This is a genomic window from Mesorhizobium sp. M0052, from assembly GCF_040323255.1.
Taxonomy (GTDB): domain Bacteria; phylum Pseudomonadota; class Alphaproteobacteria; order Rhizobiales; family Rhizobiaceae; genus Mesorhizobium.
On the sequence record NZ_JAMYUS010000025.1, the window covers coordinates 1 to 53,659 of the forward strand.

Here is a 53,659-nt window from a genome sequence, read left to right on the forward strand (position 1 = left end):
CGCGGGAATCAGGTGACGTGAACAATCACCAGCCTGCCATGACCGCCCCCTCTCAGCGAATTTGCAGAACTCTCAGCACACTACCCACTTCAGAGCCGTGTGCGGACTGATGTCCCTTGCCGATAGTAATCCAGCGGATCAGGTTCTCTGGATTGTTGGCCAACCCGCCGCCGATAAGACGCGGTCAGCAAAACTGGCATCTAGGCGAGGACCGACATTGCACTTGAAGTTCGCAGACCGAGGATGCCGGTCCGCTCTGGGACGTAGGGCGACACCCCACTTCACCCCCCAGCCAGCCGCGGCAGCAGAAAAATCTCCGCCCCCGGCGGCAGTTCCTTCGACCACGTATCGCGATAGATCGTCCCGTCGATGGCCACCGCGATGCCCTTCTCGATCCAGGGCTCGATGCCGGGATACTGTTCAGCCAGTTTCCTGAACAGCTCCCTTATGTCCTTGGCCTCGACCTCGACCTTGCTCTGGCCGCCGGCGAGCTGGCCCAGCGCGCCCCAGAGCGTCACTTCGACCATTAGGGCAAGAACCTCATTTTTGCCCTAGCCTCCCCGTTCCGCCTCGATCGCGGCGAGAACCCGTGGCGGCGACATCGGGATGTGGGTCATGCGCACGCCGGCTGCGTTCGAGACGGCATTGGCGATGGCCGCCAGCGGCGGGACGATCGAGGTTTCGCCGACGCCGCGCACGCCATAGGGGTGGTTGGGGTTGGGTATCTCGAGGATCTGCGTGTCGATCATCGGCAGGTCCGAGCAGACCGGGATGCGGTAGTCGAGGAAGCCGGCGTTCTGGAGACGCCCGTCCTTGCCGTAGATATACTCCTCGTTGAGCGCCCAGCCGATGCCTTGCGCGGCGCCGCCCTGGTACTGGCCCTCGACATAGGTCGGGTGCACCGCCTTGCCGGCATCCTGGATCACCGTGTAGCGGATCACCCTGGTCGAGCCGGTATCGGGGTCGACCTCGATGTCGCATATATGGGTGGCGAAGGAGACGCCGGCGCCGTCGGCGACGAGTTCGCTGTGGCCGGCGATCGGCCCGCCGGTCTTGCCGGAAGCGGCGGCGATCTCCTTCAGCGACAGGGCTGCAAGATTGCCGTACTTCTCGCCCTTGGCGATGGCGTGGCCGTTTTCCCAGACCACGTCGTCGACGGGGATGTCCCACGTCTGGGCGGCGCGCTCACGCAGGATCTTGATGGCGTTGCGGGCGGCCGAGATGGTCGCCATCGAGGACGAGAAGGTGCCGCGGCTGCCGTCGGTCATGTCGTTGTAGCCGAGCGAGGATGTGTCGGCGACCACCGCCTTGAGCTGGGCATAGTCGATGCCGAGCTCCTCCGCCGCCACCAGCGACAGCGAGGCGCGCGAACCGCCGACGTCCACCGTGCCGACGGCCAGCGACACCGAGCCGTCCATGCCGATGTTCAGGTCCACGCAGGTCTGACCGCCGAAGTTGAACCAGAAGCCGCAGGCCATGCCGCGGCCCTGGTTCTTGCCCAGCGGGGCCTTCATGTGCGGATGGTGCTTGGCCGCCTCCAGCGTCGGGCCGATGCCGATCGGGCCGTAGACGGGGCCATAGGAAGAGCGGGTGCCTTCCTGCGCGGCGTTCTTGATGCGGAACTCGACCGGGTCCATGCCGAGTTCCTTGGCCAGCTCATCCACAGCGCTTTCCACCGCGAACGCCGCCATCGGTGCGGAGGGTGCGCGATAGGCCGCGGTCTTCGGCCGGTTGACCAGCACTTCGAAGCCGACCGTCTTGACGTTATCGAGCTTGTAGCAGGCGAAGGCCGTCATGGCGCCGATCTCGGCCCATGTGCCGGCATAGGGGCCGCTGGTGTAGCGCAGCGTCGCTTCGGCGGCGGTGATGGTGCCGTCCTTGCGGGCGCCGATCTTGACGTCGATCGAGGTGGCGCTGGTCGGGCCCGAGGCGCGGAACACCTCGTCGCGAGTCATCACCAGCTTCACCGGCCGTCCTGCCTTGCGCGACAGAGCGAGTGCCACCGGCTCGGCCCAGACATGGGTCTTGCCGCCGAAGCCGCCGCCGATCTCCGAGGAGGTGACGCGCAGCTTCGAGGCTTCCAGCCCGAGCAGTTGCGCACAATGCTGGCGGTAGACGAAATGGCCCTGCGTGCAGACCCAGAGGTCGGCGGTGCCGTCGGACGAGACGCTCGCAACGCAGGCGTGCGGCTCGATATAGCCCTGATGCGTCTGTTCGGTCTTGAAGGAGCGCTCGACGATGACATCGGCGTGCCCAAAGCCCTGATGGACATCGCCATGGCCGAACTGGCTGCGCTTGGTGACGTTGGACGGCTTTACCGGCTTTTCCTCGAGACCCTCGGTGAAGATCGTGTCGTTGATCAACGGCGCGGTGTGCTTCATCGCCTCGTCGACATCGGTCACATGCGGCAACAGCTCGTACTCGACCTCGATGAGCTTCAGCGCCTGCCTGGCCGTGCGGGCATCGACGGCGGCGACCGCGGCCACGGCGTGGCCGTCATAGAGCGCCTTGCCGCGCGCCATGCAATTGTCGAGGACGTCGTACATGGCGGCATCGCCATCGGTGAGATCGGGCAGGTCGGCGGCGGTGATCACCGCTTTCACGCCGGCCAGCTTTTCCGCTTTCGAAGTGTCGATCTTGAGGATTCTGGCATGCGCATGCGGGCTGCGCAGGACACGCCCGACCAGCTGTCCCGCCATGTTGAAGTCGGCGCCGTAACGGGCGCGTCCGGTCACCTTGTCGACGCCGTCGGGACGGATAGGCCGCGTGCCGACGGAGGAGAATTTGCGGCCCGAAAAGCGTGGATCGAAGTTCATGCGTGCGCTCCCTTCATCACATTGGCCGCATCCTGGACCGCGCGCACGATCTTGTCGTAGCCGGTGCAGCGGCAGAGGTTGCCGGCGAGGCCGAAGCGGATTTCTTCCTCGGTAGGATCGGGGTTCTTGGCCAAAAGGTCCTTCGCCGCGATGAGGAAGCCCGGCGTGCAGATGCCGCATTGCAGCGCTGCATGCTCGAGGAACTTCTGCTGCAGCGGATGCAACTGATCGCCATGCGCCATGCCCTCGACGGTTTCGATATGCCGGCCTTCGGCTTCAGCGCCGAGCACAAGGCACGAGCAGACAAGCCGGTCGTCGAGGATGATCGAGCAGGCGCCGCAGTCGCCGGTGCCGCAGCCTTCCTTGGCGCCGGTCAGCCCGAGCCGGTCGCGCAGGACGTCGAGCAACGTCTCGTCGGGCTGGCAAAGGTATTCGACGTGATCGCCGTTGATTGTCGTTGAAACTGCTACACCGGCCATCATTTGCCTCCTGCGCGTGCGTAGGCGGTCGTCGCGGCCCGTCCGGCCAGCACGCCCGCAACTTTTCGTCTGAACTCGATGGTACCGCGCTTGTCGTCGATGGGGCGGCAGGCCCCAGCGCAGATCTTGGCGAGCCGCTCAAGTGCCGCCTCATCCAGCTTCCTGCCGATGAGAGCCTCGGCTGCTTCTTCCACCAGAAGCACGGTCGGGGCCGCGGCGCCCAGCGCGACGCGGGCGGCCGTGATGACGCCATGCTCGTCGAGCGACAGCTTCACGCCGGCGCTGACCACGGCGATGTCCATCTCGGTGCGCGGGATGAATCTGAGGTAGGCGTCGCCCGAACGCGGCGCGCGCTTGTCGAGCAGGATCGCCTCGACGATCTCACCCTTGGTGAGCGAGGTCTTGCCAGGCCCGATCGGCACAGCCTCGACCGGAATGGTGCGCTTGCCCGACGGACCGGCAACCACGGCCTTTGCGGCGGCGGCCACCAAGGCCGGGACGCTGTCGGCGGCCGGCGATGCGTTGCACAGATTGCCAACGATGGTGCAGCGGCCCTGGACCTGTTTCGAGCCGATCAGCTTCGACGCTTCGACGACACCGGGCCAGGCCTTCTTCAGAACCGAGCTCTCGCCCAGGACGGCGCAGGGGACGGTGGCGCCGATGCTGAAGCCGTCGGCCGTCTCCCTGATCTCGCTCAAGCCCTCGATCGCCTTGATGTCGACGATCAGGTCGGGATCGACAAACCCGCCCTTCATCCGAACGAGGAGGTCACTGCCTCCAGCGAGAATGGCTGATGTGCCGGAAGCGTCGGCCAGCAGGCCAACGGCGTCTTCGATTGAAAGCGGACGTATGTAACGCATCGTCTCCCCTTGGTGATGGTGATCTCGCCGACCGTTATAAACAGTCTCCTCATAATGACCATCCGGTTGCTGATTTCCAGCGATTGGGCCAGCACTGCGAGAGAGATTTTTGTCTAAAGTCTTTGTTTTGATGCATGTCGCTGTCCCAGAACCGCGCACACTTCTGGGCGACATGCATTCAAGCGGCGTCTTTTGCATTGTCGAGGCTGATGCCGATGTCCTTCAATGCCTCGGCCACGGCCTCGTCCAGCGGCGTGTGCGGGACTTCGCCGATGATGCCTTCCAGCCGGTCGGACACGAGCCGGTGCGGTTCGAAGCGCAGATAGGACATCGAGACGATCTCGCGCCACATCGCCACGAACGGGCTGCCGGCGCGCAGCACCCACCAAGGCATGAAGGTCAGTTTCAGCGGACGGCCCAGCGCCTTCTCGGCCGCGGCCTTGATGTCCATGTCGGTGACGGCGTGGCCGGGGAAGTTGAGCGCCTCAAAGAAGCCGAGCTTGCCCTGATTACGCGCCAGGCCGACGAAGCCGATGGCGAAGTCCGGCAAATAGGCCCATTCATGCACGAGGTTGGCAGGGCCGGGCGCGGTGTAGACACCGTTGCTCATCTTGGCGGTGACGACGAGGTCGAACCATGATCCGCTGCCGGTGCCGCCGAAGAAATCGCCGGCGCGCAGGATGATGGTGCGGACGCGGCCGGCATCGGCCTCGCGGCGAAACAGCGCTTCCATGGCGCAGCGGATGCGGCCCTTCTCGGTCGTCGGGCGGAACGGCGTGTCTTCGGTGACGAGTTGAGGCATCGGCGAGCCGTAATTGTAGACAGTGCCGGGGAAGAGATGCAGCGCGCCATTGGCATGGCAGGCGGCCATGACGTTCTCCGCCATCGGCAGGCATTTGCTCCAATCGGTGTAGATCGGGTTGAGACCGTTGAAGATGATGTCGACACCCTGCGTGGCGCGGATCAGCGCCTCGCGGTCGAGCGCATCGCCGGCGACGGCGGTGGCGCCCTTGAGTTCGGCTGGGACCTTGCCGCTGCGGGTGACGGCGCGGACGTCGAAACCGGCGTCGATGAAGGCCTTGCCAACCACGCGGCCGAGCCGGCCATTGGCGCCTAGAATAGCGATCTTGGTCATTTTTCTTCTCCGTGTCTGTGTTTGCACGGCGAATATGATGCGTTCATACGCGAATGAAAATTGACTATGAATGCAGATTTGTTATTCATAAATGAATGGAAGATATCGACTGGAACCTGATCAAGAGTTTCGTCACCGTGGCGGAGACCGGCAGCCTGTCGGCCGCGGCGCGCAAACTGTCGGCCAGCCAACCGACGCTCGGGCGTCACATCGGTGAGCTCGAACAGGCGCTCGGCGTCACGCTGTTCCGGCGCGGGCGGCGCGGCTATGCTCTGACGGAAGCAGGCGCCACGCTGTTCGAACGCGGCAGAGCGGTGAGCGAGCAGGCGAGCGCGTTTTCGCTATTGGCATTGGGCTCGGTCGAGGCGATCGAAGGCACGGTGCGTATTGCCGCCAGCGAGGTGGTGGCGGCCTATGTGCTGCCGAGGATGACGGCGCGGCTCGGCATCGAGGAACCCGGCATCGAGGTCGAGATCGTCGCCTCGAACCAGGTCGAGAACCTGCTGCGAAGGGATGCCGATATCGCCATCCGCATGGTCAAGCCGGCGCAGAACGAGCTGACGGCGCGCAAGGTCTGCGATATCAAGCTCTGCTGCTGCGCGGCGAAATCCTATCTCGGCAGGCACGGCCGCCCGCTCAAGCCCGCCGATCTTCTCGACCATCCGCTGATCGGCTTCGACCGCAGCGATGAGATGATCCGGGGCTTTACCCAGGCCGGCATCCCCGTCACCCGCAGCAGCTTCCGCTTCAGGACCGACAACCAGATCGTTTTGTGGGAAGCGCTGCGGGCGGGAAACGGCATCGGTCTCGGCCAGGAGCCGCTGGCCGACAGCGACCCGTCGCTGGAGAAACTGCTGCCCGGCCTGCCGCTGCCCAGCCTACCGGTGTGGCTGGCCATGCATCGCGACGTGCGCACCAGCGTGCGCATCCGCCGCGTCGCGGATTTTCTCTATGAGGAGCTGAAGCGCTATTCGGCGGGGGCGGCCGCGAATTCGGCGCGGTGAGCGAGCCCGGCCATCAAAAGCACGACGATCAACAGCCCCGACATGGCGACGAAGATCGGCCCGAAGCTGGAATGCTCGGCGACGAAGCCGATCGCCGACGGCGCTACCAATATGCCGGAATAGCCCATGGTGGTGACGACGCTCATGCCGGTGCCCGACGACATGCCTTCCTGGTTGCCGCCGGCCGAGAAGATGATCGGCACCATATTGGCGATGCCGAAGCCGCAGAGAGCAAAAGCCGCGATGGCGATCCAGGGCGAAGGCGACAGGCCGGCGACCAGCATGCCGGCGGCGGCGACCACCGCCGAGCCGCGCAGCGTCGCCACCGCGCCGAAGCGGTTGCGCACGCCGTCGCCGAAAAAGCGCATGACAGCCATGACGCCGGAGAAGGCGGCGTAGGCAAGGCCGGCGATGGCGAGGTCGGCGCCGAGCTCCTGCCGGAGATAAAGCGCTGCCCAGTCGAGCACGGCGCCCTCGGAAATCATCGTCAGCAGCGCCATCAGCCCGACAAGATAGACCAGCGGGTTGGCCGGCAGCGTTAATTTATGATGCTCGGCGGCCTGCGGCTTGTCCTCGGCGATGAGGTAGCCGACCGCCACGGCAATGACGGCAAAAGCAATGATCGTGACGACAGCCGCATGGGCGAGGTGGCCGTAGGTCTGGATGGCGTAACCGCCCAGACCGCCGCCGGCGAAACCGCCGAGGCTCCAGAAGCCGTGCGACGACGACATGATGGCGCGGGAGAGCCGGCGCTCGACCACCACCGCATTGGCGTTCATGGCGACATCCATGCCGCCGATCGAGCCGCCGAAGATGATCATGGCGATCGCCGCCAGCGGCACGTTGGGCGCCAGCGCCACGATCAGCAGGCCGAGGCTGCCGCAAAGGCCGAACCAGCGCAACACAGTGCGCGAGCCATGCCTGGAGATCAGATGGCCGCACCAGCTCATGGCCGCGACCGCGCCGACGCCGAACAGAAGGATCAGCAGACCGAGGGTGAATTTCGAGATGTCGAGCCGGGTCAGGAACACCGGAATCTGCGGCGCCCAGCTGCCGGTGAGGAATCCGTTGGCGAGGAAGATCGCGGCTACGGCCCATCGCCCGCGAATGGCGCTCTGCATGGTGTCTTGCGCGTCCATGGTTCGAATCCGGTCAAGGAATGGCTTTGCGCGGCAAATTAGATCGATTCAATTTCTCGTCAAGCGCTTGGCTGCGAAAAGCTTGTGGGCCACATCTAAGGGGAAACCGTTAGGCGCTGTCCCGCCGACGTCAATCTGAACCGCGCGCTACTTCAGCGATCCCTCGGCCGTCTTGCCTCGAACTCCGCTTTCTTGGCGTCCGAAGCCTCGGTCTGGTTCAGCGCCTGCCATTGCGCATAGGGCATGCCGTAGACGATTTCGCGCGACTGATCCTTGCCGAGATCGACGCCCTCAGCCTCGGCCGCTTCGCGATACCAGTTCGACAGGCAGTTGCGGCAGAAGCCGGCGAGGTTCATCAGGTCGATGTTTTGCACATCGCTGCGCTCGCGCAGATGATCGACCAGCCGGCGGAAGGCCGCGGCCTCGAAATCGCGTTTCTGGTCATCGCTGAGTTCGGTCATTGCCTTGGATCCTCACAGCGGCCCGGTGCGCGAGCCGAACATCTTCACCTGATGTATATCGGGACGGCGGTCGATGGCGTCAACGATCGGCGCCAGCCGTTGCGCCCAGGCCAGCGCCCCGTTGCTGTCTGATATCAGGTCCTGGCGGATCTCGATCAGCGCATGGGCAAAGCCGTTGACGATGGCGTGCTTGAACATGGTGTCGCCGCGCAACGCGCCGTCATAGGGTTCATTGTCGCCAACGACGAGGTTTTTATCCTGCGCCAGCATGTCGATCAGCGGCCGCGCCACGCGGTCGTCGAGGTCCCACAATATGCCGACATGCCAAGGGCGGATGAAGCCCTGCATGACAGGGGTGAAGGAGTGTACGGAGAAGATGAACGGCGCTTTGCCTGAGGCGTGCGCCACCGACGCGATCATGGCGCCGACCGCGTCCTGATAGGGCCGGTAGAAGCCGTCGAGCCGCCTTTCGCGTTCGGCCGGCGCCATAGGGTAGTTTCCCGGCACGACAGTGCCGTCATAGAGCTGGCGGATCAGCGTCGGGTCGTCCTCGCCGCGATTGGGATCGATCAGCAGCCGCGAAAAATTGGCAATCACCGCCGGCACGTCGAGCGCTGCCGCCAGTTCGCGCGTCACCGTCTCGACACCGATGTCGTAGGCGATATGGCGATCGAGTTCCGCCGCCGGCAGGCCTAGACTGCCATACTCCTCCGGCAGGTCGCGGCGGGCATGGTCAGCGACAAGCACGATGCCTCGCTTGCGGTCGCCTTCGACCATATCGAAAGGCGCAAAAACTGTGGATCGGGTCATTGGCTGGAAAGGTCTGTTCGCTGGCTTCCGGGGAGGGTGGTATCGTCATTCCCACGAAGAGGACTGTTGCGCAATGCCGTTGTTTGGCCACGGTTTCTGCGAAAATCCTGTGACGCGCGGCAGATCGCGTGTCGGGGGCCTTTCTAAATCGATTGGAATTGGACAGAACGGCGCGTTGACATGCGCCCGGACTTTTCCGAAAAGGGGCGTTGAGAGATGCAGATGACGTTATTGAGGGGTTTCGGGATGGGTTCCGCCGGCAGGCCGCGTGCGTGCACCGCCTTTGCCGTGCCGCTCCTGACCCTGACGCTAGGGCTCACCGCGCTGGTCGCGGCCTCGCCTGCCCGCGCCGATTTCCGCGTCTGCAACGCCACGCAGAACCTGGTCGGCGTCGGCATCGGCTACCGCGCCAAGGCAGGCTGGATCACCGAGGGGTGGTGGCACATCGAAGGATCGAGCTGCAAGACGCTGATCGAAGGTCCGCTGTCATCGAGGTTTTACTATCTTTATGCAGAAGACGCCGAGCGCGGCGGGCGCTGGGATGGCCCGATCAACATGTGCGTGGCCGAAAAAGAATTCAAGATTGCCGGCGTTACCGATTGCGTCGCCCGGGGCTTCCAGCGCGCCGGATTCCAGGAATATGACACGGGCGAGCAGGCAAGCTGGATGGTCCAGCTGACCGATGAGTCCACAACGGGAGGCGCTCCAGCCGCCCCGGGAACAAACAGTCAATGAGACGTAGCCGCAAGGTCAAGATCCTCGCCACCATCGGTCCTGCCTCCTCGTCCGAGGAGATGCTGCAGAAGCTGTTCGAAGCCGGCGCCGATGTCTTCCGCATCAATATGAGCCACACCGATCACGAGTTGATGCGCACGCTGGTCGGCCGCATCCGCGCGGTCGAGGAGAAAGTTGGCCGTCCGATCGGCATCCTGGCCGATTTGCAGGGACCGAAGCTGCGCGTCGGCAAGTTCGCCAACGGCAAGGAGGTTCTGACGCCGGGCCAGACCTTCACCCTCGACAACAATCCCGAGCCCGGCACGTCGACCCGGGTCTACCTGCCGCATCCCGAAATCCTGAGCTCGGTCGAGGCCGGCCACCGTCTGTTGATCGATGACGGCAAGCTGGAGCTCAGGGCGGTGAAGAGCGACGGCAAGTCTATCACCTGCACCGTCGTCGCCGGCACCACCATTTCCGACAAGAAGGGCGTCAGCCTGCCCGACACCGACCTGCCGGTCGGTGCGCTGACCGAAAAGGACCGCAAGGACCTCGATGCGGTGCTGGCGGAAAGCGTCGACTGGGTGGCGCTGTCCTTCGTGCAGCGGCCGGAGGATTTGGCGGAAGCCCGCAAGATCGCGCGCGGCCGGGCACTGATCATGGCCAAGATTGAAAAGCCGCAGGCCGTCGCCCGGCTGGCCGAAATCATCGAACTCTCCGACGCGCTGATGGTCGCCCGCGGCGATCTCGGTGTGGAAATGCCGCTGGAAGCGGTGCCCGGCATCCAGAAGCAGATCACGCGCGCCGCGCGCCGCGCCGGCAAGCCGGTGGTGGTCGCCACGCAGATGCTGGAATCGATGATCACCGCGCCGGTGCCGACCCGCGCCGAGGTGTCCGACGTGTCGATCGCCGTGTTCGAGGGCGCCGACGCCATCATGCTTTCAGCCGAATCCGCTGCCGGCGCCTATCCGGTCGAGGCGGTGGCGATGATGAACCGCATCGCCACCAAGGTCGAAACCGACCCGACCTATGCCGGCATCATCAACGCGCAGCGCTCGGAACCGGAAGCAACCGGCGCCGACGCCATTTCGCTCGCCGCCCGCGAGATTGCCGAGACTCTGAAACTGTCGGCGATCATAACCTATACGGCGTCGGGCACCACGGGCCTGCGCGCCGCGCGCGAGCGGCCGCAAGTGCCGATCATCGCGCTGTCGCCGATCCTCAACACGGCGCGGCGGCTGTCGCTCTTGTGGGGCACGCATTGCGTCGTCTCGCCCGACGCCAGCGACCTCGACGACATGGTCGACCGCGCCTGCCGCATCGCTTTCGAAGAGGGGTTCGGTCAGCCGGGCGACCGCGTCATCATCACGGCGGGCGTGCCGCTGAGGACGCCGGGTTCGACCAACATGCTGCGCATCGCCTATGTCGGGTCGGACGTGCAGGCCACCCGCAACATAGGTTGACAGAGGCTTCAACTCATCACAGTTCGCAGCGCTCTTGCCGCACCTTCGGCGTGATCGATACGCTGAAGGAAGCGGTGTGCGCGAGGGATTGGGTCATAGAGATACTGATCCGGGCCGCGCATCTTTCGCCGGTTGAGGTCGGCGGTGTCGAGCAGGTCGAAATCGACCCTTTCCAGCGTGCAGTGCCAGCCTGCGCTATGCGAAGCCCATCCCCTTCCGTGGTGCTGCAGAAGCCGCTCTCGGCTGGAATAGCCGTGATAGTCGAAGGCGATCACGCCGTTCGTCATGTAGATATGGTTGCCGTAGAAATCCTCGCCCGGAATGATCCGTTCGCCGTAGAATCCGTCCAGGGGAGGATGGCTGAGGAAGGTGCCCGCAAGGGATGTGGCAGGCGCCGTAGCCGAAGAAGATGCTATCCGGTAGCGCCCAGAACGCTTCGGGGTTTTTCTTGATTCCGTACTTCAGGACATACATGCGGCCGTCACGTCGGGGCGAGTTGCGCGTCGGGCACCGTAATGTCGGGGCACTGTGCATCGTTGTACGCATCGCCGGCGATGCGTGCTTCCACGGTTTTTGCCATTGCCTGCAGGTCGACGACCTTGCCGGCGACTTTCTCGATCGCGCCGACGACGAGGTCGGAGGCGATCCAATCCGGCTTGTGGCCGAGATTGTGGACCCAGATCAGTTCGGCGCCGGGGATGTCCCTGACCAGGCCGACCGAATGGATCGAGGCATAGACCACCTTGTCGCGGTCGCCCGAGATGACGATGGTCGGCGCTGTGATGTCGCGGTAATGCGGCGCGGCCTTCAGCGTATAGTCGTAGAGGCCGGCGACATCGATGGCGTTGGCGCGGAAAGCGCCGGGACGCAGCACCAGCGGAATCGAGGCATTGCCGACATAGCCTTCCGGCACCTTGTTGGGAGAAAACACGCAGGCCGTGGCGCCGTCCATCTGCAGCGTGCCTGCCGGATAGGTCAATGTCTCCGAGAACAGCCAGCCGATGATGGGGGTGGCGGTCAGCTTGTAGTACCAGGCGGTCGCGCCGCCCGGCCAGGGGTGGCTGACCGGCGACAGAAAGACCAGCCCGAGCGTCTTCTCCGGGTGTTCGCGGCCAAAGGCGGCGGTGATCACGCCGCCAAACGAATGGCCGACGATGATCGCCTTGTGGATGCCGAGACGGTCCATCAGCCTGGCGATGGTGTCGGCCTGCCCCGACGGGCTCTCATTGCCGGGGCCGCGCGCCGACCAGCCGAAGCCCGGCCGGTCGAGGAAGACCATCTCGGCGCGGCCTTCGAGCAAAGGCCTGATCGGCAGCATCTGATCCCTGAGGTTGGCGCTGGCGCCATGGATGAAGACGATCGCCGGCAGCTCGGCATTTTGAGGCGCCGGTACGTGGACATAGTGGATGCGGGTGGCGTCGATGTCGGCAAATTCGCCGGCCGGCGGGTTCCGCCACTCGATCAGCCACGTGCCGGCGCGGGTGACACCGGCCAGGGCAAAGACGAGCGCGAGGAGCAAAGCACAGGCGGCGTAAATGAGGTTCATGCGCGGAGATACGGGGGTGGAGGGGGATAAGTTCTAGGGAGTAGGGAGTAGGGAGTAGGGAGTAGGGAGTAGGGAGTAGGGAGTAGGGAGGTGGCGTCTCGACCAATCTTCTCTACTGACTACTCACTAATCCCTAATTCCTACTGCCTAATCAAATTCCTTCGCCGGCAAGCTCTTCCGAAATTGCCGCGACCTGGTCCTGGGCGCTGCGCATCATCGGATAGATGGTAAGCACCTTCTGCCAGGCTTCGAGCGCCGATTGCTTGTGGCCGGTGGCGGCCATGATCTGGGCCAGGCCGGAAAGCGCGCCGAAATGGCGTGGTTCAAGCTGCAGCGTCTGGTCGATGTCGGACATCGATTTCCCGAAATTCTTCATCATGTAATGGACGGTGGCGCGCCGGTTCCAGCCTTCGGCATATTTTGGCTGAAGGATGACGACCTGGTCGAGGAAGTCGAGGGCGACGTCGAACTTCTGGTCGTCAATCGCCTTTTGCGACCATTGCATCATCAGGTCGATCGAGGCGCTGCCGGACTGGAACCATTCGCCCCAGATGCGCCCGGCGATGCGCTCGGCCGCCTTTTCGTTGCGCTCGCGCTTCAGCTCGGCAAACAGTTGGTCGAGCCTGGCTTCCCTGGTCAGGGCAACCGGCGGCTTTGCCGGCGGATCGTCCGCCGACGCCGGAGTGACGCCGAAAAGAAAGAGGGTGGCCAAAAATGCAAAAAGAATCCGCATCGCCGGAATCTAACCCCGGACGGCGGATCGTCAAACTGAAATTAGCGTGAAAGTGCCTGGAACCAGGCAATTACCATCGTATGGACGGAGGCAACGAGCCTCCGGCCGAACACTCAGCCCTGGCGCGCCTTGTAGCGTGGAGCGGTCTTGTTGATGATGTAGACGCGGCCCTTGCGGCGAACCAGCTGGTTGTCGCGGTGACGCGCCTTCAGCGCCTTGAGCGAATTCTTGATCTTCATGGTCTTGCCCGTCGGTCTGGGCCCTGTCCGGGCCGAATTATTAAGGCGCGCCTGAAAAGCGCGCCTTTGAACTTGCGGTGGCTCATAAACGAGGAGCCTTGCCCGTGTCAACCGCAAGCGTGCTGGATAGAGGCCGAGAATGGCTTTGGCCATCAAATATCCGCCATCTCGGCTCCACGCCATTGCGCGGCCGAAGGCGGGCTGGAATGGTGCGGCACCCGCAAGCCGATTTGGAGACCTCCATGCGCCTGTTGTTTGTGTCCGCGAGCCTTGCCGTTCTGGCAGCCGCCTCCATCGCGCAGGCGCAGGAATGCGACCGCAACGACGACAGCCAGCAGATGATGAACATCTGCGCCGGCGAGGACTATCGGGCCGCCGATGCCAAGCTCAACCAGGCCTACAAGGATCTCGTCGGTCGCAACGACGACAAGGGCAGGAAGCTGCTGCAGGTCGCGCAACGCGCCTGGATCGCCTTCCGCGACGCCGAATGCGCCTATACGACGACAGACAGCGAGGGCGGCTCCATCCATCCGATGGAGGTTTCACAATGCCTGACCGAACTGACGGACCAGCGCATCAAACAGCTCACCGCGGGCGCCAATTGTAGGGAAGGCGATGCGAGTTGCGCCAGCCCCGACGAGGACGGAGATCTGAACGACGAGCTGCAATAGGGCTCGAGCCACGCCCTCGCGCAAAGTGCCGGAATGGCTTAGCTACGGCGGCTGATGCGCGTGAAATGGCCCATCTTGCGGCCTGGGCGCGCTTCCGCCTTGCCGTAGAGATGCAGCATCAGATCGGGCTCGGCGAGCAAAGCGGGTACGCGCAGCACATCGTCGCCGATCAGGTTTTCCATGACGCAGTTTGAATGCCGGCCAGGGTTGCCCAGCGGCAGGCCGGCAATGGCGCGGATATGCTGCTCGAATTGCGAAACGATGCAGGCGGCTTCCGTCCAGTGGCCGGAATTGTGCACGCGCGGCGCCATTTCGTTGGCCAGCAGCGTGCCATCGGCAAGAACGAAGAACTCGACGCCGATGACGCCGACATAGTCGAGGGCCGACAGGATTTTCGCTGCCGACCCCTGTGCCGTCGCCGCCGTCTCCAGCCTGATCTGGGCCGGCAGGGTCGAGGTATGCAGGATGCCGTCGCGGTGGACGTTCTCAGCCGGATCGTAGGCGGCGACCGCGCCGTCCAACCCGCGCGCGGCGATGACCGAGATTTCGCGCTCGAAAGCGACGAAGGATTCGAGGATCAGCGGCACATTGCCCATGGTCTCGCATGTGCCGGCAAAGCCGCCCGTCTCCATGTTGCGGAAGACGCGCTGGCCCTTGCCGTCATAGCCCATGCGGCGGGTTTTCAAGATGCCGCTGCCACCGAACTCTCTCAGCGCCGCCGTCAGCTCGTCGTCATTGTCGACGGAGCGGAAATCCGCTGTCCTGATGCCGATGCCGTTCAGGAATAGCTTCTCCGCCACCCGGTCCTGGGCGACTTCCAGCGCCCTGGGTGGCGGATAGACCGGGACCTTGGCGGCGAGCGCGCCGGCAGCCGCTACCGGCACATTCTCGAATTCGTAGGTGACGACGGCGCTGACTGCCGCCAGTTCGGCAAGGGCGTCCGCATCGTCATAGGCGGCGGTGATCTGGCGGTTGGCGACCTGAGCCGCCGGGCAATCGGCCTGCGGTTCGAGGATAATTGTGCGGTAGCCGAGGCGCGCTGCGGCAACAGCCAGCATGCGGCCGAGCTGGCCGCCGCCGATGATGCCGATGCTCGATCCCGCGGGCAGGCTCACGGCGCGTCCGTCGGTTCGGTGGCGACCCTGGCGGTTTGGGCGGTGCGCCAGGCATCCAGGCGGGCGGCAAGTTCTTCGTCGTTCAGCGCCAGCACGGCGGCCGCCAGAAGGGCGGCGTTGGCCGCACCCGCCTTGCCGATGGCAAGCGTGCCGACCGGAATGCCGGCCGGCATCTGGACGATGGAGAGCAGCGAATCCTGGCCTGACAGCGCCTTCGATTCGACCGGCACGCCGAACACCGGCAGCGGCGTCAGAGCCGCCGTCATGCCGGGCAGGTGGGCGGCGCCGCCGGCCCCGGCGATGATCACCTTGTAGCCGGCCGCCTTGGCGCCTTTGGCGAAATCATAGAGGCGGTCCGGGGTGCGGTGGGCGGAGACGATCAGCCGCTTGTGCGGAATGCTCAGCGCCTCCAGCGTTTCGGCGGCGTGGCGCATCGTCGCCCAGTCGGACTGGCTGCCCATGATGATGGCGACGTCGGCGCGGTGGTCGGTCAAGCGCATGCTCCCGGCGGTAAAGGCGCGCCTTAGCGGAATTCGGGCTGGCCCGCAAGGATGGCGGCCGCCGCAGCCTAGTCCGGCCAGCGCAGGGCGCCGGATGAATCCTTTCGCGGCTGTCTCATCGCATCCGTCGGCCTGTCGGCCGCGGTGAGCACGGCGCGCAGCTGCTCGGCGACGATCTCGGCCTCGCCGGGGTGCAGATTGCACGGGTCGAGGAAGAAATGGCCGCGCTCGGCCTCGTGGTTGCGCACGATGATGGGCGGCGATCCGGCCGCCAATGCCGAGGCGAGGCCGGCGGCGGTGAAGCGGCTTTTGGGCAAGACAAAGATTTGCAGCCGGTCGAGCGGATTGGCGGTCGGGTCGGGAATGATGTTTGCGACGATGCCGGGTATTCCCTGTAGCGAATCCCTCCACAGATTGAGCGCCGCTTCCTCGCGCCGGCGGATGCCGGCATGGTCGCGCTTTTCCCAGGCTTCGAGCGCCGCCATGGTGCCGGCGATGCTTTCCTTGCCGACCTTCATGGCGCGGGCGACGCCGCGGTTCTGCAGATAGGCGGCGCGGACAAGATCCTTGCGTCCCGTAACGATGCCGCTGGTTGGCCCCGAAAGGAATTTGTGGCCGCTGTAGACGACGATGTCGGCGCCGCGCGCCAGGAAGCTGCGCAGGTCATATTCGGAAGCCGCGTCGACGATCACCGGCACGCCCCTGGCGTGGCAGATTTCGCAGAATTCCTCGAGGGAAAGCATGCCGTACTGCACGGTGTGGTGCGCGACGACATAGAGTGCTGCCGCCGTGCGCTCATTGATCGCTTCGCGCAGGTGATAGTCCTGGGTGACGCTGACGGTACCGGCTGGAATGACCTTGGCGCCGGCGACGCGGATCGACTGGTCGATCGGCGCGCCGTAATTGACGATATGGCCAAGCTGGATGACGACTTCGGACTTCAGGCCTTCGGTGTCGTCGGGCAGCCGTTCGATCGCCAGCAAATTGGTGCCGGTCATCGCCCCGGCGATCGCCATTGTGATGCCTGAGGCGCAGCAGGCGGTGATGAAGCCGGCCTCGCCGCCGGTGAGGCGGGCGGTGATCACGCTTGCGGCGCGCTGCAGATCGTCCATCTCCACCCATTGCGAGGCGATCTCGGCCATGGCGCTGATCGCCTCGGGAACGATGATCGAGGCGCCGAGGGTCGTCATCGTGCCGGAGACGTTGATGATCGGCCTCAGTCCCAGCCGTTCACGGATCGTGGTGTTGGAGCCGGTGTCGGAATAGGTTTTCATGTTCAGCAATCCCTTGACGGTCAGGCGGCGATCTCGACGACCGCTTCGATTTCGACGGTGATGTTTCCAGGCAGCGAGCCGACCCCGATCGCCGAGCGTGCATGGCCGCCGATCTTGTCGAAGACGCTGGCGAACAGGTCCGAGCAGCCATTGACCACTTTCGGGTGGTCGCTGAAGGTCGGCGTCGCATTGACGAAGCCGAGCAATTTGACGACGCGCACGATGCGGCCGAGATCGCCGGCGGCGGCGTGCATGACGGCGAGCAGGTTGAGGCCGGTGAGGCGGGCATGCTCATAGGCCTGCTCGACGGTGACGTCCTCGCCGACCTTGCCGGTGCACAGCGTGCCGTCGGCGCGCAGCGGCCCTTGACCCGAAAGAAAGATCAGCCGGCCGCTTTCCGCATGGGTGACGAAATTGGCGATCGGCGTCGGCGGCTCGGGCAGCGTCAGGCCGAGCTCGGCGAGCCGGATGTAAGGCGTCATGGAAGAATTCTCCTTGGGCCGGCCTGTTGTTTTACGCAATTCCCAAGGGAAAGCGCTTCGCGCTTTTCCCGGGAAAACCGCTTACACTTTTCCTGGAATTGCTTCGGGCCGCCCATGTCAGAAATGCGAGGCGCGGAACCGCGCCAGGAAAGAGCGCAGGCGCTCATTGGTGGTCTCTTCGGCAAGGATCTCCTTCGGCGGGCCAACAGCGCTGACACCGCCATCGGCCATGAAGACAATGCGGCTCGAAGCGTCGCGGGCAAAGGCCATCTCGTGCGTGACCATCACCATTGTCATGCCGTCTTCGGCCAGGCTGCGCACAACGGCCAGCACCTCGCCGACCAATTCGGGATCGAGCGCGGAGGTGATCTCGTCGAGCAGCAGGATCTTTGGCTCCATGGCGACTGCCCGCGCTATGCCGACGCGCTGCTGCTGGCCCCCGGAGAGTTCCGCCGGCAGGCTGTCGGCCTTGTGGGCGAGGCCGACGCGGCTCAGCCAATGCTCGGCGATCTGGCGCGCCTCGGCCTTGCTCTTGCCGCGCACCTTGGTGAGGCCGAGCATGATGTTGCCGGCGGCGGTGAGGTGCGGAAACAGGTTGAAGCTCTGGAACACCATGCCGGTTTCGGCGCGCATATTGGCAAGGTCGCGCTCGCTGCGCCGCTGGCGCGCGCCGGCCTCACGAAAACCGACCTCCTTGCCGTCGATGCGGATCGAACCTGAGTCGTAGCTTTCGAGAAAGTTGACGCAGCGCAGCAGGGTGGTTTTGCCGCTGCCGGAAGGGCCGATGACGGTGACCACCTCGCCCCTGTCCACCTTGAGGCTGACCGAGCGAAGCACCTCGACCGAACCAAAGGCTTTCGAGACCCCGGCAATGTCGAGAAGGGCAGCATTGTCGTTCGAGCTTGTGGCCATCGTGCTAGTCCCGGATGAAGGCAAAGCGCCGTTCCAGCCGCCGGCTGGCGTAGGAAAGCGCATAGTTGACGGCGAAATAGATCAAGGCGCCGAGGATGTAGAGCGGCATCGCCTCATAGGTGCGGCCGATGACCTGGTTGATCGCCTGCATCAGGTCGGTGATGCCGAGCAGCGAGACCAGGGCGCTGCCCTTGACCGCATCGGTGACGCCGTTGATCCAGGGCGGCAGGAAGCGCCGGAAGGCCTGCGGAAAGATGACGTAGGTGAGCCGCTGGCGAAAAGTCAGCCCAATGGCCATCGCCGCTTCTGACTGGCCCTTGGGAATAGAGCCGACGGCGCCCCGGAGATACTCAATGACCTGCGCCGTCTTGAACAAGGTCAGCGCCAGCACCGCCGCCGAGAAGGATTGCAGATGCAGGCCGATGGCCGGCAGGCCGTAATAGACGAAGAACATCAGCACCAGGATCGGGATGCCGCGGATGGTGTCGGAGAAGATGCGCACGGCCCAGCGCAGCGGCGCCGGGCCGTAGACCAGGCCGACGCCGAGCGCGACGCCGGCAATCAGCGACAGCACCACGACCAGCAGCGACACCCACAAAGTGATGGCGAAGCCCTGGGCGAGGAACGGTACGGCGTAGAGGATCTGGCTCAGCATGTCAGCGCGCAGCCCTGAACCGGCGTTCGACCAGCCGCAGCCCGAAGAGCAGGGTGTAACCGGTCACCAGGTACATCGCCGTCGTCACCAGATAGACCTCGACGATGCGGAAGGTGTTGAAGTTGATCCACTGGGCGCCGAAGGTGAGCTCGGGCACCGAGATCACCGAGGCGATCGACGTGTCCTTGAACAGCGAGATGAAGGTGTTGGACAGCGCCGGCAGCGTGATGCGCAGCATGGTCGGCAGGCGCACATGAACCAGCCGCTGCCAAGGCGTGAGCCCGATCGCCTTGCCGGCATCGAGCTGGCCGCGCGGCACGGCTTCGAGGCCGGAGCGGAACACCTCGACCAGATAGGCGCCGCTATAGACCGACAGCGTCAGCACGAACGAGGTCGGCGCGTCGTAGGCGACGTCGATCACCGTCGGCAGGCCGTAGAAGACAAGATAGACGAGCAGGATCAGCGGCACGTTGCGGATGAATTCGACGTAAGCCGCAATGATGGCGCGCACCACGCGTCCGGCCGAGACATACCAGACCGCCAGCACCAGGCCGATGACGACGCCGATGGCAATCGAAATCACGGCAAGCTCGAGGCTGAGCAGAAGGCCGCCCCACAGCTTGTCGAAATGGCGCCAGATCAGGTTGAAGTTGAGCGTATAGCCCATGCGTCTCCCGCAATAACCAAGGGGATGCGAACTAGAAGGCGGAAGGGCTAACCCTTCCGCCAGCACTTGTCAGACAACCGGGAAACCGGGATGGCGGGCCGGCGGCTCCTGGCCGAAATAGTCCTTGAAGGCGGCGTCGTAGAGTGCGGTCTCATGGCCGAACATGGCGATGGTGAAGGTCTGGTTGACGAAGGTCAGCCAGTCCAGGTCGCCCTGCCTGACCGCCGCGCCGTAGAGCATCGAGTACCAGCTCTTGCCGGCATCGAAATATTTGTCGGGGTTGCGCGAGGCCAGCCAGCGCACGGTTGAAAGATCGACGGCGGCGGCATCGGCGCGTTTCGATTCCAGTGCCTGCAGCACATTGGCCTGGGTGTCGATCTGCAGCACCTGCGCCTCCGGCAGGGCGTAATGGACCGAGCTTTCGGCATCGACATTCTGCAGGATCGAGATGCGCGTCGCCGAGCCGCCGGCGAGCAGCTTGTCGAAGGTCTTGTTTTCCGCAGTCGGCAGCGTCAGCAGGGCGACGCCCTCGACATAGTATGGCCTGGAGAAGTGGATCAGCTGCGAGCGCTGCGCGGTCATGGTCATGAACTGGATGGTGATGTCGACCTTGTTGGTGGTGACATTGGGGATGCGCTGCGCCGGATCCTGCATGACGAACTCGACCTTGCTCGGATCGTCGAACAGACCCTTGGCCAGGATGCGGCCCATGGTGATGTCCATGCCGACCAGCTCGCCGGCATCGTTTTCGAAATGCCATGGCGCGTTGGTGCTGCCGGTGCCGACGATCAGCTTGCCGCGGTCAAGCGCGGTGCGCAGAACGCTGTCGGATGCGGCTTGTGCCGCCGCCTTTTCGGCGCTGACAACGGTCATCACGCCCGCCGTTGCGAGCCCGGCCATGCCCAGTTTCAGAAAATCTCGTTTGGATGTGTCGTTCACTGCGACCTCCTGTTGTTTGAGTTCCCCTTACAGACACACGTGTCGCCGACCTGATTGTCTCTTACAATAGACACATGTATCCTATACAAGACAGATACTAACATCAGGAATCAGTTATGCAAGACAGCAATGGACTCACGGATCGGGCGGAGCTTGGTCCAGCCGAGAGCCCGACGCCCGACAAGACCTCCGGCTCGCGCGAGAAGGGCCTCAACCGGGTGCTGGAGATCCTGGACTTCCTGCATGTTACGCAGCGCGCCATCGGCATTGGCGATCTCGCCAAGGGGGTGAATGCGCCGCGCTCCACCGCCTATACGCTGGTGCGCTCGCTGGTCGATGCGGGTCTCCTGGAGATGGAGGGCGACGGCAACCGGGTCTATTTCGGCAAGAAGCTCTACCTCTATGGAATGGACTATGTCAGGGGCAACGACCTGCTTAGGCGGGGCCGGCAGGAGGTCGACAATCTGTCGCGCGAGACCGGCGAGACCTCCGAATTGTGCATGCTGCAAAGCGGGCGCTATACCATCGTCCATTCCAGCCCCGGCACCAGGCCGTTCCGCATCAGCTCGGCCACCGGCCTGCAGATCCCGCTGCCATGGACGGCATCGGGGCGGCTGCTTCTGGCCGGATTGGAAAGGGCCGCCATCCAGGACATGGTCTCGGAAGACGACCTTTTGCTGCCCGACGGCCGCAGGCTGCAGTTCGACGACTTCATTGCCGATATCGCGACGGCCAGAACGACCGGCTATTGCATCACTTCGGGGCTGGTCGACGCCTACACCAAATGCCTGGCCGCCCCTGTCTTCGCGGCCGCCGGCAAGGTCGAGGCGACGATGTGCCTGGTGGTGCCGATCGACACTTCAGCGGAGAAGACCGACGAATTGCTGACGTTGCTGCGCCATCGCGCGGCGCGGCTGTCGATAGCGGGGTGAGCAGTTAGGCCCCGAGGCCGTCGGCTAAGCGATGATGTCCGGAATGATCTTGTCTTCCAGCGCCATCAGCCGGTCCTTGAGGAAAAGCTTCTTCTTCTTCATACGCTGGATCTGCAAGGGGTCGCAGCCCATGGCGATCATCGCATTGATGGCCGCGTCGAAATCGGCATGCTCCTGCTTCAGGCGGGAAAATTCGAGGCGGACATCGGCCTTTTCCTGGTCGGACATTCTCTACCGTCTGCATGTCTGCGGCGCCCGGCAATGGGCATGATTGGGCGGGGGCGGCATCAATTGCCGCCGGCGCGCAGCCAATATCACATATCACATTGTCGTGGAATGCTACCACGCAGCATTCGACATCGCAGCCGGATGGTGGCAGACTGTCATGGTGCCGTCACAGATGCGACCTGCGGTGGACGTGCCTTTGACGGCTGCAATCGAGGAAAACCATGAAAGGGAGAACCAATCATGTCTCTTGCATCCCATCTTGATGAGTTGCAGCGGAAACACGGTGACATCGAACGCGAGATCGACGATGCGATGAACCATCCATCGGTCGACGACCTCGAAATCGTGAATCTGAAGCGACGCAAGCTGGCACTCAAGGACGAGATTGAAAAACTGAAGGCGAAACCGACGAGACACTGACGCCCTTCCAGGATTAGAAGCGCCGCCTTGGCGCGTGACTATCGCTCCGGTGGCGACATGCCGCCGGAGGCCTGTTTTTGCTACTGATTCCGATACTGTTGGCCGGCGAAACCCGTCTGTGGGGCGCCGCGCTGCTGCGATTTGGCGGCTCTGCTTGTCTGTCGCCATTGACAAGCCATCTTTGCTCCTCCACCTCATGCCCGAACCTCAGCGCTGTGCGCTGATAGCTGTTTGAGCGTGCGTCGACGTGGACGTATGTCGCTCGGGTGATCAAGAGGCTGCCGGCATGACCGGGTATTTTTCCTCCCCCTTTGCGCGCCGGACATCGGTCGGCGTCGATGTCGGCGGCGTGGTCGTCGGCGGCGGCGCGCCGGTCGTCGTGCAGTCGATGACCAACACCGACACGGCCGATATCGACCAGACCGTCGCGCAGGTTGCGGCTTTGCATCGCGCCGGCTCCGAGATCGTGCGCATCACCGTCGATCGGGACGAGAGCGCCGCCGCCGTGCCGCGCATCCGCGAACGGCTCGAGCGGCTCGGCATCAATGTGCCGCTGGTCGGCGACTTCCACTATATCGGCCACAAGCTGCTGGCCGACCATCCAGCCTGCGCCGAGGCGCTGGCCAAATACCGCATCAATCCCGGCAATGTCGGCTTCAAGGACAAGAAGGACCGCCAGTTCGCAGCGATCGTCGAAATGGCGATCAGATACGACAAGCCGGTGCGCATCGGCGTCAATTGGGGGTCGCTCGATCAGGAGTTGCTCACCCGGCTGATGGACGAGAACCAGCGCCAAGGCTTTCCGCTGACGGCGGAGGAAGTAACCCGCGAAGCGATCGTGCAGTCGGCGATCCTGTCGGCCGAAATGGCCGAAGAGATAGGCCTCGCCCGCGAAAAGATCATCCTGTCGGCCAAGGTCAGCGGCGTGCAGGATTTGATCGCCGTCTACACCGAGCTTGCCACGCGTTCCAACCATGCGCTGCATCTTGGCCTCACCGAAGCCGGCATGGGCTCGAAGGGCATCGTCGCCTCGTCGGCTGCCATGGGCATCCTCTTGCAGCAAGGCATTGGCGACACCATCCGCATCTCGCTGACGCCGGAGCCGAATGGCGATCGCACTCGCGAGGTGCAGGTCTCGCAGGAACTGCTGCAGACCATGGGCTTCCGTCAGTTCGTGCCGATCGTCGCCGCTTGCCCCGGCTGCGGTCGCACGACCTCCACCGTGTTCCAGGAGCTCGCCCAGAACATCCAGGCCGATTTGCGCAAGAACATGCCGGTCTGGCGGGAGAAATATCCCGGCGTCGAGAACCTCAAGGTCGCGGTGATGGGCTGCATTGTCAACGGCCCCGGCGAATCCAAGCACGCCGATATCGGCATATCGCTGCCCGGCACCGGCGAGATGCCGACCGCACCCGTCTTCGTCGACGGCAAGAAGTCGGCGACGCTGCGCGGTCCGTCGATCGCCGCCGATTTCGAAAAAATGGTTGCCGACTATATCGAGCGGCGGTTTGGCCAGCACGGCAAAGCCGCGGCCGAATGAGCCATGCGGGGGCTGCTCAAAGCCGGGGTGATCCTGCTCTGCGGGCTGAGTGCCGGACAGGCACTTGCCGATCCACCGCAATCGCGCTCGGCGGCGAAACGATTGATCGGCCATGTCTGTGACCTGATCGAGACGCATGCCGAGCGGAACGGCCTGCCGAAGGATTACTTCGCCCGGCTGATCTGGAAAGAAAGCCGCTTCGATCCCAATGCGGTTAGCCCGGTGGGCGCCGAAGGCATCGCCCAGTTCATGCCGGGCACCGCCAAAATGCGCGGGCTGGCCGATCCTTTCGACATCGAGCAGGCGATCCCGGCTTCGGCGAAATATCTCGGCGAGATGAAGCTCGCCTACGGCAATCTCGGCCTGGCGGCGGCCGCCTACAATGCCGGCGAGAACCGGGTGTCGCGCTGGCTGGGTTCGGGCGGCTTCCTGCCGATGGAGACAGAGAGCTATGTCTTCGACGTCATGGGCGAACCCGTCGACAAGTTTTCCGACAGCGCTTACACCGGGACGGTCGAGCCGCTCGACGCGAAAACCAGCTTTGCCGTCGCCTGCCGCAAGCTGCCGGTGATCATGTCGAGAACCGTGGCGATGGCGTCGATCAATGTGAAGCCATGGGGCGTCCAGGTGGCCGGCAATTTCCGCAGGGGCGCGGCGATCAATCAGTGGCTGAGGGTCAGGAGCCGGTTTCCGGCGCTGCTTTCCGGTCGTGACCCGGTGGTCAGCCGGGTGCGCACGCCGATCGGCCGACGCGGCATCTACGCCGTCAGGATCGGCGTCGACGACCGCGCCGCCGCCAACGTCATCTGCCAGAAACTGCAAAGCGTCGGCGGCGCCTGTATCGTCGTGCGCAACCGATAGGGGGCGACATGACGGCCAAAATCGTCCTGCTTAATGGCGTCGGCAGCGCCGGCAAAAGCTTGATCGCCAGGGCGCTGCAAACAATCGCCACCGAGCCCTTCCTGCATGTCCAGATGGATGCTTTCATCGACATGCTGCCGCCGGCGCTGCAGGATCATGCCGACGGGTTTTCCTTTGAGACCGTGCTGGAAGACGGCAAGCCGTCGGTGGTGATCAGGAGCGGGCCGGTCGGCGCGCGAGCCATGCGCGGCATGCGCCATGCCATCGCCGCCATGGCCGGGCAAGGCAACAATCTCATCGTCGACGACGTGATCTTCAATGAAGAGATAGCGGAGTATGTCGAGTTGCTGTCGAGCTTTGACCTGCATCTGGTCGGCGTCATGGCGCCGCTGGAGGTGCTGGAAGCGCGCGAGGCCGCGTGCGCCGACAGGCTGCTTGGCCTGGCGCGCTGGCAATATGGACGCGTCCACAAGGGCATGGACTACGACCTCGAAGTCGACACCAGCCTGCTGACGCCGCTTGAATGCGCCCGTCGCATCCAGGAAAGATTCCGACTATAGTGGCCGGTGTCTTTGACACGATCGCAGCTTTTACCAATTGCCCAAAACGCAGATAGCCGTCTCTGGCCTGCAAAGTCGTGTCGATTAATATTTATGAGCCTTGCTGTAGTAAGACGGGTCGAAATTTCTGGCGAGACCTTTGGGGCCGTTAACGGGGGAACATCATGCCGGTGACAAATTTCCTTAGACGCGTCGTCGGTGAACTTGAAACGCCGCGCGCCAAACGGCCGTTCGGTTCTGGCTGGCTGTCCGGCTCGATTGGCTTGCTTGCCGGGGTCACCGCCCTGCTGATGGTCATCGTGCTGCGCTACCCGTCGCTTACATCGATGCCGGATCTGGCCCCCATCCACCAGATGCTGTTCTTCAAGCCGGTGCTCTATTTCGTCCTCATCTCCGGCTATATCCTGGCGATCCTCAGCATGACGCTGCGCAGGCAAAAGACGCTCGGCGCGGCAGCCATGTTCACTGTGCTGCTGGCGTCGCTGGTCGGCATGCTTCCGGTGCGCCATCAACTGCACATAGACGGGGTGTTCTTCGGGCTCGATTTCTTCATCCTGAACGCCTTGTTCATGGGTGTGCTGTTCGTCCCGCTCGAACGTCTTTTCGCGCGCAACAAGGATCAGACCGTGTTCCGCGACGAATGGCGCGAGGACCTGTTCTACTATCTGGTCTCATCGCTGCTGGTGCAGATTTTGACCTACCTGACCTTGGCGCCGTCCAACTTCGTCAATGCGCAGGGCGCCCTTGGTTCGGTGCGCGCCTGGGTCCACGACTTGCCGTGGCTGGTGCAACTGCTGGCGGTAATGTTCCTGACCGACTTTGCCCAGTATTGGGTGCATCGGGCCTTTCATCGCATTCCCTGGCTGTGGAAGTTCCATGCCGTGCACCATTCCGCCAAGTCGATGGACTGGATTGCCGGTGCGCGCATGCATTTCCTGGAAATTATCGTGCTGCGCAGCCTGACGGCCACCCCGATGTTCGTGCTGGGGTTCGATGAATCGGCTATCCAGACGTATATATTGATCGTCTACGTCTATTCGTCTTTCATCCATTCCAACATCGGAACCAGTTTCGGTCCAGTCGAAAAGGTGCTGGTGTCGCCGCGTTACCACCACTGGCATCACGGCCTCGAGAAAGAAGCGATCGACGTAAACTTCGCCATCCATTTCCCGCTGCTCGACCGGCTGTTCGGTACCCACCATATGCCTGAAGGACGCTGGCCGAACGGCTACGGCATTCACGGACATCCCGTTCCGAACGGATACTGGCAGCAATTCCTCTATCCCTTCCGGCGCGGCTAGACTGGATCCATTAGCGAACCGCGCGTGTCACCGCGCCTGGCGAGGTAGCCCAATCCATGACAAGCGACAGAGCCCCCAGATGCGTGACGGCTACATAATCTGCGGCACGCCGAGAACCGGAAGCACATTGCTGTGCGGTCTGCTGGCATCGATGAAAACAGCCGGCGATCCGCACTCCTTCTATAGGCGGGAGGACAAGGCGGAATGGGCCGAAGAGTGGAAATTGCCGCATCCCGAGACGATGAGCGCGCATGACTTCGATGTCGCCTACCTCAAGGCGGCAATCAGCGCGGGAAAGGGCGGAACAGCCGTCTTCGGCTTGCGCCTGATGCGGGAGAACCTGGGTGAACTCTCGGCCATCCTCGACCGGATCTACCCAGACCTGCCATCGGACAAAGCACGCTTTGAAAAGGCCTTCGGGCGGGTCCTCTACATCCATCTTTCGCGCGAAAACAAGCTGGCGCAGGCGGTGTCGCTGATCAAGGCCGAGCAGACCGGGCTTTGGCACATCGCGCCCGACGGAACCGAGATCGAACGAGTCGCACCGCCGCAGGAACCCCGCTACGATTTCAAGCGGATCCAGCGCGAGCTTGCCGAACTCGAAGCCTATGACGGGGCCTGGAACGTCTGGTTCGCGGAGCAGGGGATCGTCCCGCTGCGAATCGGCTATGAGCGCCTGTCAGCCGATCCGGCAGCGGCATTGGCATCCATCTGCGAGGCCTTGGGCGTTCCGGCGCCGAATGCCGCCGACGTAAAGCCGGGCGTCGCCAAGCTCTCGGACGAGATTAGTCTGGACTGGATGCGCCGCTATCGTCTGGACGCGGCGATTTGATCAAGCCCTCTTTACCGCCACCGTTTCGCTGAGCCATGTGCCGATCTTGCTGCCGAGACGGTCGGGCGACACCGGCTTGGGTAGATAGTCGTCCATGCCGGACTCGATACATTTGTCGCGGTCGCCCTTCAGTGCGTGCGCGGTGACGCCGATGATTGGTGTGTGATTGCCACTCGCTGCCTCCGCCGCCCGGATGGCGCGGGTCGCCTCGTAGCCGTTCATCTCCGGCATGGAGACGTCCATGAGGATCAGCTTCGGTCGCAGCGCCCGGTACATCTCGACGGCCGTGCGGCCATTGCTGGCGATGCGGTAGCTGAGGCCAAGCCCATTGAGGATCTGGCCGAACACCAGCTGGTTCACGTCATTGTCCTCGGCGATCAGAATATCGATCGGGCCGTTTGGCGTGGCGATCGATTCAGGCACTGTGGCCGCCGGAATTGCCGGGCCGCGAATGAAGGTGAAGGCGGGTGGCGCCACAGGTGCCGCCTGCGGAACAACAGGCTCGCGAACGAACTGGGCCTTGCCGATCTGGGCCCGCGCTTTCTGGATTGCCGAGATGACGGTGCCGAGCAGGACGGCCGAGCGCGCCGGCTTGGTGAGATGCGCGGCGATGCCGAAATCGATGACCATCTTGCCGAAATCGACCTGGTCGACGGAGGTCAGCAGCACCACCGGGATAGCGGAGAGACGGCTGTCGGCGGAAATCGCCTTGGCGACATCGGCGCCGTTCATGCCGGGCATTTGGTAGTCGAGGATGATGCAGTCGACCGCAGCAGCGAGTTGGCTGGCCCGGTCTAGGAAGGCGAGGCCGACGGCGCCGCTTTCGGCGGCCGCGCAGTCGAAGCTCCAGCTTCTGAGCTGCTCCAGCAAGATCTCGCGGTTGACCGGGTTGTCGTCGATGACCAGCACGCGGGCGCCGGTGACGTCGACCGGCACGATCTCGTTGCGCGTGTCCTGCTGATGCGCCGGCAGCGGCACGGCGAACCAGAACACCGAGCCGCGGCCGATCTCGCTTTCGACGCCGATCTTGCCGCCCATCAGATCGATGAGGCGGGCGGCGATGGCAAGGCCGAGGCCGGTGCCTTCATGGCGGCGCGTCGACGAGCCGTCGACCTGCGCGAATTTCTCGAACACGTTCTCGAGCTTCTCGGCAGGAATGCCGATGCCTGTGTCCTCGACGCGGACCTTGAGCTGGACCATGCCGTCGACCACCTCGCCGCCGACATCGATCAGCACATGGCCCTTCTCGGTGAACTTCACCGCATTGCCGAGCAGATTGGTGACGATCTGACGGAACCGTCCGGCATCGCCGACGACATGGGCAGGCAGGCGCGGGTCGACGCGCACGATCAGCTCGAGGTTCTTTTCGGCGACGCGCGCCGACACCAGTGTGGCCACGTCCTCGACCGCTTCGGCAAGCCGGAAGGGTGCAGGATCGAGCGTCAGCTGACCGGCATTGATCTTGGAGAAATCGAGGATGTCGTTGATGATGGTGAGCAGCGCATTGCCGGACTTGACGATCACTTCGGTGAAGGTCTTCTGGCGTGCGTTAAGCTCGGTCTTGGCAAGCAGTTCGGCCATGCCCAGCACGCCATTCATCGGCGTGCGGATCTCATGGCTCATATTGGCCAGGAATTCCGATTTGGCGCGGTCGGCCGCTTCGGCCTTGAACAAGGATGCGGCGGATTCGGTGAAGGCGCGGCGGATTGCCTTTTCCATCGGCCGGAAGATCCAGAGGGCGACGATGGCAAGAACCGCGAACAGAAGGCCGCTTGCCCACAACAGCAGCCTGTCGCTGGAGGCGTCGGCCAGATGGCGTTCGCCATCCATGGCGGTCCGCACACGCATCAGCATCGGCTGGACGAACAGGTCGTTCTGGTTGAGGATTTCGCGCGAGCTCCATTCGTCGGTCTGTTGCGCTGCCGACATCAGGTTGAAGTTGCGCACGATGTCGCGCGACGACCAGAACAGGTCGCCGTTGACGGCGGCCGACGAGAGTTCGTCCAGCGTTTTGGCCGACAGGCTCGGCTTGATCGCGGCCAACTCCGCGGACAGTGTTTCGATCTCGCTGGTCAGGCGTTGCGAATGGCCGCGCGCTGCGGCGGCAAGGCCGTCACGGGTTTCGGTGCGCCAGGTCGTGCTGGCGGTTTCGGCAAAGCTGGAGGCGTTGCGCAGGTCGCGGGTGAAGACGACGAGATTGCTGCTCAGCGCGTCGATGTCGTGGCGGAAGGAATTGACGCGATTGAGCGCAAACATCACCGCGGTGGAAGCCAGCGCAAAGATGAGCAATCCCGAGATGTAGCGGATCCGGATCGAGCGGATGAAGAAAGAATATTCCGGCATGCGCAACCCCAACACATACGCATCATTTTAACGGTCGGGATTACGCTTGATTTACATTAAAATTCCGTTCGCGCCTGGCGGGCCGTCAAGATCCTGGCTGCACGTGCCCGGAGTTGGCGCCATAGAGGGTGGCATCGCATTCGCGCATCATGCGCAGTGCTTCTTCCTCGGTCAGGCCGAACTTGCGCATCATGCTCCGGATTTCGGGGCCTACAGCTATCTCCACCGGTCTTGCCGCCTGGCGGGTCTTCCTGGCCTTTTTCTTGGACATCAGTACGTTTCCCGTCTTGACCGACACATGTTTCGCATCAGCCCTGGCCCGGCCTCACCGTGCTGCGCCAGACCATGGGCGCATGGCAGATCAGGCGGCTGCCAGCCTCCTCCCGCGCGCCGGTCGCGAGCCGCACGGCGCGCCTGGCGATCTCCTCGATCGGCGGCGAGAACGTCGTCAGCCGGTAAGAGGCCCAGTCGGCCTGTTCAATGTCGTCAAAGCCGATGACGCAGAGATCGCGGGGTACGTTGATGCCGAACTCGTGGCGGGCCGCATCGAGAAAGCCGCACGCAATCAGGTCGGTCACGCAGAACGCCGCATCCGGCCGCTGCCGGCCGGAAAAGAGTCGCCTGGCGCCATCGGCTCCGGTGGCATAGCCGGTGCGGCCCTCGCGCCACACGGTCACCTCCAGCCCTTCCTTCTGCGCGGCGGTAAGGAAGGCGGTTTCGCGGGAGAGCAGGCTGGGCGTGCCGGCAGCCGAGGTCACCAAAGCGGGGCGGGTACAGCCGGCCCGGATGAAGGCATGCAGCGCTGCCTCTGCGGCTGCAGCGTTGTCGACACCGATATTGTGCGGGCCGTCGAAGCGGTCATCGCGATTGATCAGCACCAGCCGCTGGCCGTTCTCAAGACAGGTGCGGATCAGCAACTGCGGCGGCGAGCCGGACAGAACGATGCTCGCATCGGCGCGATAGTTCAGCGTGTTGCGCAGCGCCTGGTCGACATGGTGGCTGGGGCCGGAGGTGTTGAACACCATGGCCATTTTGCCGGCGTCCCGCAGATGTTGGGTCAGCGCCTTCTGCAGGCGGGCATGATAGGGCGTGTCGCCATCGGCAACGATGAGGCAGACAATGCCGGTCGAGGCCCGCATCAGGCCGCGAGCCAGATGGTTGACGTGATAGCCGAGTTGCTCGGCCGCCAGCATCACCCGCTCGCGGGTTTCCCCGGAAACGGAAGCGCCAGGCGTGAAGGTACGTGACACGGCCGAGCGCGAAACCCCGGCGAGGTCGGCAACCTGCTGGGCGCTGGAAAAACCGGTGCGGATTCTCGGAACCGTCAAGCCAATGCTCTCGCTGCTGTTTTCGTGATTCTTTGCACGCCCGTGCAATGTAATGCAACTCTTCTGCCATTGCCACCCACCGCACTTGACAGGCATGGCCGAATGCAACAGCTTTGCACAGCCGTGCAATACAAGCCGGCTCAAGAGTGGCATCGGAGGAATACCCTGTCCATTTCGCCGAAGACGGCATTGAGGGCGCGATTGTCCGGACCGGCTGCATGAGCAGGGCGGCGGCGCATCCGAAGGCGGACCGGCTGTCCGAGGCCGAGATGGACAGGCGTGCCGAGGTCTGCCGGAAACTGCTTGTCACGGCCGGGCAACTGGCGATGGAAGGCTATGCCCGGCAGGGCGCCGTCCAGCCGGTGGCGATGAAAGGCCCGCAGGATTTTCTCACTGAAACCGACGGCAAGGTCGAGGAGCACATCCGCGCGACGCTCGCAGAGGCTTTTCCGCAGGACGGGTTTTTGGGCGAGGAAGGCGGCGGCATCGGCTCTGCCCGCATGTGGGTCGTCGACCCGATCGACGGCACGGCCAATTTCATGCGCGGTATTCCGCATTTCTGCATTTCGATAGCTTTCGTCGAGGACGGCCGCAGCGAGATCGGCGGCATTGCCAATCCGGCCGTCGGCGAAACGTACTTTGCCCGTCGCGGGCAAGGCGCGACGCGCAATGGCGCGCCGATCCATGTGTCGCCGACGCAAGCGTTCGACCGCGCCTTTGTCGAGTTCGGCTGGTCGCCCAGGATTCCCAATCGCGACTATCTGGACAAGGTGAGCCTTGTCTGGGCACTCGGCGCCAATGTGCGGCGCTCCGGCTCCGGAGCGCTTGGGCTGGCCTATGTGGCCGACGGCCGCTCGGATGCCTATGCCGAGCTGCACATCAATTCGTGGGACTGCCTGGCCGGATTGCTGCTGGTGGAGGAGGCCGGCGGCCGTGTGAACCGGTTCCTCGACGGCGACGGCATGGCGAAGGGCAATCCCGTGCTAGCGGCAGCACCCGGCGTTGCGGCGACATTGTCCCAGGTGATCGGAGTGCCGCTCGACGACGGGTAGATCGTTTCCAGTGAGAAGACAGGGAGGAATATCGATGAAGACATTTGACAGTAAGCAAGGCTTGCGCGCCGCCTGGCTTGGCCTTGGCGCGGCGCTGGCCTTGTTCGGATTGGCGAGTGCCGCCCAGGCGGCCGCCCGCAGCCTCACAATGTATTGCGCCGTCGACGAGGCCTGGTGCCGGGCGATGGCGACCACCTACCAGAAGGAGACGGGCGTCAGCGTCGACATGACCCGCATGAGCGCCGGCGAAATCTACGCCCGCCTCCGGGCCGAGAAGGACAATCCGCAAGCCGATATCTGGTGGGGCGGCACCGGCGACCCGCATCTGCAGGCGGCGGAAGAGGGCCTCACCCAGGAATACAAGTCGCCGCAACTGGCAAACCTGCGCGACTGGGCGCTGAAGCAGGCCGACAGGTCGAAGAACCGCACGGTCGGCATTTATCTCGGTGCGCTCGGCTACGGCTACAATGAGGAAGATCTGAAGCAGCGCGGGCTGACCGCGCCGGCGTGCTGGGCCGATCTGGTCAAGCCGGAATTCCAGGGCGAGATCGAGATGGCCGACCCGAATTCATCGGGCACGGCCTGGACCATGCTTGCCACCATCGTCCAGCTGATGGGCGAGGACAAGGCATTCGACTATCTCAAGCAGCTCAACAAGAACATCGCCGAATACACCAAGGCAGGGGCCGCGCCGGCGCTCGCCGTCGGCAAGGGCGAGACGCTGATCGGCATCTCCTTCCAGCACGACGTGATCAATGCCGCGAAACAGAACCCTGCCGTGAAGGTGGTGTCGCCTTGCGAGGGCACCGGCTTCGAGATCGGCTCGATGAGCATCGTGACGGGCGCCAAGCATGTCGAAGAGGCGCAGAAATTCTACGACTGGGCGCTGAGCCCGGATGCGCAGAAGCTCGCGGCGCCGAACGGCAGCTTCCAGATCCCGTCGAACACCGCCACGCCGGTGCCGCCCGAGGCGCCGGACCTCTCGAAGATCAAGCTGATCGACTACGACTTCGCCAAATACGGCTCGTCGGCCGAACGCAAGCGACTGTTGAAGAAGTTCACCGACGAGGTCCGCAATGGCGGCTGAGCGCGTTCTTTTGCGCTCACTCTAGCATCTGATCGCCGGCATCCCTTAGCGGCAGCCGGCGCACCATCCTTTGGCAACAGAAAGACATTGAATGGCCGCGGCCGGTTCCATGGTCAGTTCCGCTCCTGGACGCAGCGCGCTCCCCTGGGTAATGGCCGCGTGGGCGAGCTTCGTGCTCTTGCCTTGGTACAAGGTCGAAGGCGGCTTCCTTTCGTTCGACTGGCTGGCACAGCCGGCGGATGCGACGCCGGCCATCATGCTGGCGCTCGGTGGCCGGCCCTGGCTGTTGCCGCTTATCCTGCCGCTTCTGCTGGCGAGCTGGCTGGTGGCGCGCAACAACCCCAAGAGCCTGGCGGTTGCAGGCGCGGCGGGCCTGCTCTGGCTGGCCATCGAAGGCTTTTCCATCATCCATTCGGGCTGGGGATTTGGCTTGCTTACCCGGATCGCCGGCACGCCGGGACCGATGCAGCCGGGGCTTGGCTGGGGCGCGGCGCTCTATGCCGTGGCGATGCTGATGTTCATCGCCGAGGCGCTCGCTGCGCGGGGATGGTGCAAGGGCGACCGTTTCGTCGTCGGCTCGCTCTCAATCGTGATTGCTTCGCTGATCCTGTTCGTCGCCTATCCGCTGCTGTCGATCCTCACCTCGGCCATCAAGGACAATGACGGCAATGTCGTGCCGGCGCTGTTCTTCGATAAGATCTTTAGCGCCAACATATGGAGCCTGCGCTGCCTCTATGGCGAGGGCTCCTGCGGCGTGGCGTGGAACACGGTGGCGATCGCAGTCCTCGTCGGCTTTTTCTGCACGGCGCTCGGCCTAGCGCTGGCGCTGATCGCGCTACGCACCAAGCTGCCGGCCAAATGGTTGCTGCGCGGCCTGTCCATCCTGCCGATCATCACGCCGCCCTTCGTCATCGGCCTGGCGCTGATCCTGCTGTTCGGCCGCGCCGGCATCGTCACCAACCTCATGTCGGTGCATCTCGGCATTCCGCGCAGCCGCTGGATCTATGGCATGGCCGGCATCACCATCGCGCAGGTGCTGGCCTTCACGCCGATCGCCTTCCTGGTTTTGGTCGGCGTGCTGCAAGGGGTCAGCCCGAGCATGGAGGAGGCGTCGCAGACCTTGCGCGCCAGCCGCTGGCGGACGTTTCGCACCGTCACCTGGCCGTTGATCCGGCCGGGCCTGGCCAGCGCCTTCCTGATCTCGTTCATCGAGAGCATGGCCGATTTCGCCAATCCGCTGGTGCTGGGAGGCAATTTCAACGTGCTGTCGACCGATATATTCTTCGCGGTGGTTGGCGCGGCGCACGACCAGGGCCGCGCGGCGGTGCTGGCGATCGTGCTGTTGATGTTCACGCTGGCAGCCTTCGTCATCCAGCGCCGCTGGATCGGCAGCCGCAGCTACGTCACCGTTGCAGGCAAGGGCGATGGCGGCGTACCGGCGACGCTGCCCAAGGCCTTGCGGATCGGCTGCTACGCCACCGTCGTTCCGTGGCTGGTTCTGACCATCGTGGTCTACGGCATCATCCTGGGCGGCGGTTTCGTGCAATCGATCGGGCGCGACAACACGCCGACGCTCCAATATTTCCTCACCGCCTTTTCGATCGAGAAAGGTGTCAATGGCTGGTTTTTCAGCGGCTCGGCCTGGCCGTCGCTGCTGATGACCATCGGCCTGGCGCTGGTGGCGATGCCGTTCACCGCGGCGCTCGGCATCCTGACGGCCTATCTGCTCGACCGGCAGCGTTTCGCCGGGCGTACCATGTTCGAGTTCCTGGCCATGATGAGTTTCGCCATTCCCGGCACGGTGATCGGCGTCAGCTATATCCTTGCCTTCAACGTGCCGCCGGTGCAGTTGACCGGCACCGGGCTGATCATCGTCATCTCCTTCATCTTCCGCAACATGCCGGTGGCGATCCGTGCCGGGCTTGCCAATCTCGGACAGATCGACAAGAGCCTGGACGAGGCATCGCTGACGCTTGGGGCGCGGTCTTTTGCTACCTTGCGGCGGGTGATCCTGCCGATCCTGAAGCCGGCGATCGTGACCGCGATGATCTACAGTTTCGTGCGCGCGGTGACGGCGGTCAGCGCCGTCATCTTCCTGGCGAGCGGCCGGTTCAATCTCGCCACGGTCTACATTGTCGGGCGCGCAGATGTCGGCGAATACGGCATCGCGATTGTCTATTCGGCGGTGATGATCGTTGTCATGATGGTCATCCTCATCGGCATCCAGCTGCTGGTCGGCGAACGCCGGCTCGGCCGGCGCCGTGCGGGTCCGGAAGCCGTCGTGGCGGCAATCTGATGGGGAGAAGCGGCGTGGATCAGACGGCGAAGAATGCTGCCCCGGTTGTCACGGACAGGCCGGCCGTGCGGTTCGAGGGCGTCACCAAGAAATACGGCGCGGTGATCGCCGTCGACAATGTCAGCTTCGACATCGCGCCGGCCAGCCTGGTGACGCTGCTCGGGCCCTCGGGTTGCGGCAAGACGACGACGCTGCGGCTGATCGCCGGACTGGAACAGACCAGCACCGGGCGCATCCTGATCGACGACAAGGACGTCACCTTGCTGTCCGCCGCTGAGCGCGATGTCTCCATGGTGTTCCAGTCCTATGCGCTGTTTCCGCATATGAACGTGATGGAGAATGTTAGCTACGGCCTGCGGGCGATGGGGCTTGGCAAGGCGCAGGCAGCCGAGCGCGCCGCCGAAAAGCTGTCGCTTGTCGGCCTGTCCGGCTACGAGAAGCGCCAGCCGAGCGAATTGTCCGGCGGCCAGCAGCAGCGCGTCGCGGTGGCGCGCGCTATCGTGCTGGAGCCGAAGGTGCTGTTGTTCGACGAGCCGCTGTCCAATCTCGACGCCAAGCTGCGCCGGCGGGTGCGCGACGAAATCCGCGGCCTGCAGCAAGATCTGGCGCTGACCATGGTCTATGTCACGCATGACCAGGAAGAGGCGCTCGCCGTCTCCGACCGCATCATCGTCATGAACGCCGCTCGCGTCGCCCAGGACGGTACGCCGCGCGACCTCTACAACGAGCCGGCCAACCGTTTCATCGCCGACTTCATGGGCGACGCCAATCTGCTCGACGTCGAGGTGCTTTCCAGCAATGCGACCAGTGCAAGGGTCAAGGTCGGACCCTTGCTGCTCGACATGCCGGGTCGCGGTAACGCTCCGGGACCGGCGATGCTCGCTGTGCGCCCGAATGCCGTGCGAATCTTGCCCGGCCAGCCAGCGGGCACCATGAAGGGCCAGGTGGTCAAGAGCTCGTATCTCGGCGACCACATGGAATACCGGATCGCGATCAGCGATCCGGCGGTCGAACTGTTCGCGACATCGCCTGATGTCACACCCGCCGTGGCGGAAGGGACGATGGTCGGGATCGATTTCGATCCGGCGAAGATCGTGCTGATCAAAGACGATTGAACGCGCCGGGAAAACCGTTGCACACTTTCCCGGCGTTGCTTGGTGACGTTCAACAGGCGGCGACCAGGGATTAGCGACCCAGTTTTGCCTTGGGTTTAGAATCGTTGTTTTTGCATGCTCGCCTATTTGCGAGCCTGAGGGTCACCAGAGCGCATCGACCGAACTCAAACGAGCTTTTCCAGCGTGATCGGAAGGCTTCGAATGCGTTTGCCGGTCGCGTGGAAGACGGCATTACCGATCGCAGGTGCGACCCCTACGACACCGATCTCGCCGACGCCTTTGCCGCCAAGAGCGGTTGCCTGCATGTCCGGAATTCCAACCGAAATCACCTGGATGTCGGGCACATCGGCGTTAACCGGGACGGCATAGTCGGCAAAATTCGCGTTGATGGTGCGCCCGTCTCGCTGGTCGACGTAACCTTCTTCCAGGAGAGCCTGCCCGAGACCCATGACCATACCGCCGATCCACTGGCTTTCCGCAAGCTTCGGATTGAAGATCCTGCCGCTATCGAATGCCGAGACCATGCGCTTGACGCGGATCGTGCCAAAATCCTCATCGATCCGAACTTCCACGAAATGCGCACACCAGCTATGGGCCGAGACGCCTCCTTCCACAGCGCCCTTCAACTGTGCAAAACTGCGGTCAGCTCCGTTCTTCATCTCCTCGGTGGCGCCGGGAGCAAAGGTGTTACCCTCGATTTCCAGTTTGTCTTTGCCCACCGCCTTCAAGAGTTCCGCGATGCCGATACCGCCGTTCGGCCGTCGGGTCGGTTGCACCGAGCCGTTTTCGAACGTGAGGTCAGTCGCCTTCGAGGCTGCCAGCGGCGACTTCGGATCGGATGCGGCAAGCGCCAGCAAGGCGTCCCGTGCATTCCTGGCCGCCTTGTCCACCGCTCCCGTCAGGTTGTTGGCCTGCTGGGAACCGCCTGCGAGCGCCGATCTGGGGAGGAGGGTATCGCCCAGCCGCACCGCGACTGTCTCAACAGGAACGCCCAATGCGTCAGCCGCTGTCTGGGCGAGAATGGTATAGGTCCCCGTTCCCATGTCGGTGCCCGCGCTGAGGACTTCGATCTGTCCACTGGCATGGAGTACGATCTTGGCTTCGCTCGCGGTACGGATCATGGGGTATGACCCGGCGGCCATTCCATAACCGATCAACTCGCGGCCTTCGCGCATCGAGCGAGGGGCCGGGTTCCGGTTCCACCAGCCGAAGGCTTCCGCGCCCACGGCATAGGCTTCGCGTAACTGTCGAGTGCTCCACTTCATCCCATTGCTGGGATCCGTCTCCGCCCAGTTGGCAAGGCGCAGCGTGACCGGATCCATGCTGAGCGCGTACGCCAGCTCGTCGATCGCGCTTTCTACAGCATAGGCACTGGGGTTTTCGCCGGGGCCCCGTTTCCAGCCGGGCTGGACCGTATTGACCGGGACGACGTTGAGACGTGAAGAAAAGTTCGGCGTCGCATACATGATCTTCGTCACATTGTTGCAAGCCTCGATATGGACTTCGTCAATCGCCGTCTCGTTCCAGCTCTCATGGACGATCGAGCTTATCTTTCCGTCCTTCGAGGCTCCGATTGAGAGTGTCTGCCGTGTCGCCGGTCGGCCGCCAAGGCCGGTAAAGGTCTGCGGCCGCGTGAGAGAAACCTTGATCGGCCTGCCCAGTTTCCGCGAGGCCGCGCAAGCCAGCCCCACATGCGGATGTGCCCCGATCTTGGACCCGAACCCACCGCCGACATAGGGCGAGATCACCCGCACATTCTCGATGTCGATGCCGAGCCATTCCGACACGACGGTCCGTGCCCCGCCAACCCACTGGCTGGGCTCCCAGACGGTGATTTTCCCGTTGTCCCAGGAAGCGATGCACGCATGCGGCTCCATCGGCACATTGTATTCGCGTGACGTCGTGTAAGTGACGTCTACCTTGACCTCGGCATTGGCCAACGCTGTCGCCGCATCGCCCCACGCGGCACCCATCTCATCGATGGGCTGCACTTTTGCCTTGGGATCGTTGATGTCGAGAATAGGGTCGCCGTCCTCATATTCGATCTTGAGAAGACTTGCCGCTTCCGTTGCCTGCTCAAAGGTTTCTGCGACCACGAGCGCGATATGCATGCCGTTGAAACGGACCACATCGTCTTGAATTGGGGTAAATTCCTCGGTCGCTCCGCCGCCCTTGCTGTAGACGGTCGGCTTGTTGAGCTTCAGGGAATTCTGCGCGGTGTAGACATCCAGGACACCCGGTAGAGCCTTGGCGGCCGACGTATCGATACTGGCGATACGCCCTGCCGGCCGCGTCGATTGGACGGTAACGCCATAGGCCAGGTTCTCCAGCTTCTGCTCGATCGCATAGCGAACCTGCCCGGTTACTTTCAACGGGCCTTCGGCGCGGGAAAGCCTGGCACCGAGAGCTGGCGCCTTGGCGGGGACGGTCTCAGCCGCAACGGCTTTTGACGAGAGATCGACAGCGGCGCCAGCGACAGCGGCTACGCCGGCGCCGAGCTTCAAGACGGTGCGGCGGTTGAGTTCGAACGCGTTACCATGTGTCATGCGATACCTCCTACCGTCATCAGGGCGCGGGCCACGACCTTCGGTGCCAGTTCAATCTTGAATGCGTTGTGTCCGCTCGACTTCGCGCCGTCGCCGGCGGCTGACGAGGCGCTACGAAGCGTCGCCTCGTCGAGCGTCTTTCCCTTGAGCAAATTTTCGACGGCGCGCAGGCGCCAGGGTTTGGTGGCGAGGCCGCCGACCGCAATGCGTACTTCGCGAATTGTCTTGCCATCGGCTTCCAATTCGATTCCGACAGCGGCGCTGGCCGCGGCGAACTCGTACGACGCGCGATCCCGGACCTTGAGATAATGCGAGCGTTCCAGGGCTGCCGAACGCGGGATCTCGATCCCGACGATCATCTCTCCGGGCGACAGATTATGCTCAAGGTGTGCGGTATCGCCAGGGAGCAGGAAGAATTCGTCGGCGGGAATTTTGCGTTCGGAAGCTCCCCGGATGATGACCGTGGCGTCGAATGCCACCAGGGAAACCGCAAAATCTCCGGGGTAGATTGCTATGCACGCGTCACTCGTGCCGAGCACCGCGTGGTTGCGGTTGACGCCGTCAAGGGCAGCGCATCCGGAACCAGGATTGCGCTTGTTGCAGTTCGAATAAGCGCCCGGGTCCCGGAAGTAGGTGCAACGGGTTCGCTGCATCAAGTTTCCACCGATGGACGCCATGTTGCGCAGCTGTGCCGAGGCAGCGCGCCACAGGCTTTCGGAAAGCACCGGCGCAGCCTGCTTGATATCGGCGTGGTCGGCGACCTTGCTCATCTTGGCGAGCGCACCGATGCGAATGGCATCCGCCGATACCTGGATCGTGTCCAGGCCTGAAAGGCGTGTGATGTCGACCACCCGCGCAGGACGCTCGACATTCAGCTTCATGAGGTCAACAAGCGTGGTCCCACCGGCGAGAAATCTTGTCTCCGGCTTGGCAGCCTCGGCAATGGCCGTCGCGGCATCTTTGGCGCGGAGATACTCGAAAGGTCTCATAGTGCTGCCTCCTTCTTCAGGCGGCTGGCGGCATCGCGCACCGCGGCGACGATATGGGGGTAAGCGCCGCACCGGCAGATGTTGCCGCTCATGTATTCGCGGATGTCCTCGTCCGTATCGGCGTGGCCCTCACGAATGCATGCAACGGCCGACATGATCTGACCGGGGGTGCAATAGCCGCACTGGAATGCATCGTGCTCGATGAACGCGGTCTGGACTGCGTGCATCACGCCGTCGGCAGCCTGGAGGCCCTCGATCGTCGTGACCTGACGGCCTTCGACCTGGGCCGCCAGCGTCAGGCAGCTCAATACCCGCTCGCCGTCGACGTGGACGGTACAGGCGCCGCACTGCCCATGATCACAGCCTTTTTTCGTGCCGGGCAGGTTGGCATGCTCGCGTAGTGCATCCAGCAGAGTCACGCGTACATCAAGATTGAACTGGTGGCGCCGGCTGTTGATGTCCAAGGCTAGCTGTCGGGGCTCTGGCATGTCGTCTCCTCGAGTGGCGGGCGGGATATAGGACGCGAAGCTAATCGGACCGACGACGCCTGGCGGCATCAGTGGGAAAGGGAACGTCCATTCCGAAGTTCGGTCGTTGGCCGGTTGCCCAACGGTCAACCCTCAGGAGAGCACGGGCGCGACATTCGGATTAGCCCCCAGAATTCGCATGAGCCTATCGATGGCGCTCATAAATAGACCTGCGACGACGGCAGTGCTGGATGCGACGTTCAGCTGTCGAAGGCCAGTGAGCCGGATAGCTCCTCATGGGCATCGACCTGCTGCTGCAGCAGAGCGAGTTTCTGCCTGACCATTGCAAGAGCATCGGCACCGGCGATGAACCGACGGGGCAGCTCCGGCTTGTCGACCAGAGTGATCAACGCCTGCGCGAGTTTGGCGGGGTCGCCGACTTGCTGGCCGTTCGCGGCTTTCCAACCCGTTATCTGCCGGGCGCGACGTTCGCTGTAATCGCTGACGAATGACGGAGCATATTGAGTGGATTCGTCCGTCAGCAGCTCCGTGCGGAAAAACCCGGGGTTCACGATCATCGTTTCAATGCCGAACGGCGCCACCTCGGCTTGCAGTGACTCGATCCAGCCATCAACGCCGAACTTTGCCGCGGCGTATGCAGAACAGAACTCAAAGCCGACCAGGCCTGCCGTCGATGAGATGGCAATGACCTTGCCAGAACCCTGCGCGCGCATGACCGGCAGGACTGCGCGGGTGACGTTCATGGCGCCGGTCAGGGTGGACGCGAGCTGAAGTTCGATATGGGCCGGAGTCAGGTCCTCGAAATAGCCGGCATAGAAGCCCGCGGCATTGTTGACGATCACGTCGAGGCGACCAAAGCGGTCCAGGGTTGCCTTCACCGCGGCGTCGGCGTCGGCCGGCTTGGTCACGTCCAACGTGACGACCAAAAGATTGTCCGACTGCCCGATCCCCTTGGCGACCCGATCTGGGTTACGACCGGTCGCAACGACCTTATCGCCGATGGCCAGGGCCGCTTTGGCAAAGTCGAGGCCCATGCCTCGCCCTGCGCCGGTGATCATCCATACTCTACTCATAGTCGTATCCTTCCTGGTCGGTATCTTTCAGTTTATGCCGCGTTGGCTTGGCACGTCCGTCTCAGCGTTTCGTTGTCTGCCAGGTGACATAGGGAATAGGACTCGATACGATTAGCCTCTATAATCTGCATGAAGTTAGAAATGGGATTGATAAATGAGGCGCGGAGATTTCAGCGAGCTGGCAGTCTTCATCGCCGTAGCAGAGGCGGGCAGCTTCACACGCGCCGCAGCAAAGCTTGGTCTATCGCAGTCGGCGCTCAGTTACGCTGTCAGAACGCTGGAACAGCGCATGGGAGTCCGGCTGATCTCACGCACCACCCGCAGCCTGTCCGTGACGGTAGCTGGAGAGCGCTTGCTGCGAAGCCTGCGACCGGCCTTCGATCACATCGAAAGCGAGATCGCCGCCGTCGCCGCCCTGCGCGACAAGCCCACTGGCCTCATTCGCCTGACGACATTCCGGTATGCTGCCAAATCAGTACTGTGGCCCGTCATCGCCAAACTCCTTCTGCAGTATCCGGATATCGAAGTGGAATTGAGCCTGGACGAAGGTCTGGTTGACATCGTTGCAAGCAAATTCGACGCCGGTATCCGGATCGGCGAGCAGGTCCAGAAGGACATGGTGGCAGTAAGGATCGGCCCGGACCTGCGTATGGCGGTAGTTGGATCACCGTCGTATTTTGCAACCCGAACGGTTCCAAAGACACCGCGCGAACTTGGGGAACACAAAGGCATCAGCTACCGTCAGAAGACCGGCGGCGGGCTCTTTGCCTGGGAGTTCGAAAAACGCGGTGAGGAACTTGAAGTCAGGATGAATGGCCCACTCATTATCAATGACGGGGAAATGCTGGAGGCTGCGGCCCTCGACGGGCTCGGACTAGCATACACATTTGAAAGCCAGGTCGCTCCGTTCGTCGCAGACGGACGCCTGATCCGGGTGCTGGAAGACTGGTGCCAACCCTTCCCGGGCTATCACCTCTATTATCCCAGCCGACGCCAGCACACTGCAGCGTTCGCTCTTCTTGTGGAGGCACTCCGTCTCAAGGCGTGACGGAAGGGCGAAAACACGCCGCTCTAACTTGGCGAAGTGAGTTATCCCTCCCTCATCAGCACAATTTTCGGGCGTCCAATCGATTCCTCCGTCGCAAGTTACCCCCCTTACGGACTGCGTCGCGGTGGCCGTCCGATTCCGAGCCTTGAAGCTGCCAGTCGCTTCCGGCCCTTATGCGGTCATTCCCTGATGCAGGTTGAGATGGCCTCGTGCTGGCAATGGCCGATGACTTTAGGCAAAGCGACCCTTCTTGTAATGCGGCCCGCCATGATGAGGATGTCAGGCTCTTTGCTGCTGCCGCTCTATCTCTAAATGGATGCCTTCTCGCCCTCACGTGGCTGGATCAGGCTGCGCGCGGCGTCTGCTCCTGCCGCAAGGATGCGATCCGACAATTCCGTCCCCGCTGCCGCGCGGGCCAGCTGAAGCGTGCCTATGAGGGTCGCAAAAACGCCCAGGGCGGCGGCTTCCGGGTCCTTGGTCTGCGGAAGTACTGCAGACAACTGGCGCACCAGAACCAGCAAGCGTTCGGTATAGACTTGGCGCGTTTCGGGCGGCTGACGCGCGAGTTCCGGCAACAGGGCGGCCGACGCGCAGCCGGCTCCCGGATTGTCCCGGTGCTCAGCTGACAGATACGCCGCTATGCCCATCTCCGGACCACCGGCTGCCAATACCTCCTGCAGTTGCTGCGACTGGGCCTCCAGTGCCGCTACAAGGCTTTCACGCACAAGCTCCGCCTTGGACTGGAAATGCGGATAGAAGGCTCCGTTCGTCAGCCCGGCGTCGCCCATAATGGCTGCCAGTCCGGACGCGGCGATGCCGTCACCGCGAAAACGCTGGGCTGCGACCTCGACGATGCGATCGCGGGAGGCGTCCTTTCGGCCCTTTTCGTAGCGCATGGCGGCTCTTCCTTTCTGCTATTGCATTAAGAGTGTAGTGTGATATTACGATCATAATTCAATCAACGGCAAAAAGCTAGCCCTCATGTCTCTGGAGTATCAAATGAATACCCTTTCGGGAAGAACCGCAGTCGTGACCGGAGCCTCTTCGGGCATCGGCCGCGCAAGTGCCGAGGCCTTGGCGGGGGCGGGGTATACCGTCTTCGGGACAAGCCGCAGCAAGGCCGGCAACGGCCCGGCGCAGGTGTCCATGCTAACCTGCGACGTGACCGACGGGGAGTCGGTCAGCGCCCTGGTTTCAGCCGTGCTGGCCCAGACCGGCCGCATCGACCTCTTGGTCAACAATGCCGGTGTCGGCCTGCTTGGCGGCGCCGAGGAATCTTCGGTCGCACAGGTGCAGGCTCTGTTCGACGTCAATCTGTTCGGCGTCATGCGCATGACCAATGCGGTGTTGCCGTCGATGCGGCGCCGCGGCCAAGGGCGCATCGTCAACATCGGCTCGATTCTGGGATTGGTGCCCGCGCCATACTCAGCGCACTACTCGGCGGTCAAGCACGCGCTGGAGGGCTATTCGGAATCGCTCGATCATGAGGTTCGCGCCTTCAACATTCGCGTCTCGGTCATCGAGCCGGCATTCGTGCGCACCGTCTTCGACCAGAACGGCATCGAGCCGGATTCCCTGTTGAAGGAGTACGATCAAGCGCGCGCCGGGCTCAAGGCGCTGCTTGCCGATGTGATGCCCAAAGCCGATCGGCCGGAAGTGGTGGCGGATGTGGTCGTCAAGGCAGCGACCGACGCCCGTCCGCGACGGCGCTATACCGCAGGGAAGGCAGCGCGCCAGGTCAGCCTGCTGCGCCGCTTCGCCCCCGCGGGGATGTTCGACAAGACCTTGCGCAAGCAGTTCCGCCTGCCGGTCTGAACAACGGTGGGACGGAGAATTTCACGCACAGACAGCAGGCCAACAGACACTCTCAGAAAGTCACTGCCATGAAGGCATTCGTTGTCGACAAATATAGCAAGAAAGGCATTTTGCGGCTGGCCGAGATGCCGGAGCCGGAGCTGCTGGACAATGACGTCCTGGTCGAGGTCCATGCCGCCGGGGTGAACCTGCTGGATTCCAAAATCAGGACCGGCGAATTCAAACTCGTCCTTCCCTATCGCCGGCCCTTCATCCTCGGTCACGACGTTGCCGGGAGGGTTGTCAGGGTGGGCTCGAAAGTCCGCAAATTCAAACCCGGCGACGCCGTCTATGCGCGGCCGCGCGACGGCCGGATCGGGACATTCGCCGAATTCATCGCAATCGATGAAGCCGACGTGGCGCTGAAGCCGGCGAACCTCAGCATGGAAGAGGCGGCCTCGATCCCGCTGGTCGGTCTGACCGCCTGGCAGGCTCTCATCGAGAGGGCGGGTCTGAAGACAGGCCAGAAGATCTTCATCCAGGCTGGCTCCGGCGGCGTGGGGACATTCGCCATCCAGTTGGCAAAGCACCTCGGCGCGATCGTTGCGACAACAGCGGGCGCGGCAAGCAACGATCTGGTCAGGGATCTCGGCGCCGATGTCGTCGTCGACTACAGGAAGGACGACTTCGAGAAAATCCTGTCGGGCTACGACGTCGTCCTGAACAGCCAGGACGCCAAGACGCTTGAGAAATCCCTGACTGTGCTGAAACCGGGTGGGAAGCTCATCTCGATTTCCGGTCCTCCGGATCCCGAATTTGCCAGGAAACAGAGACTGAACGTGGTGCTAAGGCTGCTGCTGCGGCTGCTGAGCCGTGGTATCAGGACCAAAGCCAAGCGCCGGGGCGTGGGATTTTCGTTCCTGTTCATGTCGGCGCAAGGTGAGCAGCTGAGCAAAATCACGTCCCTCATCGAAGATGGGGCGATTCGCCCGGTCGTCGACAGGGTCTTTCCTTTTGAAGCGACCAATGAGGCGCTGGCTTACGTCGAAACAGGACGCGCCAAGGGCAAGGTCGTCGTCAAGGTCAGATAGCGCGCCCAGTTGCTTTGGGGCATTTGAGAGACACCAAGCAAGGCAGCGCAAGGCCGACAAATTCCGAAAACGGTTCGGCATCCGATTGCCCAAACCTCAGTTGTTGCGGATTGCCACGAAGCTTGCCGCTGCCTTCAGCAAGGATGCCTGTTCACCGTATGGCTCAAGCAATTCATGGGCCTGCTTGACCAGCCCATGGAGCTGGCTGCGCGCCCAGTTCGCGCCATGCAGCGCCACCAGCGTCGCCTTGCCGGCGGCTGCGTCCTTGCCGGTCGCCTTGCCCATCTGGCTGGCATCGGCGGTCAGGTCGAGCAGGTCGTCGGCGAGCTGGAAGGCAAGCCCGACCGCCGAGCCGAATTCGGCCAGCCGGTCGCGGTTCTGCGGTGCGGCGCCGGCAATGATCGCGCCGGCTTCGCAGGCGAAGCGGATCAGCGCGCCGGTTTTCATCGCCTGCAGCCGGATAATGCCGGCTTCGTCCGGCCTGCTGCGCTCGGCTTCGAGGTCGAGCGTCTGCCCGCCGACCATGCCCCCAGTGCCGGCCGCGCGCGCCAGCGCCAGCACCAGTGCCGCCCTGCGCTCCGCCGGCAGCGCCGTCGCCTCATCGGCGAGGACATCGAAGGCAAGCGTCAGAAGCGCATCGCCGGCAAGGATGGCGGTGGCTTCACCGAAGGCCTTGTGCACGGTCGGCTGGCCGCGGCGCAGATCGTCGTCGTCCATGGCAGGCAGATCGTCATGGATCAGCGAATAGCAATGCACGCATTCGATGGCCGCCGCCACGCGCATCGCCGCCTCGCCATCGGCGCCAAAAAGGGCGGCACTTTCCATGACCAGGAAGGGGCGCAGCCGCTTGCCGCCGTTCAGCACGCCATGGCGCATGGCCGCCATCAGACGCTCCGGCCGGGCGATCTCGCCGGCAAGCGTGCGGCCGTCGAGCAGCAGCCTGAGCCCGGCCTCGATCGCCGCCGCCCGCCCCAGAAGTGCGGCCTCAAAGGCCAATTGCTCGTCTTTCGTCATGGCCGGGAGCGGTAGCCGACACTCAGACGTTGCGCAAGAAGCCTCGCGCCATTATGCCGGAGGCGGGAGAGTGGCGCGGGTGGGGGCGGCTTGACGGAACCGATCGTCGATCATGAAACCGAAGGGTTTGAGATGGCGCGACCAAGGCGCGTGAACCGCGCCGGTCTGAAGCGCCTGGCACGGCGCGGCCTGGTCGTCGCCGTCGTGCTGGCGGCGATACCCGTTGTGCTGACCTTCCTTTATCTGCCGTCCTTCGTGCATCCGATATCGACCTTGATGGTCAAAGACCTCACGACCTTCTCCGGTTACGACCGGCGTTGGGTGTCGATCGACGATGTGTCGCCGGTGCTGGCCAATTCGGTGATCATGTCGGAGGACGGTCAGTTCTGCTTCCATCGCGGCATCGATCTTGGCGAATTGCGCGGCGTCGTCGACGATGCGCTGGCCGGCGAGGCGACGCGCGGCGCTTCGACCATCACCATGCAGACGGTGAAGAACCTTTTCCTGTGGTCGCGGCCGCTGGGCTCGGTGCGCAAGGTGGTCGAACTGCCGCTGGCCGTCTATTTCGACGCGGTGATGTCGAAACGGCGGATCATGGAAATCTACCTCAACATCGCCGAATGGGGGCCGGGCATCTACGGCATCGAGGCGGCGGCCCAGCATCATTTCGGCGTTTCGGCCAAACAACTGTCGCGGCGGCAGGCGGCACTGCTCGCCGTCTCGCTGCCCAATCCGATCGCCCGCAATCCGGCCAAGCCCGGTCCGGGGCTGCGGCGGCTGGCGTCGCTGATCGAACGCCGCGCCGGCCGTTCGGGCGCGTATGTCGGTTGTCTTGATTAGGTCGAACCGCTGCCGGCTCAAAAAAAATCGCCACGGTGCTGGCCAAAACGGCGCAGGGCGTGTATAGGCACCCGACTTTCTCAGATTATGGCCCTGACGCGGCCCTTTCACGAGGGCTATCGGGGCATTTTGACCATGTAGTGGAGCATATCCATGGCCGTTCCGAAACGAAAAACCTCTCCGTCCAAGCGCGGCATGCGCCGCTCGGCCGACGCTCTCAAGGCCCCGACCTATGTCGAGGACAAGAATTCCGGCGAAATGCGCCGTCCGCACCATATCGACCTGAAGACCGGCATGTATCGCGGCCGCCAGGTTCTGACGCCCAAGGAAAGCTGAGACCAGCTTTCGAAGGGTTTGAATGCCAAAAGAACCGGCCATTGGCCGGTTTTTTTGCGTTTGGTGCGCGCCGCGCCGCCAACTATGCCAAAGACCGGGCGTCCGTGGCGATACAAGCTGCGGCGGCGGTGCTGTATTGAGCCCGCATGCCTTGTCGCGGCGCTTCCGCGCGATGATCGGCCGGCTTCAGAGGGACCACATGACCAAGCTCACCACAGCACCCCGCGATATCTTCCAGACCTTCATGAACTTCCCGCTGGTCGAGGACCTCGATGCGCTGAAGGCGGATGTCGCCATCATCGGCATGCCTTACGGCAGTCCCTACACGATCGACGAGCTGGTCAACGACCAGACCAACGCGCCGACCGCGGTGCGGCGCGCCTCGCAGCGCATCAGCCTCGGGCTCGACCGCTATGATTTCGACATTGGCGGAACCCTGTTCGACGGGCAGGACGTCAAGGTGGTCGATGTCGGCGATGTCCCCGGCGATGCCGCCGGCAGCCACTACAGGTTGGCCGAAACGGCGATCCGCAAGATCCGCGTCGCCGGCGCCTTGCCGATCACCATTGGCGGCGATCACGGCATTCCAATCCCGATCCTGCGGGCGCTTGACGGCGAAGGGCCGATCACCCTGGTTCAGATCGATGCCCATCTCGACTGGCGCGACAATGTCAACGGGGTCAGGGAAGGCTATTCCAGCCCCATCCGCCGCGCTTCGGAGATGGCGCATATAGCCGGGATTTTCCAGCTCGGCATCCGCGGCCAGGGCAGCGCCCGGCTCGAGGAGGTCGAGGCGGCCCGCGCCTACGGCTCCAACATCGTCACCGCCAATGAATGGCAGGATATCGGTACGGCGGCGCTGCTCAAGCGCATCCCGGACCGTGGCCGCTATTACCTGACCATCGATGCCGACGGTCTCGATCCCGCTGTCATGCCGGCGGTCGAAGGCCCGGCGCCTGGCGGCATCAGCTACCGGCAGACGATCGAACTGATCAAGGGGCTGTTCGCCAAGGGACGTGTCGTCGGCATCGACATCGTCGAGATCGCGCCGGCGCGCGACGTCAACGAGATCACCTCGATGACCGCCGGCCTTTTCATCCTCAACGCTATCGGCGCCGCCGTGCGGACAGGCGCTGAATCCCGGCGTGTCGGTGGTCAGCCGGGGCAACTGTGGCTGACAGGGTTGTTTCGCGCGGTCTTTTTCCGTGTTTGCGGGCGCTAGCGAAAAATCTTGACGGCGTGCCTGCGGGGCATTCTACAGAAGGTGCCCCCATTGTTTAGGCAATTCCTTGGGAAACCGCTTTCCTGGAATTGCTAGAGGAGACGCCTGATGTTCGGTGCCATCCCGCTGCTGATCGTGCCCTTCGTGGCCTACAATCTCGGACTCCTCGGAATATTCGGCAGCGGCGACGATCCGTGGGCGACCGAGATCTTCTCGTTCAGCATGATGTCGGGCGGGGTGTTCTCGATGACGCTCGGCGACCTGATGGTGGTGATCGGGCTGATCTTCCTGTTCCTGGAAATGGTGAAGTCGGTGCGCACCACGAACGCCTCGATCATGGACCATCTGTTGTCGACGCTGGTCTTCGTGGCGTTCCTGGTCGAATTCCTGCTGGTGAAGGGCGCGGCGCACTCCGTCTTCTTCACGCTGATGGTGATCGCCCTGTTCGATGTGCTGGCCGGGTTTTCGGTGTCGATGCGGTCGGCGAGTAGAGACATAAATTTGAACTAGCCGCCTTCGTTGGACGGTCGCATCCGTTCGCGATTGGCGTGGCTGCTCTTTCTGGTCGTCATCCTGGGGCGAAGCAAGGAGCGAAGCGACGCGGCGCAGACCCTGGGATCCATTCCGTGAAGCTAAGGCGTTGCAACGGTTCAGAATTCTGCTCCGCTTACACTTGCGGCAAAGGTCGCGGCATGGATCCCAGGGTCTTCGCGACGGAGTTTCGTTCCTGCTTCGCCCTGGGATGGCGAAGCTCCCCCTCAGCCCGGATCGGCGGTGAAGCCCGCCGCTTCGATGCCGGCGATGGCGGCGGCTTCGTCATTGTCCGACGTATCTCCCGAAATTCCGACGGCGCCGATGGCGGCGCCTGCCTTGTCGCGGATCAGCACGCCGCCGACGACCGGCAACACGCGTCCACCCGACACGTCGGAAATGCCGGCGACGAGATGCGGCCGCTCCTTGGCGAAAGCCTCGACACGGCGCGAGCCCATGCCGATGGCGAGCGCGCCATAGGCCTTGCCGGCCGACATTTGCGGGCGCAGGAACGAGGCTCCGTCCTGACGCTGGAAGGCGACGAGATGCGCGCCGGCGTCCAGCACGGAAACGCCGAGCGGCTTGAGCTTCAGCTCGGCGCCCTTGGCGAAGGCGGCGTCGATGATGTGCTTGGCTTTTTCGAGGGTCAGTGCGGTCATGGCTGTCTCCTGATCAAAACGCGTCAATCATCGACCTGACATGCGGGATGCGAAATCCCGGTTGCGGTTGAAATTGCTTCGCGTGGGAAAGCGGAAATGGCGGGCATTGCTGATCGTGGCACATGGCGGCGGATACGATCCGCCGGCATCCAGATCGGGCGTCGATGAAGAAGGCCGCGCTATTTTTTCTTGGCTCGGGGCGCTTTCTTGACCGGAACGGCAGGGGCGTTGGCGAGGTCTTCCGCTTCCTTGGCAAGGCGCAATGCCCGGAGCTTGTTGGTCTTGGCCTGGCGGGCGTCGGCCTCGGCGACATACTCCGCCATCGCCTTTTGCCGCACCGTGGCGGCCTCTTCCTGCTTCTTGAAACGCATATCCGCCCGGGCGCGGGCAGTATCCTTAGAGTTCTCGACCAAGAGCGTTATCCATCCCGTAAATTATGTTTTTCAGCCCCTTGATAGCAGAGCCGGCCTGATAATGGGGAAATAAGTTGGTCAAGCGGCGGGGGCCTCGATGCCGCTCGACGCCTTGCGGGCGACCACCGCCTCATATCCGGCCTGCAATGTAGCGCGGACGGAAGGCCGCGCGGGTGTGGCGACAGGCGTGCCCAGATGGTCGTGGCGCAACTCGTCCATGAACTGCTCCCACATTGGCGGTCCGCCTTTCTCCAGCAGCTCGGCCCGGATCGAAAGCTCCTCGCTCACCGGCAGCCAGACGCGGCCCCAAGCGCCGAGATGCGCCATGATCGGCACCAGCGTGATGGCCATCTCGGTCAGGCTGTAGATCGCCTTCTGCTTGTGCGAGGGGTCGTCGGCCTTGGTCAGCATGCCGAGTTCCATCAGCCGCTTCAGCCGGTCGGCCAGGATATTGGAAGCGATGCCCTCGATCGAGCCGTTGAGCAGTTCGCGAAAGTGGCGTTTGCCGCCAAAAATCATGTCGCGCAGGATGATCAGGCTCCAGCGATCGCCGAACACTTCCAGCGACAGATTGATAGGGCATCCCGAGCGGTGTTCGGTTTTCATCCGACTCTCCTCAAAAACCAGTTGCATTATCGTACCAGTTTTATTATCGTGCAACCGATTGCAAAACGCAATCAGTTTGGTTGGCCTTTGATTGGCCGATGCGAGGAGAGTCCCATGACACGGGCCGCAGCACCCGAAATCGTCTCCCAGACGTTTGGCGATCCCGGAGATCCAACCGTTCTGCTGGTCATGGGCGCCATGGCCTCGATGCTGTGGGGGCCGGAGGCGCTCTGCAAAAAACTCGCCGGCGAGGGCCGTTTCGTGATCCGCTACGACAATCGCGATACCGGCCTGTCGACCAAATATGCGCCGGGCGAGCCGCCGTATACCTTCGACGACATGGCGGACGATGCGGTGCGCGTCCTCGACGGTTGCGGCATCGGCGAGGCGCATGTGGTCGGGATGTCGATGGGCGGCATGATCGCGCAACGACTGGTGTTGAAACATCCCTCGCGTGTCATCTCGCTGACCGTAATCAGCAGTTCGCCGGTGGGGATCGACACATCGCAGCTGCCGGGAACGACCGAGGCCTATATGGAGCACTCGGCCGATGGCGCCAAGGTCGATTGGTCGGACCGCGACCAGGTGGTCGGCTTCGTCGTCAAGGATGCGCGTGCGATCGCCAGCACCGCGCATCCCTTCGACGAGAAGGCGATGCGGGCGTTCGTCGAACGGGACTACGACCGATCCGGCGGCTTCCTGAGCGCGACTAACCATTTCATGCTGAAGAGCTGCGAGGATCTGAAAGGACGCCTGCGCGAGATCAAGGTTCCGCTGCTCGTCATTCACGGGACATCGGATCCGATCTTTCCGGTCGAGCATGGCGCAGCCCTTGCCGACGCTGTTGCCGGCGGGCGGCTTGTCCGCGTCGAAGGCGGTGGCCACGAACTGCATCCCGACGACTGGGGCACGATCGTTGCCGCCATCGTCACGCATACCAAGCCCTGAAGGCAGTCTCGAACCTTGACACATTCGCCTCACGGAAATAGTTAAGTAAATGCTTCAGTGTTGGCGCTGGCTGGCACCGCTCCAGCATCGACGAACCGCAAACAGACGAGCAAAAAATGTCCCTGACCTTCCATTTCCATCCGCTGGCATCGTTCTGCTGGAAACCGCTGATAGCGTTTTACGAGAACGATACGCCCTTCACGCCGGTTATCGTCGACCTCGGCGATGAGCAGTCGCGGGCAGCGTTCCTGAAGGTGTCGCCGACCGGCAAGATGCCGGCGCTGCGTGACGATGCACGCAACCGCACGGTGCTGGAATCGACCATCGTCATCGAATATCTGGCCGCGCATTATCCCGGGCCGGTCGAGCTCATCCCGGCCGAGGCCGACCTTGCTCTCCAGGTCCGCCAGGCCGACCGTTTCTACGATTTCTACGTGCAGGCGCCGATGCAGAAGATCGTCGGCGACAGGTTGCGCCCGCAGGACAAGACCGATCCGTTCGGGGTCGACGAGGCGCGCGCGCAATTGCGCAACGCCTATGCGATCATCGGGGAGGAGATGCGTTCGAAACTCTGGGCGGCCGGCCCCACCTTCACCATGGCCGACTGCGCGGCCTCGCCGGCGCTGTTCTACGCCAACAAGGTCGAGCCGTTCGGCGACAGCTATCCGGCCGTGAAACGCTACCACGACCGCCTGCTCAAGCGGCCGTCCTTCGCCCGGGTAATCGAGGAGGCGCAGCCCTACTTCAAGTTCTTTCCCTACAATAACGGCTGATCGCGATGCTGCACGATCCCGCCCAGCTCGACCTGATGTTCCAGGCGCTCGCAGACCCGGCCAGGCGCAGCATGGTCGAACGGCTGTCGCGTGGGCCGGCCTCGGTCAGCCAGTTGGCCGAACCGCTGGCGATGTCGCTGTCGGCCGTCGTCCAGCATCTCAACGTGCTCGAAGCAAGCGGGCTGGTGCGCTCGGAAAAGCTCGGCCGCGTGCGCACCTGCCAGATCGCGCCGCAGGCGCTGCGCAGTGCAGAACACTGGATCAACGAACGGCGGCTGACATGGGAGCGTCGGCTCGACCGGCTCGGCGATTTTCTCGCCGACCGAATGACCTGAAGCAGAGGAGAAATGACCATGCCCGGCAAAAGCAGAGCGGAGTTGATCCGCGGCTATTTTTCCGCCTACCAGGCGAATAACAAGGCTGCCGTCGCGGCGGTGCTCGCCAACGATTTCACCTTCACCAGCCCCTGTGACGACGCCATCGACCGTGCGACCTATTTCGAGCGCTGCTGGCCGGACAGCCCGGCCTTCAGCTCGATCGTCATCGAGCGGATATGCAAGGACGAGGACGCCGCCTTTGTCCTCTATCGCTGCGAGACGGCGGACGGAAAGACCTTCCGCAACACCGAACTGCATCTGTTCCATGGCGACAGGTTGCGCGCCGTCGAAGTCTATTTCGGCGCGTCCTATCGCGACGGCGTCTTCGTCGCGCAGAGACCATCAAGCTGACCAAGAGGACCTGACATGGCCGAACGATCCGTCGTCCACTCCACCTTCGTC

At 63.3% G+C, this 53,659-nt stretch carries 59 protein-coding genes and 1 pseudogene (1 of these 60 cut by a window edge); 27 read left to right on the forward strand and 33 right to left on the reverse strand.

All coding sequences use genetic code 11. From position 1 onward, the window contains the following. Positions 1 to 281: 281 nt before the first annotated feature. The 5 genes from NKJ77_RS26800 to NKJ77_RS26820 form a co-directional block, all read right to left on the reverse strand. On the reverse strand, positions 282 to 527 hold the full coding sequence (locus tag NKJ77_RS26800; RefSeq protein ID WP_023684042.1) for a MoaD/ThiS family protein: 246 nt from the start codon (positions 525 to 527) through the stop codon (positions 282 to 284). Positions 528 to 551: 24 nt separating this feature from the next. Further along, a complete protein-coding gene (locus NKJ77_RS26805) occupies positions 552 to 2,816 on the reverse strand; it encodes a xanthine dehydrogenase family protein molybdopterin-binding subunit (protein WP_023706258.1) in 2,265 nt (754 codons plus the stop codon). Then, positions 2,813 to 3,295 (reverse strand): (2Fe-2S)-binding protein, encoded by a 483-nt coding sequence (locus NKJ77_RS26810; protein WP_023698464.1) that lies wholly within the window; start codon positions 3,293 to 3,295, stop codon positions 2,813 to 2,815. Before NKJ77_RS26810 ends, NKJ77_RS26805 begins: the two co-directional genes overlap by 4 nt. Further along, entirely contained in the window at positions 3,295 to 4,155 is an 861-nt protein-coding gene (locus NKJ77_RS26815) for an FAD binding domain-containing protein (RefSeq protein WP_023715051.1), read from the reverse strand. The genes NKJ77_RS26810 and NKJ77_RS26815 overlap by 1 nt, the downstream gene beginning before the upstream one ends. A gap of 178 nt (positions 4,156 to 4,333) precedes the next feature. Continuing rightward, positions 4,334 to 5,290 carry an SDR family oxidoreductase gene (locus NKJ77_RS26820; protein ID WP_352535992.1) on the reverse strand — a complete coding sequence of 319 codons (957 nt, stop codon included), beginning with the start codon at positions 5,288 to 5,290 and terminating at the stop codon, positions 4,334 to 4,336. Between the two features lie 95 nt (positions 5,291 to 5,385). On the opposite strand from NKJ77_RS26820, the gene NKJ77_RS26825 reads away from it, so the two are divergent. Then, complete coding sequence (locus NKJ77_RS26825) at positions 5,386 to 6,294, forward strand: LysR family transcriptional regulator (RefSeq protein WP_023673122.1); 909 nt, start codon at positions 5,386 to 5,388, stop codon at positions 6,292 to 6,294. Here the strand turns inward: NKJ77_RS26825 and NKJ77_RS26830 are convergent. The 3 genes from NKJ77_RS26830 to NKJ77_RS26840 form a co-directional block, all read right to left on the reverse strand. Then, positions 6,258 to 7,433, reverse strand: coding sequence for an MFS transporter (locus NKJ77_RS26830; protein ID WP_352535993.1), 1,176 nt, complete (start codon positions 7,431 to 7,433; stop codon positions 6,258 to 6,260). The genes NKJ77_RS26825 and NKJ77_RS26830 overlap by 37 nt on opposite strands. A 152-nt stretch (positions 7,434 to 7,585) precedes the next feature. Continuing rightward, on the reverse strand, positions 7,586 to 7,894 hold the full coding sequence (locus NKJ77_RS26835; protein WP_023832030.1) for a DUF1244 domain-containing protein: 309 nt from the start codon (positions 7,892 to 7,894) through the stop codon (positions 7,586 to 7,588). Between the two features lie 12 nt (positions 7,895 to 7,906). After that, the gene (locus NKJ77_RS26840; protein WP_023832029.1) at positions 7,907 to 8,704 is read right to left on the reverse strand and encodes an N-formylglutamate amidohydrolase; all 798 of its coding nucleotides are present in this window, start codon (positions 8,702 to 8,704) and stop codon (positions 7,907 to 7,909) included. Between the two features lie 246 nt (positions 8,705 to 8,950). On the opposite strand from NKJ77_RS26840, the gene NKJ77_RS26845 reads away from it, so the two are divergent. Both NKJ77_RS26845 and pyk read left to right on the forward strand, forming a co-directional pair. Further along, entirely contained in the window at positions 8,951 to 9,439 is a 489-nt protein-coding gene (locus NKJ77_RS26845) for a DUF1036 domain-containing protein (RefSeq protein WP_023832028.1), read from the forward strand. Then, a complete protein-coding gene (gene pyk, locus NKJ77_RS26850) occupies positions 9,436 to 10,881 on the forward strand; it encodes a pyruvate kinase (RefSeq protein ID WP_023673117.1) in 1,446 nt (481 codons plus the stop codon). The genes NKJ77_RS26845 and pyk overlap by 4 nt, the downstream gene beginning before the upstream one ends. Before the next feature lie 8 nt (positions 10,882 to 10,889). On the opposite strand, the pseudogene NKJ77_RS26855 reads toward pyk, so the two are convergent. From NKJ77_RS26855 to ykgO, 4 genes and pseudogenes are all read right to left on the reverse strand, one after another. Beyond that, positions 10,890 to 11,355, reverse strand: a pseudogene (locus tag NKJ77_RS26855) (hypothetical protein). 7 nt (positions 11,356 to 11,362) lie between these two features. Next, the gene (locus NKJ77_RS26860) at positions 11,363 to 12,427 is read right to left on the reverse strand and encodes an alpha/beta fold hydrolase (protein WP_023706263.1); all 1,065 of its coding nucleotides are present in this window, start codon (positions 12,425 to 12,427) and stop codon (positions 11,363 to 11,365) included. 151 nt (positions 12,428 to 12,578) lie between these two features. Continuing rightward, on the reverse strand, positions 12,579 to 13,160 hold the full coding sequence (locus NKJ77_RS26865; protein ID WP_023706264.1) for a tetratricopeptide repeat protein: 582 nt from the start codon (positions 13,158 to 13,160) through the stop codon (positions 12,579 to 12,581). A gap of 113 nt (positions 13,161 to 13,273) precedes the next feature. Continuing rightward, a complete protein-coding gene (ykgO, locus tag NKJ77_RS26870) occupies positions 13,274 to 13,399 on the reverse strand; it encodes a type B 50S ribosomal protein L36 (protein ID WP_006327841.1) in 126 nt (41 codons plus the stop codon). Positions 13,400 to 13,641: 242 nt separating this feature from the next. On the opposite strand from ykgO, the gene NKJ77_RS26875 reads away from it, so the two are divergent. Beyond that, positions 13,642 to 14,070, forward strand: coding sequence for a lysozyme inhibitor LprI family protein (locus NKJ77_RS26875; RefSeq protein ID WP_023702777.1), 429 nt, complete (start codon positions 13,642 to 13,644; stop codon positions 14,068 to 14,070). A 38-nt stretch (positions 14,071 to 14,108) separates the two neighbouring features. Here NKJ77_RS26875 and NKJ77_RS26880 read toward each other — a convergent pair whose 3' ends face one another. The 8 genes from NKJ77_RS26880 to NKJ77_RS26915 all read right to left on the reverse strand — a co-directional run bounded on the left by NKJ77_RS26880 (position 14,109) and on the right by NKJ77_RS26915 (position 20,575). Then, positions 14,109 to 15,185 (reverse strand): 5-(carboxyamino)imidazole ribonucleotide synthase, encoded by a 1,077-nt coding sequence (locus NKJ77_RS26880; RefSeq protein ID WP_023698471.1) that lies wholly within the window; start codon positions 15,183 to 15,185, stop codon positions 14,109 to 14,111. Beyond that, positions 15,182 to 15,679, reverse strand: a complete 498-nt coding sequence (gene purE / locus NKJ77_RS26885; RefSeq protein ID WP_023730826.1) for a 5-(carboxyamino)imidazole ribonucleotide mutase — start codon at positions 15,677 to 15,679, stop codon at positions 15,182 to 15,184. The genes NKJ77_RS26880 and purE overlap by 4 nt, the downstream gene beginning before the upstream one ends. Positions 15,680 to 15,753: 74 nt before the next feature. After that, the gene (locus NKJ77_RS26890; RefSeq protein WP_031195646.1) at positions 15,754 to 16,959 is read right to left on the reverse strand and encodes an aminotransferase class V-fold PLP-dependent enzyme; all 1,206 of its coding nucleotides are present in this window, start codon (positions 16,957 to 16,959) and stop codon (positions 15,754 to 15,756) included. A gap of 20 nt (positions 16,960 to 16,979) precedes the next feature. Beyond that, positions 16,980 to 17,441, reverse strand: a complete 462-nt coding sequence (locus tag NKJ77_RS26895; protein WP_023673109.1) for a RidA family protein — start codon at positions 17,439 to 17,441, stop codon at positions 16,980 to 16,982. A gap of 117 nt (positions 17,442 to 17,558) precedes the next feature. Further along, a complete protein-coding gene (locus NKJ77_RS26900; RefSeq protein ID WP_023673108.1) occupies positions 17,559 to 18,353 on the reverse strand; it encodes an amino acid ABC transporter ATP-binding protein in 795 nt (264 codons plus the stop codon). 4 nt (positions 18,354 to 18,357) lie between these two features. Next, complete coding sequence (locus NKJ77_RS26905; protein WP_023684027.1) at positions 18,358 to 19,008, reverse strand: amino acid ABC transporter permease; 651 nt, start codon at positions 19,006 to 19,008, stop codon at positions 18,358 to 18,360. 1 nt (position 19,009) lies between these two features. Continuing rightward, positions 19,010 to 19,675 carry an amino acid ABC transporter permease gene (locus NKJ77_RS26910; RefSeq protein WP_023693641.1) on the reverse strand — a complete coding sequence of 222 codons (666 nt, stop codon included), beginning with the start codon at positions 19,673 to 19,675 and terminating at the stop codon, positions 19,010 to 19,012. A gap of 69 nt (positions 19,676 to 19,744) precedes the next feature. Further along, a complete protein-coding gene (locus NKJ77_RS26915) occupies positions 19,745 to 20,575 on the reverse strand; it encodes a transporter substrate-binding protein (RefSeq protein WP_023702772.1) in 831 nt (276 codons plus the stop codon). A gap of 155 nt (positions 20,576 to 20,730) precedes the next feature. Here NKJ77_RS26915 and NKJ77_RS26920 point away from each other — a divergent pair, with 155 nt between their 5' ends. Continuing rightward, the gene (locus NKJ77_RS26920) at positions 20,731 to 21,546 is read left to right on the forward strand and encodes an IclR family transcriptional regulator (RefSeq protein ID WP_023702771.1); all 816 of its coding nucleotides are present in this window, start codon (positions 20,731 to 20,733) and stop codon (positions 21,544 to 21,546) included. A gap of 24 nt (positions 21,547 to 21,570) precedes the next feature. On the opposite strand, the gene NKJ77_RS26925 is transcribed toward NKJ77_RS26920, so the two are convergent. After that, a complete protein-coding gene (locus NKJ77_RS26925) occupies positions 21,571 to 21,774 on the reverse strand; it encodes a YdcH family protein (RefSeq protein ID WP_023673103.1) in 204 nt (67 codons plus the stop codon). Between the two features lie 240 nt (positions 21,775 to 22,014). Here NKJ77_RS26925 and NKJ77_RS26930 point away from each other — a divergent pair, with 240 nt between their 5' ends. The 6 genes from NKJ77_RS26930 (at position 22,015) to NKJ77_RS26955 (ending at position 27,288) form a co-directional block, all read left to right on the forward strand. Next, positions 22,015 to 22,194 (forward strand): YdcH family protein, encoded by a 180-nt coding sequence (locus NKJ77_RS26930; protein ID WP_023684024.1) that lies wholly within the window; start codon positions 22,015 to 22,017, stop codon positions 22,192 to 22,194. Between the two features lie 286 nt (positions 22,195 to 22,480). Then, entirely contained in the window at positions 22,481 to 23,734 is a 1,254-nt protein-coding gene (gene ispG / locus NKJ77_RS26935) for a flavodoxin-dependent (E)-4-hydroxy-3-methylbut-2-enyl-diphosphate synthase (RefSeq protein ID WP_352535994.1), read from the forward strand. Positions 23,735 to 23,737: 3 nt separating this feature from the next. Beyond that, a complete protein-coding gene (locus NKJ77_RS26940; protein ID WP_352535995.1) occupies positions 23,738 to 24,595 on the forward strand; it encodes a transglycosylase SLT domain-containing protein in 858 nt (285 codons plus the stop codon). A gap of 8 nt (positions 24,596 to 24,603) precedes the next feature. Continuing rightward, positions 24,604 to 25,155 (forward strand): chloramphenicol phosphotransferase CPT family protein, encoded by a 552-nt coding sequence (locus tag NKJ77_RS26945; protein WP_023825019.1) that lies wholly within the window; start codon positions 24,604 to 24,606, stop codon positions 25,153 to 25,155. Between the two features lie 164 nt (positions 25,156 to 25,319). Then, the gene (locus NKJ77_RS26950) at positions 25,320 to 26,456 is read left to right on the forward strand and encodes a sterol desaturase family protein (protein ID WP_155923329.1); all 1,137 of its coding nucleotides are present in this window, start codon (positions 25,320 to 25,322) and stop codon (positions 26,454 to 26,456) included. Between the two features lie 79 nt (positions 26,457 to 26,535). Then, on the forward strand, positions 26,536 to 27,288 hold the full coding sequence (locus NKJ77_RS26955) for a Stf0 family sulfotransferase (RefSeq protein ID WP_352535996.1): 753 nt from the start codon (positions 26,536 to 26,538) through the stop codon (positions 27,286 to 27,288). Here the strand turns inward: NKJ77_RS26955 and NKJ77_RS26960 are convergent, their stop codons facing one another. The 3 genes from NKJ77_RS26960 to NKJ77_RS26970 form a co-directional block, all read right to left on the reverse strand. After that, positions 27,289 to 29,631: a response regulator gene (locus tag NKJ77_RS26960; protein ID WP_352535997.1), complete on the reverse strand. Its 2,343-nt coding sequence runs from the start codon at positions 29,629 to 29,631 to the stop codon at positions 27,289 to 27,291. Between the two features lie 85 nt (positions 29,632 to 29,716). Further along, positions 29,717 to 29,902, reverse strand: a complete 186-nt coding sequence (locus NKJ77_RS26965; RefSeq protein WP_023684018.1) for a hypothetical protein — start codon at positions 29,900 to 29,902, stop codon at positions 29,717 to 29,719. Between the two features lie 37 nt (positions 29,903 to 29,939). Further along, positions 29,940 to 30,959 (reverse strand): LacI family DNA-binding transcriptional regulator, encoded by a 1,020-nt coding sequence (locus NKJ77_RS26970; RefSeq protein WP_031195645.1) that lies wholly within the window; start codon positions 30,957 to 30,959, stop codon positions 29,940 to 29,942. Positions 30,960 to 31,177: 218 nt separating this feature from the next. Here NKJ77_RS26970 and NKJ77_RS26975 point away from each other — a divergent pair, with 218 nt between their 5' ends. The 4 genes from NKJ77_RS26975 to NKJ77_RS26990 all read left to right on the forward strand — a co-directional run bounded on the left by NKJ77_RS26975 (position 31,178) and on the right by NKJ77_RS26990 (position 36,509). Then, on the forward strand, positions 31,178 to 32,011 hold the full coding sequence (locus NKJ77_RS26975) for an inositol monophosphatase family protein (RefSeq protein WP_050591319.1): 834 nt from the start codon (positions 31,178 to 31,180) through the stop codon (positions 32,009 to 32,011). 61 nt (positions 32,012 to 32,072) lie between these two features. Next, positions 32,073 to 33,098: an ABC transporter substrate-binding protein gene (locus NKJ77_RS26980; protein WP_502896824.1), complete on the forward strand. Its 1,026-nt coding sequence runs from the start codon at positions 32,073 to 32,075 to the stop codon at positions 33,096 to 33,098. Positions 33,099 to 33,189: 91 nt separating this feature from the next. Continuing rightward, positions 33,190 to 35,394, forward strand: a complete 2,205-nt coding sequence (locus tag NKJ77_RS26985) for an ABC transporter permease (protein ID WP_352535999.1) — start codon at positions 33,190 to 33,192, stop codon at positions 35,392 to 35,394. Positions 35,395 to 35,408: 14 nt separating this feature from the next. Continuing rightward, positions 35,409 to 36,509 carry an ABC transporter ATP-binding protein gene (locus tag NKJ77_RS26990; RefSeq protein WP_050589925.1) on the forward strand — a complete coding sequence of 367 codons (1,101 nt, stop codon included), beginning with the start codon at positions 35,409 to 35,411 and terminating at the stop codon, positions 36,507 to 36,509. Between the two features lie 164 nt (positions 36,510 to 36,673). On the opposite strand, the gene NKJ77_RS26995 is transcribed toward NKJ77_RS26990, so the two are convergent. The 4 genes from NKJ77_RS26995 to NKJ77_RS27010 form a co-directional block, all read right to left on the reverse strand. Next, a complete protein-coding gene (locus NKJ77_RS26995; protein WP_352536000.1) occupies positions 36,674 to 39,055 on the reverse strand; it encodes a xanthine dehydrogenase family protein molybdopterin-binding subunit in 2,382 nt (793 codons plus the stop codon). Continuing rightward, positions 39,052 to 40,044 (reverse strand): FAD binding domain-containing protein, encoded by a 993-nt coding sequence (locus NKJ77_RS27000; RefSeq protein WP_352536001.1) that lies wholly within the window; start codon positions 40,042 to 40,044, stop codon positions 39,052 to 39,054. The genes NKJ77_RS26995 and NKJ77_RS27000 overlap by 4 nt, the downstream gene beginning before the upstream one ends. Then, positions 40,041 to 40,532, reverse strand: coding sequence for a (2Fe-2S)-binding protein (locus NKJ77_RS27005; RefSeq protein ID WP_023730815.1), 492 nt, complete (start codon positions 40,530 to 40,532; stop codon positions 40,041 to 40,043). Before NKJ77_RS27005 ends, NKJ77_RS27000 begins: the two co-directional genes overlap by 4 nt. Before the next feature lie 239 nt (positions 40,533 to 40,771). Next, positions 40,772 to 41,605, reverse strand: coding sequence for an SDR family oxidoreductase (locus NKJ77_RS27010; protein ID WP_023832021.1), 834 nt, complete (start codon positions 41,603 to 41,605; stop codon positions 40,772 to 40,774). 154 nt (positions 41,606 to 41,759) lie between these two features. On the opposite strand from NKJ77_RS27010, the gene NKJ77_RS27015 reads away from it, so the two are divergent. Beyond that, positions 41,760 to 42,653: a LysR family transcriptional regulator gene (locus tag NKJ77_RS27015; protein ID WP_023730813.1), complete on the forward strand. Its 894-nt coding sequence runs from the start codon at positions 41,760 to 41,762 to the stop codon at positions 42,651 to 42,653. Positions 42,654 to 42,961: 308 nt separating this feature from the next. Here the strand turns inward: NKJ77_RS27015 and NKJ77_RS27020 are convergent, their stop codons facing one another. After that, the gene (locus tag NKJ77_RS27020; protein WP_023733042.1) at positions 42,962 to 43,549 is read right to left on the reverse strand and encodes a TetR/AcrR family transcriptional regulator; all 588 of its coding nucleotides are present in this window, start codon (positions 43,547 to 43,549) and stop codon (positions 42,962 to 42,964) included. A gap of 103 nt (positions 43,550 to 43,652) precedes the next feature. Here NKJ77_RS27020 and NKJ77_RS27025 point away from each other — a divergent pair, with 103 nt between their 5' ends. Both NKJ77_RS27025 and NKJ77_RS27030 read left to right on the forward strand, forming a co-directional pair. Further along, positions 43,653 to 44,468: an oxidoreductase gene (locus NKJ77_RS27025; protein ID WP_023832020.1), complete on the forward strand. Its 816-nt coding sequence runs from the start codon at positions 43,653 to 43,655 to the stop codon at positions 44,466 to 44,468. Positions 44,469 to 44,536: 68 nt separating this feature from the next. After that, positions 44,537 to 45,538, forward strand: coding sequence for an NADP-dependent oxidoreductase (locus NKJ77_RS27030; RefSeq protein ID WP_023730811.1), 1,002 nt, complete (start codon positions 44,537 to 44,539; stop codon positions 45,536 to 45,538). A gap of 96 nt (positions 45,539 to 45,634) precedes the next feature. On the opposite strand, the gene NKJ77_RS27035 is transcribed toward NKJ77_RS27030, so the two are convergent. Further along, entirely contained in the window at positions 45,635 to 46,552 is a 918-nt protein-coding gene (locus tag NKJ77_RS27035; RefSeq protein WP_023832019.1) for a polyprenyl synthetase family protein, read from the reverse strand. A gap of 132 nt (positions 46,553 to 46,684) precedes the next feature. Here NKJ77_RS27035 and NKJ77_RS27040 point away from each other — a divergent pair, with 132 nt between their 5' ends. The 4 genes from NKJ77_RS27040 (at position 46,685) to NKJ77_RS27055 (ending at position 49,460) form a co-directional block, all read left to right on the forward strand. After that, positions 46,685 to 47,392, forward strand: coding sequence for a biosynthetic peptidoglycan transglycosylase (locus NKJ77_RS27040; RefSeq protein WP_023832018.1), 708 nt, complete (start codon positions 46,685 to 46,687; stop codon positions 47,390 to 47,392). Positions 47,393 to 47,545: 153 nt separating this feature from the next. Next, positions 47,546 to 47,728: a 50S ribosomal protein L32 gene (gene rpmF, locus NKJ77_RS27045; protein WP_008834724.1), complete on the forward strand. Its 183-nt coding sequence runs from the start codon at positions 47,546 to 47,548 to the stop codon at positions 47,726 to 47,728. Positions 47,729 to 47,927: 199 nt separating this feature from the next. Continuing rightward, positions 47,928 to 48,950, forward strand: a complete 1,023-nt coding sequence (locus NKJ77_RS27050; RefSeq protein WP_023832017.1) for an agmatinase — start codon at positions 47,928 to 47,930, stop codon at positions 48,948 to 48,950. 108 nt (positions 48,951 to 49,058) lie between these two features. Next, positions 49,059 to 49,460, forward strand: a complete 402-nt coding sequence (locus NKJ77_RS27055; RefSeq protein WP_023670154.1) for a hypothetical protein — start codon at positions 49,059 to 49,061, stop codon at positions 49,458 to 49,460. A gap of 248 nt (positions 49,461 to 49,708) precedes the next feature. Here NKJ77_RS27055 and NKJ77_RS27060 read toward each other — a convergent pair whose 3' ends face one another. The 3 genes from NKJ77_RS27060 to NKJ77_RS27070 all read right to left on the reverse strand — a co-directional run bounded on the left by NKJ77_RS27060 (position 49,709) and on the right by NKJ77_RS27070 (position 51,159). After that, positions 49,709 to 50,140: a GlcG/HbpS family heme-binding protein gene (locus NKJ77_RS27060; protein ID WP_023684003.1), complete on the reverse strand. Its 432-nt coding sequence runs from the start codon at positions 50,138 to 50,140 to the stop codon at positions 49,709 to 49,711. Positions 50,141 to 50,319: 179 nt separating this feature from the next. Then, on the reverse strand, positions 50,320 to 50,553 hold the full coding sequence (locus NKJ77_RS27065) for a hypothetical protein (protein ID WP_023684002.1): 234 nt from the start codon (positions 50,551 to 50,553) through the stop codon (positions 50,320 to 50,322). Positions 50,554 to 50,631: 78 nt separating this feature from the next. Further along, positions 50,632 to 51,159, reverse strand: a complete 528-nt coding sequence (locus tag NKJ77_RS27070; protein WP_023754138.1) for a winged helix-turn-helix transcriptional regulator — start codon at positions 51,157 to 51,159, stop codon at positions 50,632 to 50,634. Positions 51,160 to 51,273: 114 nt separating this feature from the next. On the opposite strand from NKJ77_RS27070, the gene NKJ77_RS27075 reads away from it, so the two are divergent. From NKJ77_RS27075 to NKJ77_RS27095, 5 genes are all read left to right on the forward strand, one after another. Then, positions 51,274 to 52,107, forward strand: coding sequence for an alpha/beta fold hydrolase (locus NKJ77_RS27075; RefSeq protein WP_023832016.1), 834 nt, complete (start codon positions 51,274 to 51,276; stop codon positions 52,105 to 52,107). Between the two features lie 116 nt (positions 52,108 to 52,223). Beyond that, on the forward strand, positions 52,224 to 52,880 hold the full coding sequence (locus NKJ77_RS27080; protein WP_023742788.1) for a glutathione S-transferase family protein: 657 nt from the start codon (positions 52,224 to 52,226) through the stop codon (positions 52,878 to 52,880). Between the two features lie 5 nt (positions 52,881 to 52,885). Then, positions 52,886 to 53,215, forward strand: a complete 330-nt coding sequence (locus NKJ77_RS27085) for an ArsR/SmtB family transcription factor (RefSeq protein ID WP_023742789.1) — start codon at positions 52,886 to 52,888, stop codon at positions 53,213 to 53,215. Positions 53,216 to 53,233: 18 nt separating this feature from the next. After that, positions 53,234 to 53,608: a nuclear transport factor 2 family protein gene (locus NKJ77_RS27090; protein ID WP_033003172.1), complete on the forward strand. Its 375-nt coding sequence runs from the start codon at positions 53,234 to 53,236 to the stop codon at positions 53,606 to 53,608. 15 nt (positions 53,609 to 53,623) lie between these two features. Next, a protein-coding gene (locus NKJ77_RS27095; protein WP_286440135.1) for an SRPBCC family protein crosses the window boundary here: on the forward strand, positions 53,624 to 53,659 show its 5' end (the start). Its footprint extends 429 nt past the window's final position; 36 of the gene's 465 nt are visible here — the first part of the coding sequence; its start codon is at positions 53,624 to 53,626; its stop codon lies beyond the right edge, outside the window.

Excerpts from the sequence above, each read along its gene's own strand:
- NKJ77_RS26800 (WP_023684042.1), bottom strand. The coding sequence starts at position 527 with ATGGTCGAAGTGACGCTCTGGGGCGCGCTGGGCCAGCTCGCCGGCGGC.
- NKJ77_RS26805 (WP_023706258.1), bottom strand. The coding sequence starts at position 2,816 with ATGAACTTCGATCCACGCTTTTCGGGCCGCAAATTCTCCTCCGTCGGC.
- NKJ77_RS26810 (WP_023698464.1), bottom strand. The coding sequence starts at position 3,295 with ATGGCCGGTGTAGCAGTTTCAACGACAATCAACGGCGATCACGTCGAA.
- NKJ77_RS26815 (WP_023715051.1), bottom strand. The coding sequence starts at position 4,155 with ATGCGTTACATACGTCCGCTTTCAATCGAAGACGCCGTTGGCCTGCTG.
- NKJ77_RS26820 (WP_352535992.1), bottom strand. The coding sequence starts at position 5,290 with ATGACCAAGATCGCTATTCTAGGCGCCAATGGCCGGCTCGGCCGCGTG.
- NKJ77_RS26825 (WP_023673122.1), top strand. The coding sequence starts at position 5,386 with ATGGAAGATATCGACTGGAACCTGATCAAGAGTTTCGTCACCGTGGCG.
- NKJ77_RS26830 (WP_352535993.1), bottom strand. The coding sequence starts at position 7,433 with ATGGACGCGCAAGACACCATGCAGAGCGCCATTCGCGGGCGATGGGCC.
- NKJ77_RS26835 (WP_023832030.1), bottom strand. The coding sequence starts at position 7,894 with ATGACCGAACTCAGCGATGACCAGAAACGCGATTTCGAGGCCGCGGCC.
- NKJ77_RS26840 (WP_023832029.1), bottom strand. The coding sequence starts at position 8,704 with ATGACCCGATCCACAGTTTTTGCGCCTTTCGATATGGTCGAAGGCGAC.
- NKJ77_RS26845 (WP_023832028.1), top strand. The coding sequence starts at position 8,951 with ATGGGTTCCGCCGGCAGGCCGCGTGCGTGCACCGCCTTTGCCGTGCCG.
- pyk (WP_023673117.1), top strand. The coding sequence starts at position 9,436 with ATGAGACGTAGCCGCAAGGTCAAGATCCTCGCCACCATCGGTCCTGCC.
- NKJ77_RS26860 (WP_023706263.1), bottom strand. The coding sequence starts at position 12,427 with ATGAACCTCATTTACGCCGCCTGTGCTTTGCTCCTCGCGCTCGTCTTT.
- NKJ77_RS26865 (WP_023706264.1), bottom strand. The coding sequence starts at position 13,160 with ATGCGGATTCTTTTTGCATTTTTGGCCACCCTCTTTCTTTTCGGCGTC.
- ykgO (WP_006327841.1), bottom strand. The coding sequence starts at position 13,399 with ATGAAGATCAAGAATTCGCTCAAGGCGCTGAAGGCGCGTCACCGCGAC.
- NKJ77_RS26875 (WP_023702777.1), top strand. The coding sequence starts at position 13,642 with ATGCGCCTGTTGTTTGTGTCCGCGAGCCTTGCCGTTCTGGCAGCCGCC.
- NKJ77_RS26890 (WP_031195646.1), bottom strand. The coding sequence starts at position 16,959 with ATGAAAACCTATTCCGACACCGGCTCCAACACCACGATCCGTGAACGG.
- NKJ77_RS26895 (WP_023673109.1), bottom strand. The coding sequence starts at position 17,441 with ATGACGCCTTACATCCGGCTCGCCGAGCTCGGCCTGACGCTGCCCGAG.
- NKJ77_RS26900 (WP_023673108.1), bottom strand. The coding sequence starts at position 18,353 with ATGGCCACAAGCTCGAACGACAATGCTGCCCTTCTCGACATTGCCGGG.
- NKJ77_RS26905 (WP_023684027.1), bottom strand. The coding sequence starts at position 19,008 with ATGCTGAGCCAGATCCTCTACGCCGTACCGTTCCTCGCCCAGGGCTTC.
- NKJ77_RS26910 (WP_023693641.1), bottom strand. The coding sequence starts at position 19,675 with ATGGGCTATACGCTCAACTTCAACCTGATCTGGCGCCATTTCGACAAG.
- NKJ77_RS26915 (WP_023702772.1), bottom strand. The coding sequence starts at position 20,575 with ATGGCCGGGCTCGCAACGGCGGGCGTGATGACCGTTGTCAGCGCCGAA.
- NKJ77_RS26920 (WP_023702771.1), top strand. The coding sequence starts at position 20,731 with ATGCAAGACAGCAATGGACTCACGGATCGGGCGGAGCTTGGTCCAGCC.
- NKJ77_RS26925 (WP_023673103.1), bottom strand. The coding sequence starts at position 21,774 with ATGTCCGACCAGGAAAAGGCCGATGTCCGCCTCGAATTTTCCCGCCTG.
- NKJ77_RS26930 (WP_023684024.1), top strand. The coding sequence starts at position 22,015 with ATGTCTCTTGCATCCCATCTTGATGAGTTGCAGCGGAAACACGGTGAC.
- ispG (WP_352535994.1), top strand. The coding sequence starts at position 22,481 with ATGACCGGGTATTTTTCCTCCCCCTTTGCGCGCCGGACATCGGTCGGC.
- NKJ77_RS26940 (WP_352535995.1), top strand. The coding sequence starts at position 23,738 with ATGCGGGGGCTGCTCAAAGCCGGGGTGATCCTGCTCTGCGGGCTGAGT.
- NKJ77_RS26945 (WP_023825019.1), top strand. The coding sequence starts at position 24,604 with ATGACGGCCAAAATCGTCCTGCTTAATGGCGTCGGCAGCGCCGGCAAA.
- NKJ77_RS26950 (WP_155923329.1), top strand. The coding sequence starts at position 25,320 with ATGCCGGTGACAAATTTCCTTAGACGCGTCGTCGGTGAACTTGAAACG.
- NKJ77_RS26955 (WP_352535996.1), top strand. The coding sequence starts at position 26,536 with ATGCGTGACGGCTACATAATCTGCGGCACGCCGAGAACCGGAAGCACA.
- NKJ77_RS26960 (WP_352535997.1), bottom strand. The coding sequence starts at position 29,631 with ATGCCGGAATATTCTTTCTTCATCCGCTCGATCCGGATCCGCTACATC.
- NKJ77_RS26965 (WP_023684018.1), bottom strand. The coding sequence starts at position 29,902 with ATGTCCAAGAAAAAGGCCAGGAAGACCCGCCAGGCGGCAAGACCGGTG.
- NKJ77_RS26975 (WP_050591319.1), top strand. The coding sequence starts at position 31,178 with ATGAGCAGGGCGGCGGCGCATCCGAAGGCGGACCGGCTGTCCGAGGCC.
- NKJ77_RS26985 (WP_352535999.1), top strand. The coding sequence starts at position 33,190 with ATGGCCGCGGCCGGTTCCATGGTCAGTTCCGCTCCTGGACGCAGCGCG.
- NKJ77_RS26995 (WP_352536000.1), bottom strand. The coding sequence starts at position 39,055 with ATGACACATGGTAACGCGTTCGAACTCAACCGCCGCACCGTCTTGAAG.
- NKJ77_RS27000 (WP_352536001.1), bottom strand. The coding sequence starts at position 40,044 with ATGAGACCTTTCGAGTATCTCCGCGCCAAAGATGCCGCGACGGCCATT.
- NKJ77_RS27005 (WP_023730815.1), bottom strand. The coding sequence starts at position 40,532 with ATGCCAGAGCCCCGACAGCTAGCCTTGGACATCAACAGCCGGCGCCAC.
- NKJ77_RS27010 (WP_023832021.1), bottom strand. The coding sequence starts at position 41,605 with ATGAGTAGAGTATGGATGATCACCGGCGCAGGGCGAGGCATGGGCCTC.
- NKJ77_RS27015 (WP_023730813.1), top strand. The coding sequence starts at position 41,760 with ATGAGGCGCGGAGATTTCAGCGAGCTGGCAGTCTTCATCGCCGTAGCA.
- NKJ77_RS27020 (WP_023733042.1), bottom strand. The coding sequence starts at position 43,549 with ATGCGCTACGAAAAGGGCCGAAAGGACGCCTCCCGCGATCGCATCGTC.
- NKJ77_RS27025 (WP_023832020.1), top strand. The coding sequence starts at position 43,653 with ATGAATACCCTTTCGGGAAGAACCGCAGTCGTGACCGGAGCCTCTTCG.
- NKJ77_RS27030 (WP_023730811.1), top strand. The coding sequence starts at position 44,537 with ATGAAGGCATTCGTTGTCGACAAATATAGCAAGAAAGGCATTTTGCGG.
- NKJ77_RS27035 (WP_023832019.1), bottom strand. The coding sequence starts at position 46,552 with ATGACGAAAGACGAGCAATTGGCCTTTGAGGCCGCACTTCTGGGGCGG.
- NKJ77_RS27040 (WP_023832018.1), top strand. The coding sequence starts at position 46,685 with ATGGCGCGACCAAGGCGCGTGAACCGCGCCGGTCTGAAGCGCCTGGCA.
- rpmF (WP_008834724.1), top strand. The coding sequence starts at position 47,546 with ATGGCCGTTCCGAAACGAAAAACCTCTCCGTCCAAGCGCGGCATGCGC.
- NKJ77_RS27050 (WP_023832017.1), top strand. The coding sequence starts at position 47,928 with ATGACCAAGCTCACCACAGCACCCCGCGATATCTTCCAGACCTTCATG.
- NKJ77_RS27055 (WP_023670154.1), top strand. The coding sequence starts at position 49,059 with ATGTTCGGTGCCATCCCGCTGCTGATCGTGCCCTTCGTGGCCTACAAT.
- NKJ77_RS27060 (WP_023684003.1), bottom strand. The coding sequence starts at position 50,140 with ATGACCGCACTGACCCTCGAAAAAGCCAAGCACATCATCGACGCCGCC.
- NKJ77_RS27070 (WP_023754138.1), bottom strand. The coding sequence starts at position 51,159 with ATGAAAACCGAACACCGCTCGGGATGCCCTATCAATCTGTCGCTGGAA.
- NKJ77_RS27075 (WP_023832016.1), top strand. The coding sequence starts at position 51,274 with ATGACACGGGCCGCAGCACCCGAAATCGTCTCCCAGACGTTTGGCGAT.
- NKJ77_RS27080 (WP_023742788.1), top strand. The coding sequence starts at position 52,224 with ATGTCCCTGACCTTCCATTTCCATCCGCTGGCATCGTTCTGCTGGAAA.
- NKJ77_RS27085 (WP_023742789.1), top strand. The coding sequence starts at position 52,886 with ATGCTGCACGATCCCGCCCAGCTCGACCTGATGTTCCAGGCGCTCGCA.
- NKJ77_RS27090 (WP_033003172.1), top strand. The coding sequence starts at position 53,234 with ATGCCCGGCAAAAGCAGAGCGGAGTTGATCCGCGGCTATTTTTCCGCC.